This is a genomic window from Terrabacter sp. Soil811 (assembly GCF_001429655.1).
Classification (GTDB): domain Bacteria; phylum Actinomycetota; class Actinomycetes; order Actinomycetales; family Dermatophilaceae; genus Terrabacter.
Map to the genome: position 1 here is coordinate 55,161 of NZ_LMSX01000010.1, position 41,304 is coordinate 96,464.

At 72.3% G+C, this 41,304-nt stretch carries 40 protein-coding genes (1 of these 40 cut by a window edge); 11 read left to right on the forward strand and 29 right to left on the reverse strand.

The window, feature by feature from the left end; genetic code table 11:
* The 3 genes from ASH01_RS23945 to ASH01_RS17520 all read left to right on the forward strand — a co-directional run.
* Positions 1–858, forward strand: the 3' portion of a protein-coding gene (locus ASH01_RS23945) for a helix-turn-helix domain-containing protein (protein WP_082619953.1). The gene continues 651 nt to the left of window position 1, outside the view; 858 of the gene's 1,509 nt are visible here — the last part of the coding sequence; the start codon falls outside the window, past its left edge; it ends in the stop codon at positions 856–858.
* Between the two features lie 128 nt (positions 859–986).
* Positions 987–1,415: a YciI family protein gene (locus ASH01_RS17515; protein ID WP_056778906.1), complete on the forward strand. Its 429-nt coding sequence runs from the start codon at positions 987–989 to the stop codon at positions 1,413–1,415.
* Entirely contained in the window at positions 1,416–2,669 is a 1,254-nt protein-coding gene (locus tag ASH01_RS17520) for a DUF6596 domain-containing protein (protein WP_056778908.1), read from the forward strand.
* Here ASH01_RS17520 and ASH01_RS17525 read toward each other — a convergent pair.
* Entirely contained in the window at positions 2,656–3,198 is a 543-nt protein-coding gene (locus ASH01_RS17525) for a DinB family protein (protein WP_056778911.1), read from the reverse strand. The genes ASH01_RS17520 and ASH01_RS17525 overlap by 14 nt on opposite strands.
* A 71-nt stretch (positions 3,199–3,269) precedes the next feature.
* Between ASH01_RS17525 and ASH01_RS17530 the strand changes: the two genes are divergently transcribed.
* The 3 genes from ASH01_RS17530 to ASH01_RS17540 are packed head-to-tail and all read left to right on the forward strand — an operon-like array spanning position 3,270 to position 6,671.
* Positions 3,270–3,896 (forward strand): LysE family translocator, encoded by a 627-nt coding sequence (locus ASH01_RS17530; protein WP_056778914.1) that lies wholly within the window; start codon positions 3,270–3,272, stop codon positions 3,894–3,896.
* A gap of 46 nt (positions 3,897–3,942) precedes the next feature.
* Entirely contained in the window at positions 3,943–5,394 is a 1,452-nt protein-coding gene (locus tag ASH01_RS17535; protein WP_235508797.1) for an FAD-binding oxidoreductase, read from the forward strand.
* 8 nt (positions 5,395–5,402) lie between these two features.
* Positions 5,403–6,671: an SAM-dependent methyltransferase gene (locus ASH01_RS17540; RefSeq protein WP_082619954.1), complete on the forward strand. Its 1,269-nt coding sequence runs from the start codon at positions 5,403–5,405 to the stop codon at positions 6,669–6,671.
* A 9-nt stretch (positions 6,672–6,680) separates the two neighbouring features.
* Here ASH01_RS17540 and ASH01_RS17545 read toward each other — a convergent pair whose 3' ends face one another.
* Positions 6,681–7,220 (reverse strand): hemerythrin domain-containing protein, encoded by a 540-nt coding sequence (locus ASH01_RS17545; protein ID WP_056778926.1) that lies wholly within the window; start codon positions 7,218–7,220, stop codon positions 6,681–6,683.
* A 106-nt stretch (positions 7,221–7,326) separates the two neighbouring features.
* Here ASH01_RS17545 and ASH01_RS17550 point away from each other — a divergent pair, with 106 nt between their 5' ends.
* A complete protein-coding gene (locus tag ASH01_RS17550) occupies positions 7,327–8,967 on the forward strand; it encodes an FAD-dependent oxidoreductase (RefSeq protein ID WP_056778927.1) in 1,641 nt (546 codons plus the stop codon).
* Positions 8,968–8,969: 2 nt separating this feature from the next.
* Here the strand turns inward: ASH01_RS17550 and ASH01_RS17555 are convergent, their stop codons facing one another.
* The 3 genes from ASH01_RS17555 to ASH01_RS17565 all read right to left on the reverse strand — a co-directional run bounded on the left by ASH01_RS17555 (position 8,970) and on the right by ASH01_RS17565 (position 10,047).
* A complete protein-coding gene (locus tag ASH01_RS17555) occupies positions 8,970–9,230 on the reverse strand; it encodes a metal-sensitive transcriptional regulator (RefSeq protein ID WP_020141925.1) in 261 nt (86 codons plus the stop codon).
* Between the two features lie 80 nt (positions 9,231–9,310).
* On the reverse strand, positions 9,311–9,646 hold the full coding sequence (locus ASH01_RS17560) for a YnfA family protein (RefSeq protein ID WP_056778930.1): 336 nt from the start codon (positions 9,644–9,646) through the stop codon (positions 9,311–9,313).
* A gap of 2 nt (positions 9,647–9,648) precedes the next feature.
* On the reverse strand, positions 9,649–10,047 hold the full coding sequence (locus ASH01_RS17565; protein ID WP_056778935.1) for a VOC family protein: 399 nt from the start codon (positions 10,045–10,047) through the stop codon (positions 9,649–9,651).
* Positions 10,048–10,180: 133 nt separating this feature from the next.
* On the opposite strand from ASH01_RS17565, the gene ASH01_RS17570 reads away from it, so the two are divergent.
* The gene (locus ASH01_RS17570; RefSeq protein WP_056779684.1) at positions 10,181–10,402 is read left to right on the forward strand and encodes a hypothetical protein; all 222 of its coding nucleotides are present in this window, start codon (positions 10,181–10,183) and stop codon (positions 10,400–10,402) included.
* 10 nt (positions 10,403–10,412) lie between these two features.
* Here ASH01_RS17570 and ASH01_RS17575 read toward each other — a convergent pair whose 3' ends face one another.
* Entirely contained in the window at positions 10,413–11,033 is a 621-nt protein-coding gene (locus ASH01_RS17575; RefSeq protein ID WP_056778939.1) for a class I SAM-dependent methyltransferase, read from the reverse strand.
* A 135-nt stretch (positions 11,034–11,168) separates the two neighbouring features.
* On the opposite strand from ASH01_RS17575, the gene ASH01_RS17580 reads away from it, so the two are divergent.
* Positions 11,169–11,690 (forward strand): flavodoxin/nitric oxide synthase, encoded by a 522-nt coding sequence (locus tag ASH01_RS17580; protein WP_235508798.1) that lies wholly within the window; start codon positions 11,169–11,171, stop codon positions 11,688–11,690.
* Between the two features lie 15 nt (positions 11,691–11,705).
* On the opposite strand, the gene ASH01_RS17585 is transcribed toward ASH01_RS17580, so the two are convergent.
* The 18 genes from ASH01_RS17585 to ASH01_RS17670 form a co-directional block, all read right to left on the reverse strand.
* Positions 11,706–12,647 carry an alpha/beta fold hydrolase gene (locus tag ASH01_RS17585; protein ID WP_056778945.1) on the reverse strand — a complete coding sequence of 314 codons (942 nt, stop codon included), beginning with the start codon at positions 12,645–12,647 and terminating at the stop codon, positions 11,706–11,708.
* 9 nt (positions 12,648–12,656) lie between these two features.
* The gene (locus ASH01_RS17590; protein ID WP_056778948.1) at positions 12,657–13,910 is read right to left on the reverse strand and encodes an RNA polymerase sigma factor; all 1,254 of its coding nucleotides are present in this window, start codon (positions 13,908–13,910) and stop codon (positions 12,657–12,659) included.
* Between the two features lie 13 nt (positions 13,911–13,923).
* The gene (locus ASH01_RS17595) at positions 13,924–14,307 is read right to left on the reverse strand and encodes a YciI family protein (RefSeq protein ID WP_056778950.1); all 384 of its coding nucleotides are present in this window, start codon (positions 14,305–14,307) and stop codon (positions 13,924–13,926) included.
* 116 nt (positions 14,308–14,423) lie between these two features.
* Positions 14,424–14,795, reverse strand: coding sequence for a VOC family protein (locus tag ASH01_RS17600; protein WP_056778953.1), 372 nt, complete (start codon positions 14,793–14,795; stop codon positions 14,424–14,426).
* 33 nt (positions 14,796–14,828) lie between these two features.
* The gene (locus ASH01_RS17605) at positions 14,829–15,839 is read right to left on the reverse strand and encodes a sugar phosphate isomerase/epimerase family protein (RefSeq protein ID WP_056778958.1); all 1,011 of its coding nucleotides are present in this window, start codon (positions 15,837–15,839) and stop codon (positions 14,829–14,831) included.
* Positions 15,840–15,898: 59 nt separating this feature from the next.
* Entirely contained in the window at positions 15,899–17,305 is a 1,407-nt protein-coding gene (locus ASH01_RS17610; protein WP_200961818.1) for a nucleotide pyrophosphatase/phosphodiesterase family protein, read from the reverse strand.
* Positions 17,302–18,501, reverse strand: a complete 1,200-nt coding sequence (gene eboE, locus ASH01_RS17615) for a metabolite traffic protein EboE (protein WP_056778961.1) — start codon at positions 18,499–18,501, stop codon at positions 17,302–17,304. The genes ASH01_RS17610 and eboE overlap by 4 nt, the downstream gene beginning before the upstream one ends.
* Before the next feature lie 3 nt (positions 18,502–18,504).
* Positions 18,505–19,380, reverse strand: a complete 876-nt coding sequence (locus ASH01_RS17620; protein ID WP_056778964.1) for a TatD family hydrolase — start codon at positions 19,378–19,380, stop codon at positions 18,505–18,507.
* Between the two features lie 9 nt (positions 19,381–19,389).
* On the reverse strand, positions 19,390–19,965 hold the full coding sequence (locus ASH01_RS17625) for an EboA domain-containing protein (protein WP_056778967.1): 576 nt from the start codon (positions 19,963–19,965) through the stop codon (positions 19,390–19,392).
* The gene (locus tag ASH01_RS17630; protein ID WP_056778969.1) at positions 19,962–20,816 is read right to left on the reverse strand and encodes a sugar phosphate isomerase/epimerase family protein; all 855 of its coding nucleotides are present in this window, start codon (positions 20,814–20,816) and stop codon (positions 19,962–19,964) included. Before ASH01_RS17630 ends, ASH01_RS17625 begins: the two co-directional genes overlap by 4 nt.
* On the reverse strand, positions 20,813–21,709 hold the full coding sequence (locus ASH01_RS17635; RefSeq protein WP_056778973.1) for an SCO3242 family prenyltransferase: 897 nt from the start codon (positions 21,707–21,709) through the stop codon (positions 20,813–20,815). The genes ASH01_RS17630 and ASH01_RS17635 overlap by 4 nt, the downstream gene beginning before the upstream one ends.
* Complete coding sequence (locus ASH01_RS17640; RefSeq protein ID WP_056778975.1) at positions 21,706–22,851, reverse strand: inositol-3-phosphate synthase; 1,146 nt, start codon at positions 22,849–22,851, stop codon at positions 21,706–21,708. Before ASH01_RS17640 ends, ASH01_RS17635 begins: the two co-directional genes overlap by 4 nt.
* Before the next feature lie 77 nt (positions 22,852–22,928).
* A complete protein-coding gene (locus ASH01_RS17645) occupies positions 22,929–26,189 on the reverse strand; it encodes a PQQ-dependent sugar dehydrogenase (RefSeq protein ID WP_082619955.1) in 3,261 nt (1,086 codons plus the stop codon).
* Positions 26,190–26,396: 207 nt separating this feature from the next.
* A complete protein-coding gene (locus tag ASH01_RS17650) occupies positions 26,397–27,512 on the reverse strand; it encodes a sugar phosphate isomerase/epimerase family protein (protein ID WP_056778981.1) in 1,116 nt (371 codons plus the stop codon).
* A gap of 95 nt (positions 27,513–27,607) precedes the next feature.
* Positions 27,608–28,840 carry a Gfo/Idh/MocA family protein gene (locus tag ASH01_RS17655; protein WP_056778985.1) on the reverse strand — a complete coding sequence of 411 codons (1,233 nt, stop codon included), beginning with the start codon at positions 28,838–28,840 and terminating at the stop codon, positions 27,608–27,610.
* A 100-nt stretch (positions 28,841–28,940) separates the two neighbouring features.
* Complete coding sequence (locus tag ASH01_RS17660) at positions 28,941–29,999, reverse strand: substrate-binding domain-containing protein (protein WP_056778988.1); 1,059 nt, start codon at positions 29,997–29,999, stop codon at positions 28,941–28,943.
* Between the two features lie 84 nt (positions 30,000–30,083).
* Positions 30,084–31,172: an ABC transporter permease gene (locus tag ASH01_RS17665; RefSeq protein ID WP_056778990.1), complete on the reverse strand. Its 1,089-nt coding sequence runs from the start codon at positions 31,170–31,172 to the stop codon at positions 30,084–30,086.
* Positions 31,169–32,653 carry a sugar ABC transporter ATP-binding protein gene (locus ASH01_RS17670; RefSeq protein WP_056778993.1) on the reverse strand — a complete coding sequence of 495 codons (1,485 nt, stop codon included), beginning with the start codon at positions 32,651–32,653 and terminating at the stop codon, positions 31,169–31,171. The genes ASH01_RS17665 and ASH01_RS17670 overlap by 4 nt, the downstream gene beginning before the upstream one ends.
* 154 nt (positions 32,654–32,807) lie before the next feature.
* On the opposite strand from ASH01_RS17670, the gene ASH01_RS17675 reads away from it, so the two are divergent.
* Entirely contained in the window at positions 32,808–34,013 is a 1,206-nt protein-coding gene (locus ASH01_RS17675; RefSeq protein WP_056778995.1) for an ROK family transcriptional regulator, read from the forward strand.
* Positions 34,014–34,146: 133 nt separating this feature from the next.
* Positions 34,147–34,959 carry an HAD-IIA family hydrolase gene (locus ASH01_RS17680; protein ID WP_443081182.1) on the forward strand — a complete coding sequence of 271 codons (813 nt, stop codon included), beginning with the start codon at positions 34,147–34,149 and terminating at the stop codon, positions 34,957–34,959.
* A 92-nt stretch (positions 34,960–35,051) separates the two neighbouring features.
* On the opposite strand, the gene ASH01_RS17685 is transcribed toward ASH01_RS17680, so the two are convergent.
* The 5 genes from ASH01_RS17685 to ASH01_RS17705 form a co-directional block, all read right to left on the reverse strand.
* Entirely contained in the window at positions 35,052–36,689 is a 1,638-nt protein-coding gene (locus ASH01_RS17685; protein WP_082619957.1) for an HAD family acid phosphatase, read from the reverse strand.
* Between the two features lie 138 nt (positions 36,690–36,827).
* A complete protein-coding gene (locus tag ASH01_RS17690) occupies positions 36,828–38,609 on the reverse strand; it encodes a flavin-containing monooxygenase (RefSeq protein WP_056779009.1) in 1,782 nt (593 codons plus the stop codon).
* A 115-nt stretch (positions 38,610–38,724) separates the two neighbouring features.
* Complete coding sequence (locus tag ASH01_RS17695; RefSeq protein WP_056779011.1) at positions 38,725–39,903, reverse strand: hypothetical protein; 1,179 nt, start codon at positions 39,901–39,903, stop codon at positions 38,725–38,727.
* Between the two features lie 119 nt (positions 39,904–40,022).
* A complete protein-coding gene (locus ASH01_RS17700; RefSeq protein WP_056779014.1) occupies positions 40,023–40,526 on the reverse strand; it encodes a J-domain-containing protein in 504 nt (167 codons plus the stop codon).
* A 39-nt stretch (positions 40,527–40,565) separates the two neighbouring features.
* The gene (locus tag ASH01_RS17705; RefSeq protein WP_056779017.1) at positions 40,566–40,913 is read right to left on the reverse strand and encodes an META domain-containing protein; all 348 of its coding nucleotides are present in this window, start codon (positions 40,911–40,913) and stop codon (positions 40,566–40,568) included.
* Positions 40,914–41,304: the final 391 nt, after the last annotated feature.

Consider the following 41,304-nt stretch of genomic DNA (forward strand, 5'->3'; position numbering starts at 1 on the left):
GGCCGCACGAAGTCCGTGGCGTCCTTCGCCGCCAAGGCCGAGCGACGCCGTGACGGCGAGCTGCTCTTCCCCGACCCGCTCGCCGACATCACCGACCAGATCGGCGTGCGCGTCATCACCTACGTCCACGACGACGTCGCCGCCGTGGCCGAGCTGCTGGCCGAGGAGCTCGCCGTCCTCGACGACCGCGACATGGGCCTCGAGACCGCACGATCGGGACGCTTCGGCTACGCGAGCCGGCACCTGCTCGTGGCCGTCGACGCGAGCCGCACCGTCCCGACGGCCTACGAGGCGCTCCGCCGACGCAGCGCGTCCGTGCAGATCCGGACGGTGCTCCAGCACGCGTGGGCCGAGTTCGAGCACGACATCCGCTACAAGGGCACCGTCCCCGAGGAGCACGCGCACGACCTCGACCGCCGCTTCACCCTGGCCGCCGGGCTCATCGAGCTCGCCGACCGCGAGTTCTCGGCCATCCGCGACCGGCTCCAGATGGCCCTGCCGGCGAGTCCGCCCGACGCGGTCGCGCAGGACTCCCGCATCAGCACGCAGGACCTCGCGAAGTTCCTCGCCGCGAAGTACGCCGACGCCGGCTGGTCGCGCACCGACCACTACACGTGGGTGTCGGGCCTGCTGCTCGAGCTCGGCATCACGTCGGTCGACGCCCTTGCCGAGGTCATCGCGCCCGTCGACGGCACCGCCCTCATCGAGCGGATGGGCTACAAGTACCCGCCCGGCGCGGTGCGCCGACTCGACGACGCGCTGCTCGCGACCTTCGGCACGCGCTACCTCGACCTCGAGGGCAACGCCCACCGCCGGGCCTCGCTCGAGGGCCGCCTCGAGCGTCTCGGGGGGAGCTGACCGAACCGGCCCGAGATTCTCGGGACCGCGTGTCGATTCCCATCCGGCGAGTTCGTCAGGATGATGTGGCGAGAGTCGCCACCCGCGCAGATCTCACGGCTGCGCGCCTGTTCGAGAAGGAGCCGGCCATGGCCGACACATACGTCTACCTGATCCACGAGGGCGACTGGGACTCCGACGCCTACCTCGGCGGCGAGCCCACGACCGACGCCGGCCCCGCCGGCAAGGACCCCAGCGCCGCTGCGGCGTCCGACATGGACGCGTCGTTCCCCGAGCACAAGGCCTTCCAGCAGGCCGTCGCCGACCTCGGGGCCCGCATCATGGGTGGCGCCGCCCTGCAGAACTCCCGCTACGGCGGCACGGTGACTCCCGGCTCCGGAAACCGCGCCGTCGAGGACGCGGTCTACACCGACGGGCCCTTCACGGACACCTCGGAGGTCATCACGGGCTTCTACCTCGTCGAGACCGACGACGAGGACACGGCCCGCCGGATCGCCGCCCTCGTGCCGACCACCAGTCGGATCGAGTGGCGCAAGGTCTTCCCGACGGGGATGTGAGTGCCGCTCGGGACGGGTGAGTTCGAGGAGGCGTGGCCGCGCATCGTGCGCGCCCTCGCCTCCTTCACCGGGAGCCTCGACGACGCCGAGGAGTATGCCGCCGAGGCCGTCGCACGAGCCGCCGCGCACGAGCGCGCCGGCGGGGCGCCGATCGAGTCGTATGCCGCGTGGTGCACCTCGGTGGCCCGGCGCGCCTGGCTCGACGACGCCCGACGGCGGACGACGCTGCGCCGGCTCGCCCCCGAGCTCGCCCGTCCCGAGGCGGACCACGCCGCCATGGATGCCGACGACCTGTCCCTGCACGGACGCGAGGGGCTCGACGACCGCCTCGCCCTGCTCTTCGTCGCGTGCGACGAGGCCATCTCGCCCGCGTCCCGCATGGTCCTGGCCCTGCGCGTCGTGTGCGGCCTGACGATCCCGGAGATCGCGGGCCACCTCGGCGTCCAGGACACCGCGGCCGCAGCCCGGCTCACGCGCGCCAAGCGGGCCCTCGCCGAAGCCCGGGGCACCTTCCACGTGCCGGACGCCACCGAGCGCGGTCGGCGGCTCCCTGTCGTCATCGCCTGCGTCTCAGGCATGTTCACGGTCGCGCACCGGACGGTCCTCGACCCTGCCGATGCCTTGGCCGACACCGGGCGCCAGGCGCTGTCCATCGCCGACGCCCTCGTCGCGGCCTACCCCGACGACACCGAGGTGCGCGGGCTGCGAGCCGTCATCCGGCTCGGCCTGGCCCGTCGGCCCGGCCGCGTCGACGACACCGGGACAGGGCTCGCGCTCGACGAGGTCGACCGCAGCCGGTGGGACGGCGCCCTGCTCCGGGCCGGGCTCGCCGACGCGACGGTCGCCGCGGCAGGAGACGGTCGCTTCGCCATCGAGGCGGCGATCGCCGGACTGCACTCGAGCGCGCCGTCGTTCGAGCGCACCGACTGGAGGCGCATCGTCCAGCTCTACGGCGCGCTCGAGCACCGGTGGCCCTCCCCTTCCGTCCGGGTCGCTCGACTCGTCGCCACGGCCCAGGGCATCCTCGCCGCCGACCCCGGTGGGTCCGTCGCCGAGGTGGAGGCCGAGCTGGCCGCGATCGAGGCCGGCTCACCGGCCTACGCCAGCCGCGACGCGAGCCTCGCCCTCGCCGACCTCGAGTGGCGCACGGGGCGACGCGAGCACGCGGCGCAGCGCTACCGCGACCTCGCCGAGGTCATGCCGGCGGAGCCGCTCCGTCGCTTCTGCCTCCGGCGGGCCGTCACTCCCCGGTGACGCCGTCGACCGCCTCGCGGAGGAAGTCCGCGTGGCCGTTGTGGCGGGCGTACTCCTCGATCATGTGCAGCAGGATCCAGCGGAGGCTGAACGTCTGGTTCTCCTTGCGCGACAGCGTCGCCGAGCGGAACTCGAGCCCACCCGCGGCGAGCGCCGCGTCGATGTCGCGCCGGGCCTGCTCGACCGACTCGTCCATGATCCGGCGCAGCTCCTCGGGGCTGTCGTCGCGCGCCGACGTCATCTCCCAGTCGCGGTCGGCGTCCCAGTCCGCGCTCGCCCACGGCTCGGGCATCGGACGTCCGTGCAGCACCTCGCCGAACCAGCTCGCCTCGTTGAGCGCGACGTGCTTGAGCAGGGCCCCGAGCGTCAGGGTCGACGGCGCGAGGGGCTGGGCGAGCTGCTCGGCCGTGAGGCCCTCGGTCTTCAGACGGAGGGTGTCGCGGTGGTAGTCGAGGAAGGCCACGAGGGTGGTGGCCTCGTCGGCCGCGAGGGGCGGGTCGGTGCGCTCGGTCCGAGCAGGTGTCGTCATCCCCCCGACGCTAGTGTCCGAGCCTCGAAAACCGCCTGCCCTTTGTCGGCCGCCGGGAGCACACTGGTCCGGTGCCGTCATCGAGCCAGTGGGTCGCGTTCCTCGTCGCGTCGATCCTCTTCATCCAGGTCCCGGGCCCCAGCCTGCTCTTCACCATCGGTCGCGCCCTGACCGTCGGGCGGCGCGAGGCGCTGCTCTCGGTCGTCGGCAACGCCGTCGGCGTCACGGCGCAGGCCGTCTTCGTCGCCGTCGGCCTCGGCGCGGTCGTCGCCGCGAGCATCACCGCGTACACCGTCATCAAGGTCGCGGGCGCCGCCTACGTCATCTACCTCGGCGTCCAGGCCATCCGCCACCGCCACGACGCCCGGGAGGCCATGGAGGCGCACGTGTCGGCGAAGCGCGGACACGCGCTGCGCATCGGTGCCGTCGTCGGCCTCACCAACCCGAAGACGATCCTCTTCTTCGTCGCCTTCCTCCCGCAGTTCGTCAACACCGGCGCGGGCCACGTGGGCGTCCAGATGGCCGTGCTCGGCGGGGTCTTCGGTCTCATGGCCATCTGCAGCGACAGCATGTGGGCGCTGCTCGCCGTGCGGGCCCGGGAGTGGTTCGCCCGCAAGCCCGCCCGGCTCGACACGCTCGGCGCCACCGGCGGGGTCATGATGGTCGGGCTCGGCGCCGCGATGCTCGCTCGCGAGTAGTCGCGCATCCCGAGCGCACCCGATCCGGATCTGTTTGACTGACATGGTGGCAACCCCTCAGGTCACGTCTCCTGCGGATCGGCACGACCCCCTCCAGCGGGTCCGCGAGCACGAGCGTGCACTCGAACAGGTGGGGAGGGCGTATGCCGCCCTGCCGCCCGACCGGCCCGTCCGGCTCGCGAAGCGCACGTCCAACCTCTTCCGCGACCGCAGCGCCACCGACTCCCCCGGGCTGGACCTCTCGGCCATGACCGGCGTCGTCGAGGTCCGCCCCGGCGTCGACGGCGGTCCGGCGACCGCGCTCGTCGGGGGTCTGACGACGTACGAGCAGCTCGTCGACGAGCTCCTGCCACACGGCTTCGTGCCACTCGTCGTGCCGCAGCTGCGCACCATCACGATCGGCGGGGCCGTCACGGGTCTCGGCATCGAGGCGGCGTCGTTCCGCAACGGCCTGCCGCACGAGTCGGTGCACGCGATGCGGATCCTCACCGGGGACGGCGCGGTCGTGACGGCGACGCCCGACGGCGACCACGCCGACCTCTTCCACACCTTCCCCAACTCCTACGGCTCGCTCGGCTACGCGCTCGACCTCGTCATCGAGCTCGAGCCCGCCCGGCCGTACGTCGCCCTGCGGCACGTGCGGTTCGACTCGGTGCGCGCACTCACCGACGCGGTCGACGTCGTGCTGTCGTCCCAGACGTGGGACGGCGACCGGGTCGACTTCGTCGACGGCGTCGTCTTCGGCGCCACCGAGGCCTACCTCTGCCTCGGACGCTGGACCGACCACCTCGAGGGCCAGGCCCGGCCGAGCGACTACACGGGCGAGCACGTCTTCTACCGCTCGATCCAGCAGCGGCGCACCGACGTGCTGACCGCCCACGACTACCTCTGGCGCTGGGACACCGACTGGTTCTGGTGCAGCCGGGCCTTCGGCGCCCAGGTCCCGGCGATCCGCCGGCTCTGGCCGCGGCACCTGCTGCGCAGCGACGTCTACTGGCGGATCGTCGCCTTCGAGAACCGGCACCGCGTCATGGGCCGGCTCGACCGGCTGCGCGGACTGCCCGACCGCGAGCGCGTCGTGCAGGACGTCGAGATCCCGCTCGCGCGCACGGCCGAGTTCGTCGACTGGTTCCTGCGCGAGGTGCCGATCGAACCGGTCTGGCTGTGCCCGATCCAGCTGCGCCCTGCTCCGGGCACGGCCCCCGACGAGACGCCGTGGCCGCTCTACCCGATGCGCCGGGACGAGCGCTACGTCAACGTCGGCTTCTGGTCGACGGTCGCCATCGAGCCGGGCGCGGCCGACGGCGACGTCAACCGCCGCATCGAGGCCGAGGTGACCCGGCTCGGCGGCCACAAGTCGCTCTACTCCGACGCGTACTACGACGAGGGGACCTTCGCCGCCCTCTACGGCGGCACGGCATACGCCCCCGTCAAGCGCAGGTACGACCCGGGGGGACGGTTCCCGACGCTCTACGAGAAGGCGGTGCAGGCTCGATGACCTTGACAGTGGGACAGGCATTCGACCAGGTGTTCGGCCCCGGGGCCCCGGTGCGGGTCGTCGCGTGGGACGGCTCGGAGGGCGGCAGCCCCGACGGGCTCGTGCTGCGCCTGACCAACCCCGACGCGCTCAACCACCTCCTGACCGCGCCCGGCGAGCTCGGCCTCGCCCGCGCGTACCTGCTCGGTGACCTCGTCATCGACGGGATCGACGAGGCCGACCCCTACGACGTGCTGCGCGTCGTCGGCGACGGGCTCACCCCGCGCCGCCCCTCGCGGCACGAGGCGACGGAGCTGGCGCGCTTCGTCGCCCACCACCGGCCGCACGCCCCGACCCTGCCGCCGGAGGAGACGCCGGGGCAGCTGCGTCGGCTGGCACACGGGTTGCGGCACGCCCGGACACGCGACGCCGAAGCCATCAGCCACCACTACGACGTGTCGAACGCCTTCTATGAGAAGGTCCTCGGCCCCTCGATGACCTACACCTGCGCGTGCTTCCCCACCGACGAGGCCTCGCTCGAGGACGCCCAGGCGTACAAGTACGACCTCGTCGCCCGGAAGCTCGGCCTGCGGCCGGGCATGCGCCTGCTCGACGTCGGGTGCGGCTGGGGCGGCATGGTGCGCCACGCGGTGCGGCACTACGGCGTCACGGCGCTCGGGGTGACGCTCTCGCGCGAGCAGGCGACGTGGGCGCAGGCCGCGATCGAGGCCGAGGGCCTGGCCGATCGGGCCGAGGTCCGGCACGGCGACTACCGGGACGTCTCCGAGCGCGGCTTCGACGCGATCAGCTCGATCGGGCTGACCGAGCACATCGGGGTCGGCAACTACCCCGCCTACTTCCGCTTCCTGCGCGAGCGGCTGCGGGACGAGGGCCGCCTGCTCAACCACTGCATCACCCGCCCCGACAACCAGCACCCGGGACTGCCGCCCCGCGGCTTCATCAACCGCTACGTCTTCCCCGACGGCGAACTGACCGGCAGCGGCGACATCGTGCGGGTCATGGAGGACGAGGGCTTCGAGGTGCGCCACCACGAGAACCTCCGCGAGCACTACGCCCGCACGTGCGCGGCGTGGAACGCCAACCTCGCCAAGAGCTGGGAGGACTGCGTCGAGATCGCCGGTCTCGGCACCGCTCGGGTCTGGGGCCTCTACCTCGCGGGGTCGCGGCTGGCCTTCGAACGCAACGAGATCCAGCTGCACCAGGTGCTGGCCTCGCGCACGAGCACGGAGGGGGTGTCGGGCTTCACGCTGCGGCCGCGGTTCGAGCCCAGCGCCTGACCGACAGCCCTAGCCCGAACCACCGAGGTCGACGTCGTAGGCCTCGTAGACGAGGTCGCCGCCCTTCTGGCGGTGGCGCACGAGCCGGCCGACGAGGACCGTCAGCTCCTCCCGGAAGACGGGCAGGTCGGCCATCGTGCCGCCGTGCTCGAGCACCGCGAGGTAGCCGTGCAGGGCCTCGCGCAGGTCGCGGTGCTCCTCGAGCAGCCGCTCGACGCGGACCGAGAGCCGCGGCGCGCTGCGCCGGGCCCGGTCGTAGATGCCGCCCGGGCTCTCGGTCAGCGCGACGTGGTCGTCGAAGTCGTGCGCCAGCTCGGCGAGGGCCGCCCGCACCCGCTCGCGCCACATCCCGCCGCGGGCGATCGGCGCCTCGAGCGCGAGGTCGACGGCGGCGACGGAGTCACGCAGCTCGGACCGGTGTCGCCGCACTCGTTCGAGATGGACGGCGAGGTCGGCGGCGGTCTCGACCCGACCACGATCGAAACCCTGCGCATCGAGCTGGCCCGCCGGGGCGAGGGGCGGGATGGCGGCATTCGGCTGGACGTTCATGGCGCGACCTCCGTGCCCTCCATGGTCGCGCCGCAGTGCCCGGTTCGTCCAGAGTCCAGCAGGCCACGATTCGAGATCGGATACCCCCTGGGGTATTATCAGGGGCATGGAACACATCATCATCGGCGGCGTCGCGGGCGGCATGAGTGCCGCCACGCGCCTGCGCCGGCTCGACGAGGACGCCCACATCACCGTCGTCGAGCGCAGCGGGCACGTGTCCTTCGCCAACTGCGGCCTGCCGTACCACGTCGGCGGCGTCATCGAGGACCGCGGGTCCCTGCTGCTCCAGACGCCGGCGTCCCTCGGGCGCCGCTTCGGGCTCGACGTACGCGTCGGCACCGAGGCCGTGCAGATCGACCGCGAGCGCCGGGTCGTCGTCGTGCGCGAGCTCGCCACCGACACCGTGTCCGAGCTGCCCTACGACCACGTGCTCCTCTCCCCCGGCGCACGGCCGGTCCGGCCGCCGATCCCGGGCATCGAGCGCGCCCTCTCGCTGCGCGACATCGAGGACACCGACGCCCTCGTCGCGGCCAGCACTCCGGCCCGCACCGCCGCGATCATCGGCGGCGGATTCATCGGGCTGGAGCTCGCCGAGAACCTCACCCGCCGCGGCATCGCCGTCACGGTCGTCGAAGCCGCCGACCAGGTCATGACGCCACTCGACCCCGAGATGGTCGCCCCCGTCCACGACCACCTCCGCGCCTCCGGCGTGGTCCTGCGGCTCGGTGCATCCGTCACGGCCGTCGGACCCGACACGGTGACGCTCGCGACCGGCGAGCACGTCCCCGCCGACCTCGTCGTCTCGGCCGTCGGCGTCCGGCCCGACACGCGCCTGGCCGACGACGCCGGACTCGAGACGGGCCGCCTCGGCGGCATCCTCGTCGACAGCAGGTTCCGCACGAGCGACCCGCGGATCCTCGCCGTCGGTGATGCCGTCGAGAAGCGCGACGCCCTCGACGGGGAGCAGGTCCTCGTGCCGCTCGCCAACACTGCGAACCGACAGGGCCGCATGGCTGCCGACGTCATGGCCGGCCTCCCGGCCCACGACCGGCCCGTGCTCGGCACCGCGATCGTCGGCGTCTTCGGCCTGCAGGTCGCGACGACCGGCTGGAGCGAGAAGCGCCTCGTCGCCGCCGGGCGCCCGCACCGCGTCGTCCACACGCACCCGGCGTCGCACGCGACGTACTACCCCGGCGCCGAGGGGATGAGCCTCAAGCTCCTCGTCGACCGCGACACCGACGCGATCCTCGGCGCGCAGGGCGTCGGCCGCGAGGGCGTCGACAAGCGCATCGACGTCATCGCGACCGCCATGACCGGCGGTCTGACGGCGTCAGCCCTCGCCGACCTCGAGCTGGCCTACGCCCCTGCGTTCGCCTCGGCCAAGGACCCCGTCAACATGCTCGGCTACGTCGCCGACAACCTCCGCACGGGCGTCAGCCGCTCGGTCCAGTGGCACGAGCTGGCGGACGCCGTGGCGGACGGCGCGGTCCTCGTCGACGTGCGCACCCACGAGGAGCACGAGTCCGGGGCCATCCCGGGCGCGGTCCTCATCCCGGTCGACGAGCTCCGCGGACGCCTCGACGAGATCCCGCCCGGCCCGGTCGTCGTGCACTGCGCGGTCGGCCAGCGCGGCCACACCGCCGCCCGGGTGCTCGCGCACGCCGGTCGCGAGGTGCGCAACCTCGACGGCGGCTACCGCACCTGGCTCGCCGGCACGGGCCTCCGCCACCCGGTGCTGGCCCACTGACCTCAGGCCAGGGAGAGGAAGAGCTTCTCCATCTGGGCGACGTCCATCGTCTCGCCGTCCGGGTTGGTGATGCACTCGCGCAGGCCGGTGGCGATGACGGCGAAGCCGGCCCGGTCGAGCGCCTTGGAGACGGCGGCGAGCTGGGTGACGATGTCCTTGCAGTCGCGCCCCTCCTCGATCATCTTGACGATGCCGCCGATCTGGCCGCGGGCGCGGTTGAGGCGACGGATGACCGACTGCATCTCGTCGAGGTCGAGCTCCACGGCATCCTCCTGGGGTCGTTGCGGGAACGCCCCATGATACCCCCGGCCGTATGCCGTCACGAGCGTCCGAGAGGCACCGCTCAGCCCGAACGGGGTGCGTACATGATGAGTGCGACGCCGACGAGGCACACGAGGGCGCCGGCGACGTCCCACCGGTCGGGTCGGAAGCCGTCGGCGACCATGCCCCACACGAGCGAGCCGACGACGAAGACACCACCGTAGGCGGCGAGGATGCGCCCGAAGTTCGCGTCGGGCTGGAGCGTGGCGACGAAGCCGTAGAGGCCGAGAGCGACGACTCCCGCGCCGGCCCAGATCCAGCCCCGATGCTCCCGCACCCCCTGCCAGATGAGCCAGGCCCCGCCGATCTCGGCGAAGGCGGCGAGCACGAAGAGCAGGATCGAGCGGGTGACGGTCATGCTCAGAGGTCCCCGGCCGCGCGCCGCTCGTCGTCGCTGCGCAGGATGCAGAACTCGTTGCCCTCCGGGTCGGCCATGACGACCCAGCCACGACCGTCGTCCGTGCGACAGTCCTGCACGACGGCCGCCCCCAGCCCCGTGACGCGCTCGACCTCCTCGTCCCGCGGTCGGTCGGTGGGGCGCAGGTCGAGGTGGACGCGGTTGCGCACCTGCTTGGCGTCCTCCACCTCGATGAAGAGCAGCCGGTGCGACTCGTCGGGCGAGAAGATCATGCACTCCTCGTGCCCCGGCTCATTGGGGTCGGCGGGGTCCTCGTGGTAGCCGAGGAGGTCGGCCCACCACACGGACTGCGCGTGCGCGTCGAGGGCGTTGACGGTCGTGTGCGAGAGCTCGAGTGCCATGCCGCCATCCTGCTGGGCGCGCACCGGTCGGGCCACTCCTGCGCAGGCGGCCCCCCGTCAACATTGGTTGACGGACCCGGCCACGCGACCTACGCTGTCAACAGAAGTTGACACGGCACGGGAGGTGACCGCGATGACGAAGGAGGTCGACGACATGCTCCAGCTGGCTCGGGCCACCGGTGACGACGACCCGCGCGCCGCCCTCGCCGCGGCGCGCGAGCTGCGGCGCACCGCCGACCGCACCGAGGCCGCCGTGGTCCGGCGCGCCCGCAACCAGGGCCTGGCCTGGGCCGAGATCGCCGAGCAGCTCGGCGTCAGCCGCCAGGCCGTCCACCAGAAGTACGGCAAGCGCTAGGGCAGGGCGCTCAGCCCTCGCGGTGCAGCACGACCACGGTGTCGAGCGCGACGCGCTCACCGTCGTCGGTCGCGACCGGACGCTCCCGGATGCCCGACTGCAGGGCCGCGACCGGAAGCCCCTCGGCCCGGTCGAGCACCTCCTCGGGGTCGTAGAGCACGGCGCGGTCGCTCGGGCCGCCCCAGCCCTCGGCGAGGTTGCGACCGGCGTGGCCGACGACGACGACCAGGCCGCCCGGGCGCACCGCCTCGACGGCCGAGCGCAGCGCCTGCCGCCACTGCTCGGCCGGCAGCTGGAGGTAGCAGAGCAACGCGAGGTCGTAGGCGGCCGGGCCGCCGGGCGTCGACAGCGTCGCGTCGGCGACGACCGCGGTCAGCCGGCCCAGGTCGTCGCCGAGACGGTCGGCCGCGAGCGACCGCATCCGCTCCACGGCCACCGGCGAGTAGTCCGACGCCGTGACCACCCAGCCCTGCTCGACCATCCAGATCGCGTTGCGCCCCTCGCCCGCGGCGAGGTCGACCGCGTGACCCGGCGTCAGCGGGCCGATGATCTCGGCGACGAAGCGGTTCGGCTCGGCTGACCACACGAGGTCGTGGGCGGCATACCGCTCGTCCCAGTCCTTGGCGTCCACGGTGACTCTCCTCGTCGTCGGCTGGCGACCCGGTGGAGGCCGCGAATCCCATTGTGTCGCGCCACGTCTCGTGCGTCACGATTCGGACGCGCCCACGCACGCCGCGCGTAGCGTGGATGGCGGAAGGGATCCATGATGAACGTCCTCATCGTCCACGAGTCCATGTTCGGCAACACCCGCGAGATCGCCTCGGCCATCGCCGACGGGCTGCGCCGTGGCAGACCGGTCGAGGACGGTGACGTCCGGCTCGTCCACGTCGACGACGCCCCGACCGTCATCCCCGACGACGTCGACCTGCTGCTCGTCGGCGGACCCACGCACGCCCTCGGCATGACCCGCCCGAAGACGCGCGAGGACGCGACGACGAAGGGCGGCACCGCCGCACACGAGGGCGTCCGCGAGTGGATCGAGTCCGTGACACCGCGGCCCGAGCTCCCCGTCGTCACCTTCGACACGCGCGTGCACGTCAAGATGCTGCCGGGGTCGGCCGCGAGCGCCGCGGCGAAGTCCTTGCGGCACCACGGATTCGGTCGCGCCGAGCGCGGCGAGACCTTCTGGGTCCAGGGCACCCCCGGACCCATCGAGGCGGGCGAGCTCGACCGCGCCCGCGAGTGGGGCACCGAGCTGGCCTCACGCGTCACCCACGGCGTCGCCTGACGCCGGCGGGTCCCTTCAGACGAGGGAGTCGAGCCAGGGCTCGAGGTGCCCGAGCACGTCATCGGGCGCCTCGAGCTGAGGCGTGTGGCCCATCCCGTCGAGCCAGGCCGTGCGCCAGGCCGGATTGAGCCGCGCGGCGCGGTGGGCGGCCGAGACGGGCACGAGGCGGTCGCTGGTGCCGTGGATGAGCAGCACCGGGCGGTCGAGGTCACGCATGATCCGGTCGTACTCGCGGCGCCCGCGGAGCACGCGCAGCAGCGACCGCGCGGCACCGAGGAACTCGCCCTCGGGGTCCGGGAGCGACCGGCGCCAGGCGGCGAGCTCGATCCCGGCCTCGACGACGTCGTCGTCGGCACGTGACGGGTCGGCGAAGCACAGTGCCACAGTGCCGAGCACGCGCTGCCGGTCCGAGACGCTCTTGTTGTAGCGGGTGAGCACGAGCTCGCCGACGCGCGGCACGGCGTACATCGCGAAGGTGGCGGCGACCTGGGGGTCGGGCCGCGCACCGGGGTTGGGCAGCGCGGGGTCGACGAGCGCGAGACCCACGACCTGCTCGGGGCGACGGTCGGCGAGCAGCAGGCTCACCATGCCGCCCATCGAGTTGCCGACGAGGACGACGGGGCGGCCGAGCACCTCGTGGACGAAGCGGCTGAGCAGGGCCGCGTTGTGGTTGACGCTCGTCGCACGACCGAGGGCCGGGCTCAGCCCGAAGCCCGGCAGGTCGATCGCGACGACCCGGCGACGGGCGGCGAGCGCCGGGGCGATGCCGACCCAGTTGAGGTGCGAACCGCCCAGACCGTGGACGAGGACGACCGGCGGCGCCTCGGGCACCTCCGGATCCGCGTCGGGGCCGCCGAAGTCGACCCAGTGGACGGGGCCGTCGAGGTCGATGGTGCGGCCGACCCCTCCCCACGGGGACGCGATGTCGGTCGGAGCGGTGGACGGCGGGGTCGTCATGACCGCAGGTTACCGCCGGTCACCTGTCCGCGCCGCAGCTCCGGCAGCTCTGGCGGCACGGGCCAGCAGGTGGCGCGACTCGGGCCCGTTGTCGCTGAGCCCGGCGGCCCGGTCCCACTCGGCGGCCGACTCCGGCCACCGCGCGAGACGACCGAGCAGCTCGGCCCGCACGACGTGGAGGGCGACGTAGCCGTCGAGGTCCAGACGGTCGAGGAGGGCGAGCGCGGCCTGTGGACCGTCGAGCTCGGCGACGGCGACGGCCCGGTTGAGCCGCACGACGTCGGTCGGCGCGAGGCGCAGCAGGTGGTCGTAGAGCGCGACGACCTGGGACCAGTCGGTCTCCGACGCGGTGCGGGCATCCGTGTGCACGGCGTTGATCGCGGCCTGGAGCTGGTACGGGCCGGGGGCGCCGCGCCGCAGGCACCGGTGCACCAGCACCTGGCCCTCGTCGACGAGCGCGCGGTCCCAGAGGGAGCGGTCCTGCTCCGCCAGGACGACGAGCTCGCCCGCGGCGTCCGTGCGCGCCGGGCGCCGGGCCTCGGTCAGCAGCATGAGGGCCAGCAGGCCGGCGGCCTCCGGCTCGTCCGGCATCAGCTCGACGAGCACCCGGGCCAGCCGGATCGCCTCGGCGGCGAGGTCCGGTCGGCCGAGGTCGGCGCCGGCGGTGGCCGTGTGACCCTCGGTGAAGACGAGGTAGAGCACGGCGAGGACCGAGGCGAGCCGGGCGGGCAGGTCCTCGTCGCGCGGCACCCGGTAGGGGATGCCGGCCGAGCGGATCTTGCTCTTGGCCCGGACGATCCGCTGGGCCATCGTCGACTCCGGCACGAGGAAGGCGTGCGCGATCTCGGGTGTCGTCAGGCCGCCCAGCAGCCTGAGCGTCAGCGCGATCTGGGCCTCACGCGAGAGGGCGGGGTGGCAGCAGGTGAAGACCAGGCGCAGTCGTTCGTCTCTCACGGGTCCCTCCTCCGGGAGTCCAGAGCCGTCGTCCGGCGCGTGCAGGGCGAGCGCCTCCGTGTGGCGGGCCTCCCGCGTCGCCTCCCGGCGCAGCCGGTCGATGGCCCGGCGCCGCGCGGTCGTGATGATCCAGCCGGCGGGACTCGGCGGCATACCGTCGCGGGGCCAGCGCTCCACGGCCACGGTGAATGCGTCCTGGACGGCGTCCTCGGCGAGGTCGATGTCACCGAGTGCGCGGATGAGCACGGACACCGCGCGGCCGTGCTCGGCGCGGAAGACCCGCGCGATGTCCGCGCCCGAGACCGTCATGACGTGCGCGCCGTCACTGGTCGGTCGGCGCCTGGCCGGGGTCGCCGTCGCCCTGGAACGGGCGGACCTCGACGGGCAGGCCCGTGGCTCCGGCGATCCGCTCGGCCCAGCCGAGGACGACGTCGTAGTCGTCGGAGCGCAGGATCGTCAGGCCGCCCAGGTGCTCCTTCGCCTCGGCGAACGGCCCGTCGGTGAGGACGGCGTCGGCCACCCCGTCGCGCGGTCGGCGGATCGTCGTGGCGCTGGCCTGGTCGGCGAGGCCGCCGGCGAACACCCAACCCCCGGCCGCGCGGATGTCGGCGTTGACGACCTCGAGGTCGGCCATGACCGTCGTGAGGTCGAGGTCCTCCGGCGGCGGCCCGTCGGGCGAGAAGAGGCTGATGAGGTAGGTCTTCACGATGATCTCCTCCTGCCGGCGCTGCCGGCTGGTCGGTGGTGCACCCGGTGTGCACCCTGCACCACCTACACGAAAGGGGTCACCCGGAATCGACAGATCGCCCGGTCACGCGTCGGTCAGCCGCGCGGTCGCTGCTCGACGAGTCCGACGAGGTTGCCCTCGGAGTCGACGACGAACGCCATCCACTCGTCGGTGCCGGCCGGCCCCAGGGTGTCGTCGTCGTGGCCGAAGATGACGTGCGGCTCGGCGCGCACCTCGACGCCGGCCGCTCGCAGACGCTCGACCGTGGCGTCGATGTCGTCGACCCGCAGGTAGTGCAGGGCGCTCGGCGCGCCCTGGTCGAGGAGCAGTCGCACGCCGCCGACGTCGAAGAAGACGAGCCCCGGAGGGTCGAACGTCGCGAGCGGCTCGGACCCGAGCAGGTCGCGGTAGAAGGCGGTGGCCCGGCCGAGGTCGTCGGCGTGCTGGGCGATCTGGACGAGTCCCATGCCCCGACGGTAGACCCGCCGGGGCCGCGGGCGTCAGTCCTTCGAGCTGCTGAAGGCCGCGTCGAAGGAGGCGGCCGGGCGCTCGAAGTTGAGGCCCCGGACGTACTCGAGTGCCCCGGGCGCACCGACGAGACGGTCCATGCCGGCGTCCTCCCACTCGATCGAGATCGGGCCGTCGTAGCCGATCGCGTTGAGCGTGCGGAAGCAGTCCTCCCACGGCACGTCGCCGTGACCCGTCGACACGAAGTCCCAGCCGCGGCGCGGGTCGCCCCACGGCAGGTGCGAGCCGAGACGACCGTTGCGGCCGTTGCCGATCCGCTTGCGGGTGTCCTTGCAGTCGACGTGGTAGATCCGGTCCTTGAAGTCCCAGATGAAGCCGGCCGGGTCGAGGTCCTGCCACACCATGTGGCTCGGGTCCCAGTTGAGGCCGAACGCCTCGCGGTGCCCGATCGCCTCGAGCGTCGCGACGGTGCTCCAGTAGTCGTAGGCGATCTCGCTCGGGTGCACCTCGTGGGCGAACCTCACGCCCACCTCGTCGAAGACGTCGAGGATCGGGTTCCAGCGGCGGGCGAAGTCGGCATAGCCCGCCTGGATGACGTCGTCACCCACGGGCGGGAACATCGCGACGTACTTCCAGATCGCCGACCCCGTGAAGCCGATGACGGTGTCGACGCCGAGCCGTGCCGCGGCGCGGGCCGTGTCGGCCATCCGCTCGGCCGCGCGCTGCCGCACGCCCTCGGGGTCGCCGTCGCCCCAGACGGCCGACGGCAGGATGTCCTGGTGCCGCTGGTCGATGGGGTCGTCGCAGACGGCCTGGCCGACGAGGTGGTTCGAGATGGCCCAGACCTTCAGGCCGTGGCGCTCGAGGATCTCGTGACGTGACTCGATGTAGCCGTCCTCGGAGAGGGCCCGGTCGACCTCGAAGTGGTCGCCCCAGCAGGCGATCTCGAGACCGTCGTAGCCCCACTCCCCCGCGAGGCGGCACACCTCCTCGAAGGGCAGGTCGGCCCACTGTCCGGTGAAGAGCGTGATCGGTCGGGCCATCGTGGATCTCCTTGCTGCTGCTGTGAGGGCTGCTGTGAGGGCTGCGGTGAGGTGCTGGGTCAGTGGTGGGTGGCTGCGGCGACGGGGACGCCGGCGGCCTCGAGGACGAGGTCGTGGACGTCCGCTGCCGCCACCGTCTCACGGCGCAGGCTCGCGTCGGAGGTGAGGACGACGGGTCCGTCCGCGAGGTCCGCGGGCAGCCGTCCGTGGCTGCCGCGCACCCACCGCGGATCGAGCGGGACGACCTTCATGGCATACCGCAGGCCGAGCTTCTTGCGCACGAGGCCGAGCCCGGCGCGCGCCTTGGCGGAGCGGTCGGCGGGGTCGAAGAAGAGCTCGGCGGGGTCGTAGCCGGGCTTGCGGTGGATCTCGACGCCGCGCGCGAAGTCGGGTGCGCGCTCGTCGTCGAGCCAGTAGTAGTAGGTGAACCAGGCGCGTGGCTCGGCGACGAGGACGAGGTCGCCGCTGCGCTCGTGGTCGAGGCCGTATGCCGCCTGGGCGGCCCGGTCGAGCACCTGGTCGACGCCGGGGGTCGCCTCGAGCAGCGCGCGCACCTCCTCGAGCCGGTCGGCGTCCTTGACGTAGACGTGGGCGACCTGGTGGTCGGCGACGGCGAAGGCCGCCGACGCCCACGGGTCGAGGTACTCCATGCCGGCCTGGGTGTGGACCTCGAGCAGCCCGGCCCGGCGCAGCACCCGGTTGACGTCGACGGGCTGGTCGACGGCGGTGATGCCGTACTCGCTGACGACGACGACACTGACGCCGAGGCGCTCCGCGTCGTCGAGGAGCGGCGCCAGGGTGGCGTCGAGCTCGCGCGCCGCGGCGCGGGCCTCGGGCGACTCCGGGCCGAAGCGCTGGAGGTCGTAGTCGAGGTGCGGCACGTAGGAGAGCGTCAGGTCGTGCTCGGGCAGCAGGATGCGGGTCGCCTCGACGATCCAGCGGGACGAGGCGATCGACGCGGTGGGGCCCCAGTAGTGGAAGAGCGGGAAGGCACCGAGCCGGTCGGTGAGCCGGTCGTGGAGGGCCGCCGGTCGCGTGTAGCAGTCGGGCGACTTGCGGCCGTCGGCGTGGTAGACCGGGCGCGGCGTGACGATCGAGTCGACGTCCATGCCCATGGCGTACCACCAGCAGACGTTGGCGACCCGCGCGCCGGGGTGCGCGCGGCGCAGGGCGTCCCAGACCTTCTCGCCCTCGACGAGGGCGTGGTGCTGGCGCCAGAGGAAGACCTCGCCGAGGTCGCGGAAGTACCAGCCGTTGCCGACGGCCCCGTGGTCGGCGACGGGGCGACCGGTGAGCATCGTCGACTGCACCGAGCACGTGACGGCGGGCAGCACGGTCCCGAGCGACGACTGCCAGCCGGAGGCGGCGAGCCGGGAGAGGCGTGGCATGTCCGCGAGGGCGCGCGGCGTCAGGCCGACGACGTCGAGGAGCAGGACCTTCATGGGCTGCGTGGTCGGGGTGGTCATGCGGACTCCTTGAGGCCGAGGTCGATGAGGGTGTCGCGCAGCCAGGCGAGCTCGCCGGCGATGCTCACGGCGAGGGCCGCGTCGTCGGTCGGGCGCACCGCCTCGGGCACGACGGTCCACGTGTAGGTCTCCACCTCGAGGTGGTCGGTCAGGGCGGCGTCACCGCCGACGAGGACGTCGAGCGAGTGCCGCAGGTCGCCGGTCGTCGCGGAGAGCGGTGGCTCGGGGGCGTGGTCGAGCGGCACGTGGAAGTGGACCCGCCACGGACGCTCGGTGCCACCCGGGCACGGGTCGAGGGGGCGCGGGCCGCCGAGCGCGTCGCCGAGGTCGTCCCGGGCCCGCAGCTGGTGGCCCTCGCCCGGCTGGCCCGGCGAACGGGTCTGGTGCAGGAAGCGGTTCTCGTCGAAGGCGGCGAGGGCGCTGCGGGTGGCGTCGTCGCCGGGGTGCTCGACGTGCAGCGCAGCGGAGACCTGCGCCTTGACGACGCGACGGCCGGCGGCGGCGAGCCGAGGCACGGCGACGGCCGCGTCCTCGAAGCCGACCGCGAGGTGGCAGAGGTCGAGGCAGACCCCGAGCACCTCCTGATCCCACCCCGCCATCCGGTCGACGAGCTCGGTCGTCGTCTCGATGACGCAGCCCGGCTCGGGCTCGAGGCCGACGCGGATCTCGCGGCCGGTGCGGCCGCGCAGGGCGTGGAGGTGGTCGGCCAGCCGGTCGAGCTGCTCGGCGGCGAGGACCTGCCGGTCGCCGAACCACGGGTGCCGCCACCCGAGGGGAAGCGTCGAGATGCTGCCCCGGGCGGCGTCGTCGGGCAGCAGGCGGGCGAGCACCTCGGTGAGGTCGGTCGTGTAGGCGAGGCGGGCCGGCTCGGTCCAGTCCGGGTGGTAGACGCGGTGCTTGACGACCTCGTCCTGGAAGCCGCGGTAGGGGAAGCCGTTGAGGGTGACGACCTCGAGACCCCGCGCGTCGAGGGCTGCGCGCAGTCGGTCGGCCTGCCGGGGGTCGTCGGCGAGGCCACGGGCGACCGGCGCGCTGAGCCAGAGACCCAGGCCGAGGAGGTCGGCGCCGAGGTGGTGACGCACGGGCAGGGCGAAGCGGTCGAGCTGCCCGATGATCGTGTCGAGGTCCTCACCCGGGTGGACGTTGGTGCAGTAGGCGACGTGGACGGTCTGGCCGTCGGCGTGGAGCAGGCGCACGACTCACTCCCTCGCGCCGCGGAGCACGGAGTTGCCCATGAACGTCGCGCCGGCGCCGACGAGCTCGGTCTCCGGCGCCTCGGTCTCGGGCAGCTCGAGCCGCCCGCTCTGGGCGTAGAACTCGACGGGGTTGCGCCACAGCACCCGGTCGACGTCGTCGGCCGTGTAGCCCGCGGCGAGCATCGTCTCGCCGACGCGACGGGTCTTGAGCGGGTCGCTGTTGCCCCAGTCCGCGGCCGAGTTGACGATCATCCGCTCGAGGCCGTGGTGGCGGAGGATCTCGACCATGCGGTGCTCGTCCATCTTCGTGTCCGGGTAGACGGAGAAGCCCATCCAGCAACCGGACTCGGCGACGACGCCGACCGTCATCTCGTTGAGGTGGTCGACGAGGACGGCCCCCGGCTCGAGCGCCGACTCGCGCACGACGTCGAGCGTGCGGCGCGTCCCGGCGAGCTTGTCGCGGTGCGGCGTGTGCACGAGGGCCGGCAGCTCGTGCTCGGCGGCGAGCGCGAGCTGCGCGGCGAAGACGTCGTCCTCCTCCGGAGTCATCGAGTCGTAGCCGAGCTCGCCGACGGCCACGACGCGGTCCTTGGCGAGGTAGCGCGGCAGGACGTCGAGCACCTCGCGGCAGCGGGCGTCGTTGGCCTCCTTGGGGTTGAGGCCGATCGTCGCGTGGTGCGCGATGCCGTACTGCGACGCGCGGAACGGCTCCCACCCGAGGAGCGCGTCGAAGTAGTCGGTGAAGGAGCCGACGCTCGTGCGCGGCTGGCCGAGCCAGAAGGAGGGCTCGACGACGGCCCGGACGCCGGCGGCATGCATGCGCCGGTAGTCGTCGGTGGTGCGCGACGTCATGTGGATGTGGGGGTCGAAGATGCGCACGGCTGCTCCTCAGTCGGCTCGGTGGGCAGGGGACAGGTCGAGGACCGTTCGGGCGTCCGGCGGCACGACGCGCCCGGCGGCCTCGCGCTCGGCGGCGTAGTCGCGCACCATCCGGGCCAGCTCGTCGTCGGCGCGGTCGGCCAGGCCGGCGACCTGCTCGACGGGGATGCCGGTGAAGAGGACCTTGAGCACCGCCTGACGCCAGGCGTCGTCGTCGAGGTGCGCGGCGGCATACGGACCCAGCGCAGCTGCGACGAGGCGGGTGTCGTTGGTGCGCAGCGCATCCCGGACGATCGGGAGCGCGCCGTCACCGATGGCGTTCGCGCGGTCGGGTGCGTCGAGCGCGGGCAGAGCGAGCAGCACCGCACGCCGCTCGGCCGCGTCGCCGTGGTCGTAGACCCGACGCACGACGTCGACGACGTATGCCGCCGCGCCGGGCACAGCGAGCAGCAGCGCCTCGCGTGCCGCGTCGCCGTCGAGGCCCTCACGGGCCGCGGTGCGTGCAGCGGCCGGGAAGTACCGGTCGATGGCGTCGGGGTCGGACGCCACCTGGGCGATCGCGTCCTGCGTGGTCACCGGGCTCATCGGCCCACCTCCTGGGGTCGTCGGGCGGCGTCGCGGAGGAACGTGAGGCTCGAGGCGGCCAGCGACGGGGCGGCGTGCGAGTGGCGGGGCAGCTCGACGGCGACGAGGCCGGCGAACTCGATGGCCTCCAGCGCGGCGAGCACCGGGGGGACGTCCACCTCGCCCTCCCCGAACGGCAGGTGCTCGTGGACGCCGTGCCGCATGTCGTCGATCTGGACGTTGGCGACGAGGTCACCCGCACCGACGATGCAGGCTGCCGGTTCGGCGTCCTCGGAGCAGCGCAGGTGACCGACGTCGATCGTCAGGCGCAGCCGGTCGGGTGAGTCGAGGCGACGTCGCAGCTCGAGCACGTCGGCGATGCGCTCGACGAACATGCCCGGCTCCGGCTCGAGGGCCAGGTCGACACCGTGGGACTCGGCGACGGGCAGCAGGGCGGCGACGCCGGACTCGACGCGGGCCCAGAGCTCCTCCCGGCTCGTGCCACGCGGGGCGATGCCGCTCCAGAAGGACACGACGGGCGAGCCGACCTCGGCGGCGACGCGGATCGCTCTCTCCAGCAGGTCGACCCGTCTGTCGCGGCCGGTCTGGGACACGAGGGTGGGCTCGTGCTTGTGACGCGGGTCGAGCACGTAGCGGGCCCCGGTCTCGACGACGACCGCCAGCCCATGACGCTCCAGCAGGGCCCCGGCCCGGGCCGCGCGGCCGGCCAGGTCGGGCGCGAAGGGGTCGAGGTGGGCGTGGTCGAGGGTCAGGGCGACGCCGTCGTAGCCGAGGTCGGCGAGGAGCGCGAGCGCATCGCCGAGCCGGTGGTCGGTGAAGCCGTTGAGGCCGTAGCCGAAGCGGAGGCTCATGTCGCCGACACCCGCCTCATCGCGGCCGCACCGACCGGCGCCGATGCGGCGAGGCCGAGGGCGGCCGCGTGGTGGCCGGTCGCCGCGAGAGCCGCGCCCTGGAGCGGCACGAGGCCACGGATGCCGGCACCCGTGGCCCGGCGGACCGTGCCGGCGTCGGGGGTGCGCGCGGCGGCGAGCTGGGCGCGGAGGACGCCCACGGCATACGCCCCCGTGAGGGCGACGGAGACCGCGGCGCCCAGCGCTCCCCCGGCGCGTCCGCGTCCGGCGACCGGGACCTGGCGCAGCGCCGAGGCGGTGGCGACGGCCGCCGTCGCGACGACGCAGGCACGGGCGAGACCGGTCGAGCCGCCGTGGACCTCGCCGCGGCTCAGGGCCGTGACGCCGGCGGTGTGGACGGCGACGAGGGTGGCCGGGACGGCCGCGGCGCGCAGGCCGGACAGGCCGCCGGCACTGGCGCCGAGGAGGACGTCGAGCCCGCGGGTCGAGGCCATCGTCGCGACGCTGAGCGGACCCTGCTTCGGGGAGAGGTCGTAGGCCCAGACCGCGGCGGCGAGGACCGCGGCGGTGGCGGCCGAACGACGCCCGCCGGCAGCCGCCGCGACGGCGACACCGGTGACGGTGAGCCCGGTGGCGACGGCGAGGGCCGTCCGCGCCGGCACGCGACCGGACGGGATGGGTCGCTCCGGACGCTCGACCGCGTCGGTGCGCCGGTCGGCCCAGTCGTTGAGCGCCATCCCCGCCCAGTAGAGGCACGTCGACGCGACCGGCAGCGCCGCCGAGCGCGCGCCGGCCGGCCAGCCCGCGCTCGCCGCACCCGCGAGGGTGTCGCCGGGCACGGTGAGGGCGGCCGGTGCGCGCACCAGCTCCACGAGGTCGCGCAGGGTCGTCACGACGCGGTCGCCCAGGCGGTCAGCACCCGCTGCTGCTCGAAGAGGCGGTGCTCCTCGGAGCCGACGGGGTCCTTGAAGAAGAAGCCGAGGGACGGCAGCGGGCCCACCTCGCCGCGACGCAGGGCCAGGTCGACGAGGCGCGCGAGGTCGATGACGAGCGGCGCGGCGAGGGCCGAGTCGCAGCCCTGCCACGTGAACTGCATCGACATCCGCGTGCCGAGGAAGCCGGAGAACGTCAGGTGGTCCCAGGCCGTCTTCCAGTCGCCGAGGTCGGCGATGTTGTCGATGTGAACCGGGCCGTCGACGGGGTGGCCGAGCATCGCCTCGAGGCCGCGGGCCTTGCTGCGGGCCTTGCTCTCCATCGCCTCGGGGTCGGCGAGCGTGGCACCGTCACCGCCGCCGAGGAGGTTGGTGCCGGCCCAGGAGCGGACCCGGAGCGCGCGGGCGGCGAACATCGGCGCGAGGACCGACTTGACGAGCGTCTCGCCCGTCTTGCCGTCGCTGCCGCCCCACGGCACGCCGTGGCGCCGGGCGAGCTCCTCGAGCGCGGGCAGGCGCGCACCCGTCGAGGGGGTGAAGTCGACGAACGCGGCTCCCGCCGTGAACGCGGCCGCCGCGTAGACGGCGCTCGGTGGGAGCGGGGACTCCCCTGCGGCCCAGGCCTGCTCGAGCGCGTCGAGCGAGGCGTGCGCGGGGTCGTCGCTGACGACCGGCTCGGTGGAGCTGACGTTGACGACGACGACGCGTGCCAGCGACTCGGCCTGCGCGAACGCGCGGATGTCGGCCGCCAGCCGCTCGACGGCGTCCGCCTGACGCTCCTCGGCGTCCCGGTGTCCGTGGCGGATCCGGCTGCAGGTGCGGTCGAGCTCGTCGGACACCAGCGCGAGAGCGGTGTGCGGGATGACGCCGGCGTCGGCGAGCTGCGCCGCGCGCTTGACGAGCGGCACGTCGGCGACGTCGTGGCCGCCGACGACGAGGTTGTCGAGCGGGACGAGGCCGGCGCCGGCCAGGTCGGGTTGCTCGGTGACGAGCCCGTCGGGTCCGGCACCGCCAGCGGTGATGAGGGCGAGGCCGGTGGCGACGGTCGTGGCGACCGAGCCGCGTGCGCCGACGAGCCAGAGTCCGGTTCGTGCGTCCGTCATGGTCGTTCTCCTCTACGTGGTGGGGCCGGTGGCCCGGCGGCGGGGGCGTGTGCCCGCCGCCGGGCCACCGGGATGGGTCAGCGCAGCGAGGCGATGACCGCGTTGGCGTCGCGCTGCAGGGCCGCCGAGGCCGCCGCGTCGCGGACGTTGGAGCTGGACTTCGCTGCCGCGACGAAGCCCTCGAGCTGCGAGATCGCTGCCGCGGTGCGACCACCGGCGACGTGCTTCTCGGCCTGCTGGAGACGCTTCTCGAGCTCCTTCTCACCCGTCGGGGTGACGAGTCCCTCGCGGGACAGCCGCTCCGTCAGGGCGGTGAGCGTCAGCAGCGACGTGCGGGTCGTGAAGGTCACCGTCGTGCTGCGCTCGAGACCGGCCTTGTCCTTCGCCGTGACGACGAAGGTGTGGCTGCCCAGCGAGAGCGTCCACAGGGCGAGCGGCTTGTCGGCCGCGACCGGGGTGCCGTCGACCGTGGCGGTCACGGTGTCGATGCCACTCGTCGCGTCCGTCGCCGTCCACGTCACGTCACCGGAGTTGCCGACGGTGGCGCCGTCGGTCACCCCGGACACCGCGACCGCGGGCTGGGTCTTGTCGAGCCTGACCGTCACCGAGCCGACCTGTGAGACGTTGCCGCCGTTGTCGGTGGCGCGGTAGAGCACGGTCGTCGTGCCCTCGGTCGAGATCGTCAGCGCCGTGTTGGCGTTGACCCACGTGGCCCCGCCGTCGGTGGAGCGCTGGCGCGAGGCGACGGTGCCGTTGTCGGTCGCGTTGACCGTCACGGTGACGTTGCTCGTGTACCAGCCGTTCGCACCGTTCGGCGTCGCCGGGTTCAGCGTCGCCGAGACGACCGGGGGCGTGACGTCGGCGACGCCGTTGCCCACGAAGGTGAGGGAGTCGAGGACGACCCCGCCCGACGAGGTGACGTAGAGCTTGCCGGTGCCGGTGGGCTTCGACGACAGCGTCGCTGCCGCGTCGGTCCAGCCGGAGCCGTTCACCGCGATGGTCCCGAAGGGAGCCGCCGTCGGCGAGTCCCACCGGAGCGACAGGGTGCCGCTGCCGGAGGCGCGGGCCGTCACACCGGTGACGCCGACGAGGTTCGCCGGGTCCCAGGCCAGCCAGTCACCGGCGTCGAACGAGGTGACCTTGCGCAGGCCGCTCGCCGAGTCGTCGTTCGTGATCTCGACGCCCTGGGTCGCGTCGGCCCACTCGGCCTCCTGCTTCTTGGGGTTGAGGATCAGCTGCTCGGTGGTGGTCGCACCGGGCAGGCCGTTGGCGCCGTTGTCGGTGTAGGTGATGACGACGACGCCGAAGATGTTCTCCGTCTCGCCGTGCTGGGTCGCGTCGGCGGGGGTCGGGATCGCGAACTGGCAGCCCGTGCCCTGGCTCAGCGGGTGGGCGTGCGCGTCGTGGCCCAGCCCGAAGGTCCAGGTCACGCGGGAGCACACCGTCGCCGTTCCGTCCTCGGGGTCGGCGGTCGTGACGGTGAACGGCACGGCCTGGCCCCAGTCGAAGAAGGCACCGTTGGGCGGCGTGGCGATGGTGACGGTCGGGGCGACGTTGCCGACGCTGATCGACGTGCTCGTCAGCCCACGACGGCCCTCGGGGTCGGTGACACGCAGTCGTGCCGTGTACTTCCCGAGCTGGGTGTACGTGTAGCTCGCCGTGGCGCCGGTCGCGTCGAACGTGCCGTTGCCGTCGAAGTCCCACTCGTAGGTCAGGGCCCCACCCTCGGGGTCGACCGAGCCGGACGCGTCGAACCGGACCGTCAGCGGCGCGCTGCTGCTGCTGATCGGGTTCGCCGCGATCTTCGCCTGGGGCGCCTTGTTGCCGGGCGAGTAGTCGATCCGGTAGAGGCCGGCGTCGGGGTTGGCCCGGAAGAAGCCGTCGCCGTAGTCGAGGACGTAGAGCGACCCGTCCGGACCGAACTCGATGTCGATCGGGCTGTCGGTGATCGGCTGGCCGTTCGTCTCGAGGTCCCGGTTCGGCAGGAAGTGCGTGATGTGGTCGACGGGTCCGTTGGGCCACTGCACGTCGAACACCGCGAGGTAGTCCTGCGAGAACTCGGCAAAGAACGCCTTCTTGTCCCAGTAGGCCGGGAACTTCGTCGTCGACGGGTTGGTCGCGTCGAAGTGGTAGACCGGGCCGCCCATCGGGCCCTGGCCGCCCTGCGGGTCGAAGTCGGTCAGCTCGGGCCAGGGCTGGTGCGTGTTGTTGTCGCCGTAGTAGAGCGTCGGCGCGGTCGCCGGGGGCACCTGGGCGAGACCGGTGTTCCACGTCGAGTTGTTCAGGGCGCCGGCGCTGCAGTCGAACCACGGACCGGGCGTCGCCGTCGCGAAGTTCCACTCGTTGTAGTTCGCGTTGGGCCCGTGGCAGTAGGGCCACCCGCCGTTGACCGGCTTGGTGATGGCCGTCGTCTGCCACTCGACGTAGCCCATCGGGCCGCGCTGCGCGTCGGGGGCTCCGGCGTCGGGACCGTAGTCGCCCCACGAGACGGAGTTCGTGATCGGGTCGACGTCCATCCGGAACGGGTTGCGCACGCCCATGACGAAGATCTCGGGCCGCGTCTTGGCCGTGCCGGGCGCAAAGAGGTTGCCCGCCGGGATCGTGTAGGACCCGTCGGCCTCGGGGTGGATGCGCAGGATCTTGCCGCGCAGGTCGTTCGTGTTGCCGGCGCCGCGACGTGAGTCGAAGCCGGGGTTGAAGCCCGGCGCGTTGTTGTTCGGCGCGAAGCCGTTGGCGCCCGGCGCGCTCGCCGGCGTGTTGTCGCCGGTCGAGAGGTAGAGGTTGCCGTCGGCGTCGAAGTCGACGTCACCGGCGACGTGGCAGCACTGGCCGCGCTGGGTCTCCACCTTGAGGATGACCTGCTCGCTCGCGAGGTCGAGCTTGTCGGCGGCGTCGTCCCAGCGGAAGCGGCTCAGCTGGTTGTAGCCCTTCCACTGGTCCCAGTAGGAGGCGTCCGCACCCGCGGGCAGGCTGTTCGGCGCCGACCCGGTCGGGGTCGTCGTCACGTACGGCGCCGTCATGGTGCGCGGTGCGTAGTAGAGGTAGACCCACTTGTTCGTGTCGAAGTCGGGGTCGATGGTGACGGTCTGGAGACCGTCCTCCGAGTTGTTGTAGACCGGGAGGGTGTTGACCACCTTGGTGACGCCGGTGTCGGGGTCGACCAGGCGGACGTCGCCGTTGCGGGCGGTCGTCAGCACGCGGCGGTCCGGCAGCACGGCCATGTCGATCGGCTCACCGGTGTCCTTGGTGAGCGTGATCTTCTCGTAGTTCGACCAGTCGAGCGCCGGCTCGGAGCCGTGGTCGACCCCGTCGTGCGCCTGGGCGGGGAGGGTGGCCACGGCGCCGAGCGCCGTGCAGGCGAGGACGGCTGCCGCAGTTGTGGCAACCAGCCTCCTCGCCCTGGATCGCGAAGTAGCATTCATCGGTACGTCCTTCTTGACAGAGACGGGCGAAGCCGGTCCCCGGGGAGCGCGCCGCTGCAACGGCACTGCACTCCCCGGGGGTCGGCGTTTCGTGCTTCAGGCCCCGTGGGGTACGGGACGGCGTCAGCCGCGAAGGGCGGCCATGTTGTCGTAGCTGACCTTCGAGAGCTCCATCGACTGGTTCGGTGCCGTCGTGGCGTTGCCCGGTGCGGTGTCCATCTCCCACATCGGGTTGTGCGAGCCCTTGGCACCGACGCGACGCAGGAACGTCGAGTAGTCGATGTCGCCCTGGCCGAAGGGGGCCATGACGTAGCCGTTGGCCTGCGTCGTGTCGATCTTGCCGTCCTTGGCGTGGAAGAGCGGGAAGCGGTTCGTCTGGGCGGCGACGACGGCGGCCGGGTCGAAGAGTGACGTGACGACCGATCCGTCCGGAGCGGTGTACGCCTTGTGCTTGTACTGCGCGACGTGCGCCCAGTAGATGTCCATCTCGAGGTAGACGTGCTTCGGGTCGGTGTTCGCGAGGAAGTGCTCGAGGCGACGGATGCCGGACGAGCGCGTCGGCCGGCCGGTCGCGTCGAGCGGCCCGCTGTCGAGCAGGAAGCTGTAGGCGATGTCGTGGTTGTGCGTGTAGAGCTTGAGGCCGTGGCGCGATGCCCGCTCGCCGTAGAAGTCCCAGCGTGCTGCGGCGGCCTCCCAGTCGGCGACGTAGGCGCTGCTCGTCGGGTCGCTGCCCGTGCCGATGTGGCCCATGCCGAGGATGTTGGCGATCTCGCAGGCCGTGTCGAACGCCGCGATGTTGGCGTCCGTGATCGTCGACGGGACGGAGCCGTGGTTGCCCTCGGCCTGGAGGCCGAGGTCGTCGAGCCACGAGCGGAGCAGGGTCGCACCCTCGACGGTGTTGAGGTTGGCACCACCCTCCGAGTTGGCGTTCTGGGTGAGGCCGGCGAACTCGATCTGGCGGTAGCCGATCGAGGACAGCTCGGTGAGCACCTCCTTGAAGCCGGAGGCGTACGGCGAGGTCAGCGGGTTGCGGCTGACGGCATCGCGCACGGTGTAGAGGATGATGCCGCGGCGGGGCGCCGGGATCAGGACCCCGTTGGCGCCGGGGGCGGCCTGGGCCGCGGCGGCCCCGGTCACGGCGACGGCGGCCGCCATGCCGGTCGTGGCTGCGAAGAACTGGCGACGGTTGAGGCCGAGCTTGCTGACGAGCTTGAGCGGGTTGACGTCATTGTCGTGCATGTGAGCTTGCTCCTTCAGGGGGTGACAGAGACGAGACGTGCGGTTGAGCCGGATCTCCTTGTCTTTGGGCGAGGTCGGGTGCACCACCGCAGCGTTCAGGACATGGCCGGTGACGTCGCGTGGGCCCCGTCGATCGGGGTCCAGGACCCCTCCCGCTCCACGCTCGTCTCGACCGCCGACAGGATCCGCTGCACCTGGAGCCCGTCGGAGAAGGAAGGCCGGGGGTCGGTGCCCTCGGCGATGGCGGTCAGCAGGTCGACCGCCTGGTGGGTGAAGCCGTGCTCGTAGCCGAGCACGTGACCGGGTGGCCACCAGGACGCCACGTAGGGGTGGCTGGACTCGGTGACGAGCACCCGGGTGAAGCCGGCGTCTCGGCTGGGGACACGTCCGTCGAAGACGTGCAGGACGTTCATGTCCTCGAAGTCGAAGGCGAGCGAGCCCTCGGTCCCGTTGATCTCCAGCCGGATCGCGTTCTTGCGGCCGTTGGCGAAGCGGGTCGCCTCGAACGTGGCGAGGGCGCCGCCGCTCATCCGCGAGACGAGGACGGCGGCGTCGTCGACGGTCACCGGACCGGTGGTGGCCGAGCCGTTCTGGGCGGCCGAGGCACTGATCCCGCCGGTGCCGACCGTCGTCGGGTCGGCGACCGGCCGCTCGCGCACGAACGTCTCGGTGAGCGCGCTGACACCGGTGAGGTGCTCGCCCGTCACGAACTGGGCGAGGTCGACGATGTGCGCGCCGATGTCGCCGAGCGCCCCGGAGCCGGCGCGCTCCTTCTGGAGCCGCCAGGTGAGCGGCGACTGGGGGTCGACGAGCCAGTCCTGGAGGTAGGCGCCTCGGACGTGGAGGATGCGACCGAGGCGTCCCTCCGCGACGAGGCGACGCGCGTACGCGATGGCCGGGACCCGGCGGTAGGTGAACCCCACCATCGAGCGGACCCCCCGCGACCGGGCCGCCTCGGCCGCCACGACCATCGCCTCGGCCTCCCCGACCGAGTTGGCGAGGGGCTTCTCGCAGAGCACGTGCTTGCCGGCCTCGAGCGCGGCGACCGCGATCTCGGCGTGGCTGTCGCCCGGCGTGCAGATGTCGATGATGTCGATGTCGTCACGCTCGAGCAGGCGTCGCCAGTCGGTCTCGACCCCGGCCCAGCCGAAGCGGTCGGCCGTGTCGCGCGCAGCCGCCTCGTTGCGCCCGGCCACGGCGACGAGACCCGGCGCGGCCGGCACGTCGAAGTAGCTGCGCGCGTTGCGCCAGGCCTGGGAGTGGGCCCGCCCCATGAAGGCGTAGCCGATCATCCCGACCCCGAGGGTGGGCTTGGTGGGTGTGCTCATGACGTCCTCACATCCGATGTGGGGTGGTACCGCTGACGGTTCGGTCCTGCGTGCGGTGCGGTGCCCGCGTCACCGGTGCGGCGGCGCGGGCACCGACCGGTCAGGACTCGAAGCCGAGAGGCAGGTACTGCTCGACGTTCTCCTTGGTCACGACGGGCGCGTTGAGGACGACGCGGTTGGGCACCTCGACCTGGACGAGGTCGCTCAGACCCTTGTTCTGGGCGATGAGGCGCGCGAGCTTGATGCCGTCAGCAGCCTGGGTCGGCGGGTAGATGACCGTGGCCTCCATCTTGCCCTCCTGGATCCAGCGCATCGCGTTGGCCGAACCGGCACCGCCGATGAAGGCCATCTCGTGGCGGTTGGCCTGGTCGAGGGCAGCCATGACGCCGACACCCTGGTCGTCGTCGTGGTTCCAGAGGACGTCGATCTTCGGTGCGGCCTGGAGCAGGTTGGACGCCTGCTTCTCACCGGACTCGACCGTGAACTCGGCCGCGACCCGGTTGTCGACGGTCTGGTTGCACGCCTTGAGCGCGTCGGCGAAGCCCTTGCTGCGGTCCTGGGTCAGGGGCAGGGCGTCGATGCCGGCGATCTCGGCGATGACCGGGTTGGTGAGGTTCTTGTCCTTGACGATCTTGCAGGCGTAGGTGCCGGCCGAGACGCCCATGCCGTAGTTGTCACCGAGGATCGTCGCGCGGGCGGCGAACGGGCTCGAGAACTCACGGTCGACGTTGATGACGGGGATGCCGGCCTGCATCGCCTTGGTCGCGATCTCGGTGAGCGCAGCGCCGTCCGTCGGGAGCAGCACGATGGCGTCGACCTTGTCGTTGATGAAGGTCTCGATCTGGGCGATCTGGGCGCTGGCGTCGTTGGTGCCCTCGGCGGCCTTGAGCTCGATGTCGCTGTACTTCTTCGCCTCGGCGAGGGCCGAGTTGTTGACGGCGGCGAGCCAGCCGTGGTCGGCGGCCGGTCCGGAGAAGCCGATGACGACCTTCTTGCCGGGGGCGTCGTTGTCGCTCACGGCGTTGCTGGCCTGCTGGGTCGAGGCCGCGGGAGTCGTGGCCGGGTCGTTGCTCGTGCACCCGGCGGCGACGAGTGCCGAGCTCAGGGCGACCGCCAGGACGGCGATGCGCTTGGTCGAACGGGAGAGTGATGCGGACACGCTGACTCCTATGTGAGCGAAGAGGGTGGTGCGGTGTGAGTGGTGCTCTGCCGTGCTGGTGGTGCTGTCGACCGGGCCGTTCGGCTAGCCCGACCTGGTGCGGGAGACCCGCTGCTGGAGCAGGACGGCGGCGACGATGATCGCCCCCTTGGCCACCGCCTGCGTCGACGTGTCGAGGTTGTTGAGGGTGAAGACGTTGGTGAGCGTCGTGAAGATGAGGACGCCGAGGACGGTGCCGACGATCGTGCCGCGACCGCCGCTGAGGAGCGTGCCTCCGATGACGACGGCCGCGATCGCGTCGAGCTCGTAGAGGGTGCCGTGCGTCGAGGTGCCGGTCGTCGTGCGGGCCATGATCATCACCGCCGCGATGCCGCAGGCGACACCGAGCAGGATGTAGAGGTACATCGTCTGGCGCTGCACCCGGATGCCCGCGAGGCGAGCCGCTTCGGGGTTGCCCCCGATGGCCAGCGTGCGTCGGCCGAAGGTCGTGCGGTTGAGCAGGACCCAGCCGACGACGGCGACGATCGCGAACATGATCACGAGGACGGGGATGCCGAGGACGCTGCCGCCGAAGAAGTCGATGAAGCCTCGCTCGCGGATGATCTGGGTGCGGCGCTTGGCGATGATCTCGGCGAGCCCTCGGGCGGCCGCGAGCATCGCGAGGGTGGCGATGAACGGCGCCATCCGCCCGTACGCGATGAGCACCCCGTTGACGAGACCGCAGACCGCACCGACGACGAGCGCCGCGAAGACCAGGACGATCCAGTGGTAGTTCGCGGCCATCGTCTGCGTCGCCACCGTCGTGGCCCAGACGGACGAGAGGGCGACGATGGCGCCGACCGAGAGGTCGATGCCGCCTCCGGAGATGACGAACGTCATGCCGACGCTGACGACACCGATGACCGAGCCGAGGCGCAGGATCGTCAGGGCGTTCTCGGGGCTGGCGAAGCGGTCGCCCGCCGTGATGATGCCGACGACGATGAGGAGCAGGAGGGCGAGCACGAGGCCCGCGTTGCGCCCGGCCGGTCCGCTGAGGAAGCCGGCGAGGCCCCCTTCCCGGCGGGGCGCGGCACCACCGACCGGTGGTCCGCTCGGGGTGGCCGTGGCCTCCCCCTCGGTGCGGCCGGCGACGGGCTCCCCTGCCTGGTCGACCTTCGTGACGTCGGCGCTCATGCCGCGTCTCCCTTCAGGATGATGTCGAGGACGGCGTGCTCGTCGAGCTCGTCGGCCGGGCCCTCGTGACGGACGGTGCGGTCGGCGAGGACCAGCACCCGGTTGGACAGCCCCAGGACCTCGGGGATCTCGCTGGAGACGACGACGACGGCGACGCCCTCGTCGGTGAGGCGACGGATCAGGGCGTAGATCTCGGAGCGGGCGCCGACGTCGACGCCACGGGTGGGCTCGTCGAGGAGCAGCACCTTGCAGCCGCGGAGCAGCCAGCGGGCAAGGACGACCTTCTGCTGGTTGCCGCCGGAGAGGGTGCGCGACTCGCGGTGCACGCCGCGGGGGCGGACGTCGAGCGACTCGACCAGCTCCTCGGCAGCCTCGACCTCGGCTGACCCGTCGAGCAGGCCGCCTCGTGAGAAGCGGGGCAGCGTCGCGAGCGTGATGTTCGAGGCGAGCGAGGCGCCGAGGACGAGCGCCTGGCTCTTGCGCTCCTCGGGGCACAGGCCGATCCCGGCGGCGACGGCTGCGGCGACGGACCCGCCGCGCACCACCGTGCCGTCGACGGTCACCGTGCCGCTCGTGGCCTTGCGGGCGCCGAAGATCGTCTCGACGACCTCGCTGCGCCCCGAGCCGACGAGGCCCGCGAGCCCGACGACCTCACCGGGTCGGACGTCGAAGCTGACGGAGCCGAACTCGCCCGCCCGGCTGAGGCCCTCGACGCGGAGGACGGGCTCGGCGTCGGCGACGACCTCGGGCTTGGCCGGGAAGACGTACTCGATGGAGCGACCCGTCATGAGCCGGATGAGCTCCTGGGTCGGCGTGGACTTGGCGTCGAGGCCGGTCGCGACCGTCTTGCCGTCCTTGAGCACCGTGACGCGGTCGCCGATCTCACGGATCTCCTCGAGACGGTGGGAGATGTAGACGACGGCGATGCCCTGGTCGGTGACCTCGCGGATGACCCGGAAGAGCTGGTCGACCTCGCCGGCGTCGAGCACCGCGGAGGGCTCGTCCATGATGATGAGCTGCGCGTCGCGTGAGAGGGCCCGGGCCATGCTGACGATCTGGCACGACGCTGCCGAGAGCGTGCCGACCTCGGCGGCGGGCGAGATCTCGGGGTGTCCGAGGCGGGCGAGCAGCCGAGCCGCCTCGCGGCGGGCAGAGGTGCGCTGGGAGAACCCGAAGCGCGTGGGCTCGTGCCCGAGGAAGATGTTCTCGGCGACGGTGAGGCCCTCGACGAGGTCGAGCTCCTGGTACATCGTCGCGACGCCGAGGTCCATCGCGGCCTGCGGGTGGTGCAGGGTGACCGCGTCGCCGGCCCACTCGATGGTGCCCTCGTTGGGCTCGTGGACGCCGGCGAGCACCTTGATGAGGGTGCTCTTGCCCGCGCCGTTCTGGCCGAGCAGGCAGTGCACCTCGCCGGACTGCACGTCGAGGTCGACGCCACCGAGGGCCACGACCCCGGGAAAACGCTTGACCACGTTCGTCATTCGCAGGAGAGGGGCGCCTGCTACATCTCGCCGTCGAGATTCCATGCGTCACACCGTGACCCACTTTTGTCGGGACGTCAAGCAAAAGTTTTCTTGTTGAGACACCAAAGCCTGATGCATGACATACCGAAGCCGCGTGTGCTTGACTTGAAACGTGCGTCCAGAGCCATCGTCGTCCGCGTATGCCGCCACCGCCGTGAGCGGCGCCGGCGAGCTGCTGCAGCTGCTGCGCGACGAGACGCCACGCACCCGCGCCGAGCTCGCGAAGCTCACCGGACTCGCCCGCTCGACGGTCGGCGCGCGCGTCGACGCGCTGCTCGCCACCGGCCTGCTCGCGCCGAGCGGTGAGGCAGTGAGCACCGGCGGCCGACCGCCCGTCCGCTTCGCCTTCAACCCCGAGGCCCGCGTCGTCGTCGGCGCCGACATCGGCGCCACGCACGGCCGGGTCGCCCTGACCGACCTCAGCGGTCGTCCGATCTGCGAGATCGGCGAGAACCTCGACATCACCGACGGCCCCGAGGTCGTCCTCGACTGGCTCGTGGCGACGACCCGCCGGCTCCTCGAGCAGGCGGGCCGCGAGCCCCGAGACCTCATCGGCATCGGCATCGGCGTGCCCGGGCCCGTCGAGCACTCGAGCGGACGCCCGATGCGACCGCCGATCATGCCCGGCTGGGACGGCTACGACGTGCCGGCCCACGTGCGCCGCGACTTCGACGTGCCGGTCCTCGTCGACAACGACGTCAACATCATGGCGCTCGGCGAACACGCGATGGCTCACCCCGACGTCGAGCACCTCCTCTTCGTCAAGGTCGCCACGGGCATCGGCGCCGGCATCATCAGCGGCGGGCGCCTGCACCGCGGGGCCGTGGGCGCCGCCGGCGACCTCGGCCACGTCGCGGCGCCGCACGCCCCCGAGGTGCTCTGCTCGTGCGGCAACGTCGGCTGCCTCGAGGCGGTCGCCAGCGGGCCGGCGATCTCCAAGGCGCTCAAGGAGATCGACATCGTCGCCGAGTCCAACAAGGACATCGTCGACCTCGTCCGGGGCGGCAACATCCCCGCCGCCCTCGCGGTGCGTCAGGCCGGGCGCACCATCGGCGAGGTGCTCGCCACGTGCGTCAGCCTGCTCAACCCCTCGGTCATCGTCATCGGCGGCTCGCTCGTCCAGGCGGGCGAGAGCCTCATCGCCGGCGTGCGCGAGGTCGTCTACGGTCGCTCGCTCCCCCTCGCCACCGGCGTGCTCCAGATCGTGCCCGCCACCACCGGCGTGCAGGCCGGCGTCATCGGCGCGGCCACGATGGTCATCCAGCACGCCCTGACGGCCGACCGCGTCGATCTCGCCATCGCCCAGTCGGCGTCCTGAGCCGTCGGCTCGCTTCGCTCGCGCGTCCGGCGCTCGATGACGTCCCGGCTTCCCTCCTCGACTGGCTCGCTTCGCTCGTCAGTCCAGGCGTGAGGCACGCCGGACCTGCGGCACGGCGGCCCGACCCGCCACAATGGGGTCCATGACCGATCACCGGCCCGTCGAGACGTGGCTCACCGACATGGACGGCGTCCTCGTGCACGAGGAGGACGCGATCGCCGGAGCCGCCGAGTTCGTCACGGCCCTCAAGGAGTCCGGCCGGGGCTTCCTCGTCCTGACGAACAACTCGATCTTCACGCCGCGCGACCTGCGCGCCCGACTGCTCCGCAGCGGCATCGACGTGCCGGAGGAGGCGATCTGGACCTCCGCCCTGGCGACGGCCCAGTTCCTCGCCGAGCAGCGCCCCGGCGGCTCGGCCTACGTCGTCGGCGAGGCGGGCCTTACGACGGCGATGCACGACGTCGGCTACGTCATGACCGACCGCGACCCCGACTACGTCGTGCTCGGCGAGACGCGGACCTACTCGTTCGAGGCCATCACCCGCGCGATCCGCTTGATCGAGAAGGGCGCCCGCTTCATCGCGACGAACCCCGACCCGAGCGGCCCGAGCCCGGCCGGCACCCTCCCCGCCACCGGCTCGGTCGCCGCCCTCATCTCGACGGCCACCGGTCGCCAGCCCTACTACATCGGCAAGCCGAACCCGCTCATGATGCGCAGCGCCCTCAACCGCCTCGACGCCCACTCCGAGACGACGATCATGGTCGGCGACCGGATGGACACCGACATCATCAGCGGGCTCGAGGCGGGCCTGCGCACCGTCCTCGTCCTCACCGGCTCGACGAACCGCGAGCAGGTCGAGCACTTCCCCTACCGCCCGAGCCGGATCGTCGACTCCGTCGCCGACCTCGTGCGCTTCGTCGCGCACGAGGACTCCCAGCGGCACTGAGCCGCAACGGAGCCCACGACGACGTATGCCGTCACGCCCGTCGGTGACGGTCGTGACGGCATACGTGGTGCTGGCCCGTCGGGGCCGGCTGGTCAGGGCAGGTAGTACGTCGGGTTGGGCAGCTTGACCGCACGGTCGGCGTGGCCGCCGATGAGGTCGCTGTACTGGTCGCCGAGGTTCGCGACGACGTCGTAGCCGAGGTCCTGCTCGATGTGGGCGCGGGTCGTCGACTTGTACTCGATGGTCGTGCACGTCGGGTAGGCCTTGCAGTGGCCCTGCATGTAGGCCGGCGGCGTCTCGCTCGAGCGCCACTTCGTGAAGTAGAGGTCGTCGCTGAACTGCGGGTAGCCCTGCTCGTGGAGGTTGGCGAGCGTCGCGGCCTTCTGGCCGGTGTTGCGACCCGTCAGACCGATGACCGTGCAGCCGGAGTCGGCGACGGCCTTGACGACAGAAGGCATCCCGGGCGTCGCCGGGAAGAGCTTGTTCTGGACCCAGTAGTCCTGGCGCACGGGGTTGAAGACGAACTTCATGTCCGCCACCTCCATGTCGTAGGTCCACAGGGTCGTGTCGTCGGCGTCGAAGACGACGGCCGGCTTCGAGCCGGAGCGGGCGCCCTGCCGGCACTCGTTGACGAGCCGCTGGGTCGTGCGACGCTCGAGGGCGGCGAGCTCGGTGATGTACGGCGAGCTCGTCTTGTCAGCGATGCCGGTGCCGGGGTCGCCGTAGTAGGTGGCGATCGTCTTCTTGACCGAGTCGATGTTGGGGATGCCCTCACCGCTCTCGGTGAGGCCGCTCGAGCCGTCCGCCTTCATCGTGAAGTGGGTGCGCGGCGCGAGGCGGGGCTCGCTGACCCCTGGCAGGTCGGGCGACGGGAGGTAGTACGTCGGGTTGGGCAGCTTGACGTTGCGGTCGGCGTGCCCGCCCTGCAGGTCGGACCACTGGTCGCCGATGTTGAGGACGATGTCGTAGCCGAGGTCCTGCTCGATGTGCTTGCGCGTGCCCGCCTTGTACTCGACGGTCGTGCACTTGGCCGTGGCGCACGTGATGTACGCCGGCGGCGTCGACCCGGCCCACTTCGTGAAGTAGTGGTCGGGCGTGAAGGCGTTGTAGCCGACGTCCTTGAGGTTGCCGATCGTCGCGTCCTTCTGGGCCGCGCCCCGGCCGGTCAGGCCGAAGATCGTGAAGCCCATGGCGTCGGCCTCGTTGACGAGGTCGACCATGGTCGGCGTCGCCGGGAAGAGCTGGTGCTGGACCCAGTAGTCCTGGCGCACGGGGTCGAAGACGAACTTCATGTCCGCGACCTCCATGTCGTAGGTCCAGAGCGTCGTGTCGTCGGCGTCGAGCACGATGGCCGGCTTCGTGCCCGCTCGCTCCGCGGCGGCATACGTCCGCTTGAGCTGGGCCCGGAGACCATCGGTGATCCGGCCCATCTCGGAGATGTAGGGCGAGCTCGTCCGGTTGGCCAAGCCCGTGCCGGGGTCTCCGTAGTAGCTGTAGATCGTCTTCTTCACCGAGTCGATGTTGGGGATGCCGGCGCCGTCGGCGCGGGCGCCGCTCGAGCCGTCGGCGGCCATGACGAAGTGGGTGCGCGGGGTCAGGGTCTGGTCGTGGCGGCCGCCGGCGTCGCCGTGGGCGAGGGCCGGGGACGCGCTGGCGACGACCAGGGAGCCGATGATCGAGCCGACGGCTGCGACGGCGAGGCCGGTGGATCTGGGGGTGGGACGCCTCATGGGTTCACCTCTGGGGCTGCTCGGGGTGCGGGTGGGCCGCTCGACCGTAGTCCCGGGCATGCCCCCGCGGGGGTCTGGCGACCCGCCGCGAGGGCATTCCCATCGAAATGGCATGGAACTCCCAGACTTCACCCAGACTCACGCCAGGTGGTGGGTCTCCGCGAGGGCGTAGACGGGGGTGTCGATGCCCTCCATCCGGGCCTTGAGCTGCATCGCGAGGTAGCGGGAGTAGTGCCGCGACTGGTGCAGGTTGCCCCCGTGGAACCACAGGTTGTCCTGTCGCGTGGGCTTCCACATGTTGCGCAGCTCGCCCTGCCAAGGACCCGGGTCCTTCGTCGTGTCGGAGCCGAGCCCCCAGCACTTGCCGACCGCGTCGGCGACCTCCTGGCTGATGAGCCGGGCGGCCCAGCCGTTCATCGAGCCGTAGCCCGTCGCGTAGACGACGGCGTCGGCCTCGAGCTCGGTGCCGTCGGTGAGGACGACGGCGTGCTCGGTCAGGTGGTCGACCTGCCCGCGCACCAGCCGGATCGCGCCCTTCGCGACGAGCTCGGAGGCGCCGATGTCGATGTAGTAGCCGGAGCCGCGACGCAGGTACTTGAGGAAGAGGCCCGAGTCGTCGTCGCCGAAGTCGAGGTCGAAGCCGGCCGCCTCGAGCGCGGCGTAGAAGTCCTTGTCCTGCGCACGGATCGCGTCGAAGGCCGGTCGCTGGAAGTCGGCGAGGATCTTGTAGGGGATCGAGGCGAAGACGAGGTCGGCGGTGTCGTGGTCGATCCCGCTCGCGACGGCCTCCTCGGAGTAGAGCGGGCCGAGGACCTGGTCCATGAGCGAGTCGGACCGCACGATGTGCGTGCTCGACCGTTGGAGCATGATCGGCTCGGCGCCGTTCTGCCACAGGTCGGCACAGATGTCGTGGGCCGAGTTGTTCGAGCCGATGACGACGACCTTCCTGCCGCCGTAGCGCGCGCCGCCCGGGTGCTTGCTGCTGTGGTGCTGGTCGCCCTGGAAGACGTCCTGCCCGGGCAGCGTCGGCACGTTGGCGATGCCGCTCATGCCGGTGGCGAGGACGAGCTGCGCCGGGTGGAGCACGACCTCGCGCCCCTCGCGGGTCACGTGCACGGTCCATGCCCCGGTCTCGGGGTCGAAGGTCGCCGACGTCGCCTCGCTGTTGCTCCAGTAGTCGAGCTCCATGACCTTCGTGTAGCTCTCGAGCCAGTCGCCCATCTTGTCCTTGGGTGTGAAGACGGGCCAGTGGTCGGGGAAGGGGAGGTAGGGCATGTGGTCGTACCAGACCGGGTCGTGCAGGCACAGCGAGTGGTAGCGGCTGCGCCACTGGTCGCCGGGCCGTGGGTACTTGTCGACGACGAGCGTCGGCACGCCGAGACGCTTGAGCCGCGCGGCGAGGCCGATGCCACCCTGGCCGCCACCGACGACGAGGACGTAGGGCTCGGCGTCGACGCCGAAGGACTCGACCTCCTGCTGCCGCTTGTCGAGCCAGTTCTCCGTCGAGACGTTGACGCCGTGCTCGGCGCCACGGGGCCGACGCGCGCCGGACGGCTCTGGGTGGTCCTTGAGCGACTGCGCGCTCGTCAGCAGGGTCCAGGCCAGGCCGTCGCGGACGCGAACCAGGCCCTTGCCGGTGAAGGTGGCGTTGCCGAAGGTGAACCACGCCTCGTGGACGCCGTCGGCCTCGGACTCGCTCGTCGCCACGATGTCGGTGGGCCACGCGCCGGGCTCGATGCCGGTGAGCATGTCGCCGATCTGCCCGCGCCCCTCGGACGTGTGGATGTTCCACGTCATGCTGATGAGGTCACGCCAGTAGCACTCGTCGCCGAAGAGACCGGTCACCCGGTCGACCTCGCCGGAGGCCAGCGCGTCCCCGAACCTCCCGAGCCACTCGCTCGCCGTCAACTGCTCACCCATCGCCAACTCCTTTGTCCACGTCGTGGGGTCGTGGTGCTGACGCTAGGAGCGCGTGGGGTCGCCGGACAGGGTTGCAGAACGTTGCAGGTCGCCCCCGCTGGCGTATGCCGGGTGCTCAGGTCGCGTCGGTCCGCACCGTCGCGGGCGTGGTGAGGCGGTAGGGCCGGCTCTCGACGAGGCCGCCGAGGCGCTTGCGCAGGCGCGACATCTCGGCCCGGATCGTCACGGGCGTCGTCGCACCGTCGAGCAGGGCCATCAGGCCGGCGGTGTCGAGCCCGGCGGGATGGTGCGCGAGGAGGGCGACGATCTCGGCATGCCGCTCGGACAGGGCGATCTCGACGGTCGACCCCGCGGTCGTGACGAGGAGGCGCGGGCTCGGGTGGCGCACCACCTCGACGGACGCCGGGGCGCTGACCGCCTCGTGGAGCACCCAGCCGCCGGTGATCGCCTCGGCCCGGACCTGCCCGATCTCGGGCACCCACACCGTGCCCTCGCGCAGGCTGCCCGGCACCCAGACACGCTCGCCGACGCCGTAGCCCTCCGCCCGGGCCACCCACCCGTGACGGTCGACGACGACGAAACGGCCCGACCCGGCATACGGCTCGCTGGCGCGGGCGACCCGGCGCAGGTCGCGCTCGTGCTGGCCGGCGAGCGTGTCGACGGCCTCACGGACGGCCATGGTCACGAGCATGAGCGTGTGCGGGTGGGCGGTGCGGAAGGCCCCGCTCAGCGTGACGACGCCGAGCGGCGTCCGCGCCCGCCGGTCGAGGATCGGGGCGCTCGTGCACACCCACGCGTGCTGGTCCTCGCGGGCGTGCTCGGGGCCGAAGATCTGGACGGGGCGGCGCTCCTCCATCGCGGTGCCGAGCGAGTTGGTGCCGACGTCGCCCTCGCGCCAGCGGGCGCCCTCGACGAAGCCGAGGCCGTCGCTGCGCCGGCGGATCGGCGACGGGCCGAACATCCACAGCGGGTAGCCCTCGTCGTCGCTGATGACGAGCTCGTTGCCGGCCTCGTGGGCGAGGGGGAGGAGCCGGTCCTTGAGGACGGGGACGACGGAGGAGAGCAGGCGCGAGCGCTCGCGGCGGGCGAGCAGCGCGTGGTCGGAGATCGGCGTCGAGATCTTGTCGCCCTCGGGCGTCTGCCGCAGCCACGAGCGGGCGACGACGCCCCGGGCGCCGGCGGGCACCTCGTGGGTGTGCGCCCACGCCCGGTGCAGGCGCAGCAGGTCCCGGGCCTTGGCTGCGGGGTCCTCGAACGCAGTCAGGGCCGCTTCGAGTCCGGAGGCTGTGGACATGCGCACCTTTGCGACGGGTGGCCCCGCGCGAGGTCGTACGCGTGGGGTCACGGCTCCTCGTGATCGTGACACGCGAGCGGCCGGTTGGGTAGGGCGCGTTCAGCCCCGGTCGGCGTCAGTCAGCGCCCGAGGAGACGACGCCACCAGGAAGGGCGCGTCTCGGAGGCAGCGGCACGTGCCGCGGCAGCCTTGTCCTCCCGGGCTGCGCGCTGCTGCTCCTCGAGCGCGGCGCGCAGCGGCCGCCAGCGCCCGACCATCTCGTCGACGTCGAGGGTCTTGGCGATGAGCGGCGGCAGGTTGCCGACCGCCGGTCGCAGCCGGTCGGCGAGGACGCGCTTGTTGTAGTCCTCGATGACCTCGCGGACCTGCGCCTCGGTGCGGACGTCGACGAGCGACTCCGGATAGCCCGCGGCCTCCTTGCGCAGCCCCAGCGCCCCCGGCAGGGCACCCCCGAGGTCGAGGTTCTCGCGGGCCGCGAAGCGCTTGACCCACCAGTCGGGATCGCCCGAGTCGCTGAGGTCGAGGGGTTTGCCGGCACCCGGCAGGTTGTCGAACTCCCCACGCTCCTGCGCCTCGCGGATCTGCTTGTCCACGGGGCTCTCCCAGTACGGCTGGCCCGTCATGCGATCCACGCTAACCGACGCCGGACGGCTCTCGTGGCCTCAGCCCGGCTGGACGCTCGGGCGCACGAGCACGGCGAGGGTCTCACCGTCGCCGAGCTCGAGGCGGTCGCCTGTGACGACGAAGGCCTGGGGTGCGTCGAGGAGGGCGAGCAGCCGCTGCTCCTGCTCCATCGCCTCGGGCGGGCCGGCCATGCGGGTCGTCGCGGCGTCGACCACGGTGAGCAGTCCCTCGGCGACCTCATAGCGCCCCATCACCCGGTTGACGCCGGTGGTGCCGGTGAGCCGGCCGTCGTCGCCGAACGCCAGCTCGGGCTTCGGGTCGGACAGGACGCCGCCGCCGAGCTCCTGGACCACCCACGACGTGCCGACGATCGCGTTGTCTGCCATGCGCCCCACGTTAACGGGATGCGCCCTGGGGGTGGGTCGGGTCGGTCGGAGACGAGTCAGCGTCCACGACGACAGGGGAGACCGTGCTCGGACTCGTGGCATGCCGCTCGACGAGTCGGAGGACGGCACGCACGAGGAGCTGATGGCCGCCGGGGCGCCTATACCGAGCTCTTCGAACTGCGGGCGCGGTCGTGTCGCTGAGGCGTGTGCTTTGGCGAGAACGTCTGCGCTGCAAGGGAATTGGTGTGGACAACTCTTGTTCGGTCGTTCGAACACCAGTACGATCAAGGGTGTGGAGCAGAGCCGGAGCACGCAGCAGATCGAGCAGGACTGGGACCACGTCGCGTCCCTGGCCGCCGACCTGCACGACGCGCACGCCCGGCTCGTCGAC

Bases quoted from the DNA above. Each gene is read 5' to 3' on its own strand.
- ASH01_RS17515 (WP_056778906.1), top strand. From the start codon at position 987: ATGGCCGACACATACGTCTACCTGATCCACGAGGGCGACTGGGACTCC.
- ASH01_RS17525 (WP_056778911.1), bottom strand. From the start codon at position 3,198: ATGACGACACCTGCTCGGACCGAGCGCACCGACCCGCCCCTCGCGGCC.
- ASH01_RS17545 (WP_056778926.1), bottom strand. From the start codon at position 7,220: ATGAACGTCCAGCCGAATGCCGCCATCCCGCCCCTCGCCCCGGCGGGC.
- ASH01_RS17550 (WP_056778927.1), top strand. From the start codon at position 7,327: ATGGAACACATCATCATCGGCGGCGTCGCGGGCGGCATGAGTGCCGCC.
- ASH01_RS17560 (WP_056778930.1), bottom strand. From the start codon at position 9,646: ATGACCGTCACCCGCTCGATCCTGCTCTTCGTGCTCGCCGCCTTCGCC.
- ASH01_RS17565 (WP_056778935.1), bottom strand. From the start codon at position 10,047: ATGGCACTCGAGCTCTCGCACACGACCGTCAACGCCCTCGACGCGCAC.
- ASH01_RS17570 (WP_056779684.1), top strand. From the start codon at position 10,181: ATGACGAAGGAGGTCGACGACATGCTCCAGCTGGCTCGGGCCACCGGT.
- ASH01_RS17580 (WP_235508798.1), top strand. From the start codon at position 11,169: ATGAACGTCCTCATCGTCCACGAGTCCATGTTCGGCAACACCCGCGAG.
- ASH01_RS17585 (WP_056778945.1), bottom strand. From the start codon at position 12,647: ATGACGACCCCGCCGTCCACCGCTCCGACCGACATCGCGTCCCCGTGG.
- ASH01_RS17590 (WP_056778948.1), bottom strand. From the start codon at position 13,910: ATGACGGTCTCGGGCGCGGACATCGCGCGGGTCTTCCGCGCCGAGCAC.
- ASH01_RS17600 (WP_056778953.1), bottom strand. From the start codon at position 14,795: ATGGGACTCGTCCAGATCGCCCAGCACGCCGACGACCTCGGCCGGGCC.
- ASH01_RS17605 (WP_056778958.1), bottom strand. From the start codon at position 15,839: ATGGCCCGACCGATCACGCTCTTCACCGGACAGTGGGCCGACCTGCCC.
- ASH01_RS17610 (WP_200961818.1), bottom strand. From the start codon at position 17,305: ATGACCACCCCGACCACGCAGCCCATGAAGGTCCTGCTCCTCGACGTC.
- ASH01_RS17625 (WP_056778967.1), bottom strand. From the start codon at position 19,965: ATGAGCCCGGTGACCACGCAGGACGCGATCGCCCAGGTGGCGTCCGAC.
- ASH01_RS17630 (WP_056778969.1), bottom strand. From the start codon at position 20,816: ATGAGCCTCCGCTTCGGCTACGGCCTCAACGGCTTCACCGACCACCGG.
- ASH01_RS17640 (WP_056778975.1), bottom strand. From the start codon at position 22,851: ATGACGGACGCACGAACCGGACTCTGGCTCGTCGGCGCACGCGGCTCG.
- ASH01_RS17650 (WP_056778981.1), bottom strand. From the start codon at position 27,512: ATGCACGACAATGACGTCAACCCGCTCAAGCTCGTCAGCAAGCTCGGC.
- ASH01_RS17655 (WP_056778985.1), bottom strand. From the start codon at position 28,840: ATGAGCACACCCACCAAGCCCACCCTCGGGGTCGGGATGATCGGCTAC.
- ASH01_RS17665 (WP_056778990.1), bottom strand. From the start codon at position 31,172: ATGAGCGCCGACGTCACGAAGGTCGACCAGGCAGGGGAGCCCGTCGCC.
- ASH01_RS17670 (WP_056778993.1), bottom strand. From the start codon at position 32,653: ATGACGAACGTGGTCAAGCGTTTTCCCGGGGTCGTGGCCCTCGGTGGC.
- ASH01_RS17680 (WP_443081182.1), top strand. From the start codon at position 34,147: ATGGGGTCCATGACCGATCACCGGCCCGTCGAGACGTGGCTCACCGAC.
- ASH01_RS17685 (WP_082619957.1), bottom strand. From the start codon at position 36,689: ATGAGGCGTCCCACCCCCAGATCCACCGGCCTCGCCGTCGCAGCCGTC.
- ASH01_RS17690 (WP_056779009.1), bottom strand. From the start codon at position 38,609: ATGGGTGAGCAGTTGACGGCGAGCGAGTGGCTCGGGAGGTTCGGGGAC.
- ASH01_RS17695 (WP_056779011.1), bottom strand. From the start codon at position 39,903: ATGTCCACAGCCTCCGGACTCGAAGCGGCCCTGACTGCGTTCGAGGAC.
- ASH01_RS17700 (WP_056779014.1), bottom strand. From the start codon at position 40,526: ATGACGGGCCAGCCGTACTGGGAGAGCCCCGTGGACAAGCAGATCCGC.
- ASH01_RS17705 (WP_056779017.1), bottom strand. From the start codon at position 40,913: ATGGCAGACAACGCGATCGTCGGCACGTCGTGGGTGGTCCAGGAGCTC.